Annotated in this window: 60 protein-coding genes, 1 tRNA gene and 1 pseudogene (1 of these 62 running past the window's edge); 5 read left to right on the top strand and 57 right to left on the bottom strand. The window is 38.7% G+C overall.

All coding sequences use genetic code 11. From position 1 onward, the window contains the following. From FHQ08_RS03725 to rpsU, 16 genes are all read right to left on the bottom strand, one after another. On the bottom strand, positions 1-148 hold the start of the coding sequence (locus FHQ08_RS03725) for an N-acetylneuraminate synthase family protein (protein ID WP_230913054.1). 887 nt of this gene lie to the left of the window's left edge; 148 of the gene's 1,035 nt are visible here — the first part of the coding sequence; it begins with the start codon at positions 146-148; its stop codon lies beyond the left edge, outside the window. Between the two features lie 27 nt (positions 149-175). Further along, positions 176-1,420: a peptidase T gene (gene pepT / locus FHQ08_RS03720; protein WP_230913053.1), complete on the bottom strand. Its 1,245-nt coding sequence runs from the start codon at positions 1,418-1,420 to the stop codon at positions 176-178. A gap of 16 nt (positions 1,421-1,436) precedes the next feature. Continuing rightward, the gene (locus FHQ08_RS03715; RefSeq protein WP_230913052.1) at positions 1,437-2,552 is read right to left on the bottom strand and encodes a Nif3-like dinuclear metal center hexameric protein; all 1,116 of its coding nucleotides are present in this window, start codon (positions 2,550-2,552) and stop codon (positions 1,437-1,439) included. Beyond that, on the bottom strand, positions 2,549-3,238 hold the full coding sequence (locus FHQ08_RS03710) for a tRNA (adenine(22)-N(1))-methyltransferase (RefSeq protein ID WP_230913051.1): 690 nt from the start codon (positions 3,236-3,238) through the stop codon (positions 2,549-2,551). Before FHQ08_RS03710 ends, FHQ08_RS03715 begins: the two co-directional genes overlap by 4 nt. 164 nt (positions 3,239-3,402) lie before the next feature. Further along, positions 3,403-4,515 (bottom strand): RNA polymerase sigma factor RpoD, encoded by a 1,113-nt coding sequence (gene rpoD, locus FHQ08_RS03705; RefSeq protein ID WP_230913050.1) that lies wholly within the window; start codon positions 4,513-4,515, stop codon positions 3,403-3,405. A 61-nt stretch (positions 4,516-4,576) separates the two neighbouring features. Then, the gene (gene dnaG / locus FHQ08_RS03700) at positions 4,577-6,418 is read right to left on the bottom strand and encodes a DNA primase (RefSeq protein ID WP_230913049.1); all 1,842 of its coding nucleotides are present in this window, start codon (positions 6,416-6,418) and stop codon (positions 4,577-4,579) included. Positions 6,419-6,530: 112 nt separating this feature from the next. Then, complete coding sequence (gene glyS, locus FHQ08_RS03695; RefSeq protein WP_230913048.1) at positions 6,531-8,606, bottom strand: glycine--tRNA ligase subunit beta; 2,076 nt, start codon at positions 8,604-8,606, stop codon at positions 6,531-6,533. Beyond that, positions 8,606-9,526, bottom strand: coding sequence for a glycine--tRNA ligase subunit alpha (gene glyQ, locus FHQ08_RS03690; RefSeq protein ID WP_230913047.1), 921 nt, complete (start codon positions 9,524-9,526; stop codon positions 8,606-8,608). The genes glyS and glyQ overlap by 1 nt, the downstream gene beginning before the upstream one ends. A 284-nt stretch (positions 9,527-9,810) precedes the next feature. Then, entirely contained in the window at positions 9,811-10,617 is an 807-nt protein-coding gene (gene recO, locus FHQ08_RS03685) for a DNA repair protein RecO (protein WP_230913046.1), read from the bottom strand. Positions 10,618-10,619: 2 nt separating this feature from the next. Then, positions 10,620-11,534 (bottom strand): GTPase Era, encoded by a 915-nt coding sequence (gene era, locus FHQ08_RS03680; protein WP_230913045.1) that lies wholly within the window; start codon positions 11,532-11,534, stop codon positions 10,620-10,622. Next, on the bottom strand, positions 11,527-11,937 hold the full coding sequence (gene cdd, locus FHQ08_RS03675) for a cytidine deaminase (protein ID WP_230913044.1): 411 nt from the start codon (positions 11,935-11,937) through the stop codon (positions 11,527-11,529). The genes era and cdd overlap by 8 nt, the downstream gene beginning before the upstream one ends. Positions 11,938-11,963: 26 nt before the next feature. Next, positions 11,964-12,371: a diacylglycerol kinase family protein gene (locus FHQ08_RS03670; protein ID WP_230913043.1), complete on the bottom strand. Its 408-nt coding sequence runs from the start codon at positions 12,369-12,371 to the stop codon at positions 11,964-11,966. Next, entirely contained in the window at positions 12,355-12,822 is a 468-nt protein-coding gene (gene ybeY / locus FHQ08_RS03665) for an rRNA maturation RNase YbeY (RefSeq protein WP_230913042.1), read from the bottom strand. Before ybeY ends, FHQ08_RS03670 begins: the two co-directional genes overlap by 17 nt. Continuing rightward, positions 12,819-13,805 carry a PhoH family protein gene (locus FHQ08_RS03660; protein ID WP_230913041.1) on the bottom strand — a complete coding sequence of 329 codons (987 nt, stop codon included), beginning with the start codon at positions 13,803-13,805 and terminating at the stop codon, positions 12,819-12,821. Before FHQ08_RS03660 ends, ybeY begins: the two co-directional genes overlap by 4 nt. Positions 13,806-13,940: 135 nt before the next feature. Then, a complete protein-coding gene (locus FHQ08_RS03655) occupies positions 13,941-14,390 on the bottom strand; it encodes a GatB/YqeY domain-containing protein (protein ID WP_230913040.1) in 450 nt (149 codons plus the stop codon). A gap of 18 nt (positions 14,391-14,408) precedes the next feature. Further along, a complete protein-coding gene (rpsU, locus tag FHQ08_RS03650; RefSeq protein WP_230913039.1) occupies positions 14,409-14,585 on the bottom strand; it encodes a 30S ribosomal protein S21 in 177 nt (58 codons plus the stop codon). A 192-nt stretch (positions 14,586-14,777) separates the two neighbouring features. On the opposite strand from rpsU, the gene FHQ08_RS03645 reads away from it, so the two are divergent. Next, positions 14,778-15,614, top strand: coding sequence for a pyruvate, water dikinase regulatory protein (locus tag FHQ08_RS03645; protein WP_269073857.1), 837 nt, complete (start codon positions 14,778-14,780; stop codon positions 15,612-15,614). Here the strand turns inward: FHQ08_RS03645 and FHQ08_RS03640 are convergent, their stop codons facing one another. From FHQ08_RS03640 to hisS, 6 genes are all read right to left on the bottom strand, one after another. After that, positions 15,615-16,505 carry a deoxyribonuclease IV gene (locus FHQ08_RS03640; protein WP_230913038.1) on the bottom strand — a complete coding sequence of 297 codons (891 nt, stop codon included), beginning with the start codon at positions 16,503-16,505 and terminating at the stop codon, positions 15,615-15,617. It lies immediately after the preceding gene. Positions 16,506-16,519: 14 nt separating this feature from the next. After that, positions 16,520-17,395: a YitT family protein gene (locus FHQ08_RS03635; protein ID WP_230913037.1), complete on the bottom strand. Its 876-nt coding sequence runs from the start codon at positions 17,393-17,395 to the stop codon at positions 16,520-16,522. Positions 17,396-17,531: 136 nt separating this feature from the next. Next, positions 17,532-18,056 (bottom strand): peptide-methionine (S)-S-oxide reductase MsrA, encoded by a 525-nt coding sequence (gene msrA, locus FHQ08_RS03630; RefSeq protein WP_230913036.1) that lies wholly within the window; start codon positions 18,054-18,056, stop codon positions 17,532-17,534. Positions 18,057-18,081: 25 nt separating this feature from the next. Beyond that, positions 18,082-18,534 (bottom strand): peptide-methionine (R)-S-oxide reductase MsrB, encoded by a 453-nt coding sequence (gene msrB / locus FHQ08_RS03625; RefSeq protein WP_230913035.1) that lies wholly within the window; start codon positions 18,532-18,534, stop codon positions 18,082-18,084. Positions 18,535-18,652: 118 nt separating this feature from the next. Further along, the gene (gene aspS / locus FHQ08_RS03620; protein ID WP_230913034.1) at positions 18,653-20,428 is read right to left on the bottom strand and encodes an aspartate--tRNA ligase; all 1,776 of its coding nucleotides are present in this window, start codon (positions 20,426-20,428) and stop codon (positions 18,653-18,655) included. Next, a complete protein-coding gene (gene hisS / locus FHQ08_RS03615) occupies positions 20,429-21,727 on the bottom strand; it encodes a histidine--tRNA ligase (RefSeq protein WP_230913033.1) in 1,299 nt (432 codons plus the stop codon). A gap of 410 nt (positions 21,728-22,137) precedes the next feature. Between hisS and FHQ08_RS03610 the strand changes: the two genes are divergently transcribed. After that, positions 22,138-23,457 (top strand): N-acetylmuramoyl-L-alanine amidase, encoded by a 1,320-nt coding sequence (locus FHQ08_RS03610; protein ID WP_230913032.1) that lies wholly within the window; start codon positions 22,138-22,140, stop codon positions 23,455-23,457. A gap of 90 nt (positions 23,458-23,547) precedes the next feature. Here the strand turns inward: FHQ08_RS03610 and FHQ08_RS03605 are convergent, their stop codons facing one another. The 10 genes from FHQ08_RS03605 to FHQ08_RS03560 form a co-directional block, all read right to left on the bottom strand. Continuing rightward, positions 23,548-24,171, bottom strand: a complete 624-nt coding sequence (locus tag FHQ08_RS03605; protein WP_230913031.1) for an HAD-IA family hydrolase — start codon at positions 24,169-24,171, stop codon at positions 23,548-23,550. A 19-nt stretch (positions 24,172-24,190) separates the two neighbouring features. Continuing rightward, the gene (gene dtd / locus FHQ08_RS03600; protein ID WP_230913030.1) at positions 24,191-24,637 is read right to left on the bottom strand and encodes a D-aminoacyl-tRNA deacylase; all 447 of its coding nucleotides are present in this window, start codon (positions 24,635-24,637) and stop codon (positions 24,191-24,193) included. 6 nt (positions 24,638-24,643) lie between these two features. Continuing rightward, positions 24,644-26,881 carry a RelA/SpoT family protein gene (locus tag FHQ08_RS03595; protein WP_230913029.1) on the bottom strand — a complete coding sequence of 746 codons (2,238 nt, stop codon included), beginning with the start codon at positions 26,879-26,881 and terminating at the stop codon, positions 24,644-24,646. Between the two features lie 160 nt (positions 26,882-27,041). Further along, positions 27,042-27,389 carry a hypothetical protein gene (locus FHQ08_RS03590; RefSeq protein ID WP_230913028.1) on the bottom strand — a complete coding sequence of 116 codons (348 nt, stop codon included), beginning with the start codon at positions 27,387-27,389 and terminating at the stop codon, positions 27,042-27,044. 82 nt (positions 27,390-27,471) lie between these two features. Next, the gene (locus tag FHQ08_RS03585) at positions 27,472-28,227 is read right to left on the bottom strand and encodes an RsmE family RNA methyltransferase (RefSeq protein ID WP_230913027.1); all 756 of its coding nucleotides are present in this window, start codon (positions 28,225-28,227) and stop codon (positions 27,472-27,474) included. Further along, positions 28,227-29,183 carry a 50S ribosomal protein L11 methyltransferase gene (gene prmA, locus FHQ08_RS03580; RefSeq protein WP_230913026.1) on the bottom strand — a complete coding sequence of 319 codons (957 nt, stop codon included), beginning with the start codon at positions 29,181-29,183 and terminating at the stop codon, positions 28,227-28,229. Before prmA ends, FHQ08_RS03585 begins: the two co-directional genes overlap by 1 nt. 20 nt (positions 29,184-29,203) lie before the next feature. Continuing rightward, on the bottom strand, positions 29,204-29,707 hold the full coding sequence (locus FHQ08_RS03575; protein ID WP_230913025.1) for a DUF3013 family protein: 504 nt from the start codon (positions 29,705-29,707) through the stop codon (positions 29,204-29,206). Continuing rightward, the gene (locus FHQ08_RS03570; RefSeq protein WP_230913024.1) at positions 29,685-30,326 is read right to left on the bottom strand and encodes a DNA-3-methyladenine glycosylase; all 642 of its coding nucleotides are present in this window, start codon (positions 30,324-30,326) and stop codon (positions 29,685-29,687) included. Before FHQ08_RS03570 ends, FHQ08_RS03575 begins: the two co-directional genes overlap by 23 nt. Before the next feature lie 164 nt (positions 30,327-30,490). Continuing rightward, positions 30,491-30,883, bottom strand: coding sequence for a hypothetical protein (locus FHQ08_RS03565; protein ID WP_230913023.1), 393 nt, complete (start codon positions 30,881-30,883; stop codon positions 30,491-30,493). Positions 30,884-30,959: 76 nt separating this feature from the next. Further along, on the bottom strand, positions 30,960-31,412 hold the full coding sequence (locus tag FHQ08_RS03560) for a hypothetical protein (RefSeq protein WP_230913022.1): 453 nt from the start codon (positions 31,410-31,412) through the stop codon (positions 30,960-30,962). 567 nt (positions 31,413-31,979) lie between these two features. On the opposite strand from FHQ08_RS03560, the gene FHQ08_RS03555 reads away from it, so the two are divergent. The 3 genes from FHQ08_RS03555 (at position 31,980) to FHQ08_RS03545 (ending at position 32,996) form a co-directional block, all read left to right on the top strand. Then, positions 31,980-32,477, top strand: a complete 498-nt coding sequence (locus FHQ08_RS03555; RefSeq protein ID WP_230913021.1) for an aminoacyl-tRNA deacylase — start codon at positions 31,980-31,982, stop codon at positions 32,475-32,477. Between the two features lie 15 nt (positions 32,478-32,492). Then, positions 32,493-32,801, top strand: a complete 309-nt coding sequence (locus tag FHQ08_RS03550) for a DUF960 domain-containing protein (RefSeq protein WP_230913020.1) — start codon at positions 32,493-32,495, stop codon at positions 32,799-32,801. 106 nt (positions 32,802-32,907) lie between these two features. After that, a tRNA-Ser gene (locus tag FHQ08_RS03545) sits at positions 32,908-32,996 on the top strand. Between the two features lie 242 nt (positions 32,997-33,238). On the opposite strand, the gene FHQ08_RS03540 is transcribed toward FHQ08_RS03545, so the two are convergent. The 25 genes and pseudogenes from FHQ08_RS03540 to FHQ08_RS03420 all read right to left on the bottom strand — a co-directional run. Beyond that, positions 33,239-35,371 carry a DUF285 domain-containing protein gene (locus FHQ08_RS03540; RefSeq protein ID WP_230913019.1) on the bottom strand — a complete coding sequence of 711 codons (2,133 nt, stop codon included), beginning with the start codon at positions 35,369-35,371 and terminating at the stop codon, positions 33,239-33,241. Positions 35,372-35,554: 183 nt separating this feature from the next. Next, positions 35,555-36,571, bottom strand: coding sequence for a GH25 family lysozyme (locus tag FHQ08_RS03535; RefSeq protein WP_230913018.1), 1,017 nt, complete (start codon positions 36,569-36,571; stop codon positions 35,555-35,557). Between the two features lie 16 nt (positions 36,572-36,587). Beyond that, positions 36,588-37,064 (bottom strand): phage holin, LLH family, encoded by a 477-nt coding sequence (locus FHQ08_RS03530; RefSeq protein ID WP_230913017.1) that lies wholly within the window; start codon positions 37,062-37,064, stop codon positions 36,588-36,590. A gap of 6 nt (positions 37,065-37,070) precedes the next feature. Continuing rightward, complete coding sequence (locus tag FHQ08_RS03525; protein WP_230913016.1) at positions 37,071-37,307, bottom strand: hypothetical protein; 237 nt, start codon at positions 37,305-37,307, stop codon at positions 37,071-37,073. Next, a complete protein-coding gene (locus FHQ08_RS03520; protein WP_230913015.1) occupies positions 37,304-37,711 on the bottom strand; it encodes a hypothetical protein in 408 nt (135 codons plus the stop codon). Before FHQ08_RS03520 ends, FHQ08_RS03525 begins: the two co-directional genes overlap by 4 nt. Next, a complete protein-coding gene (locus tag FHQ08_RS03515; protein ID WP_230913014.1) occupies positions 37,698-39,698 on the bottom strand; it encodes a BppU family phage baseplate upper protein in 2,001 nt (666 codons plus the stop codon). The genes FHQ08_RS03520 and FHQ08_RS03515 overlap by 14 nt, the downstream gene beginning before the upstream one ends. Continuing rightward, the gene (locus FHQ08_RS03510) at positions 39,658-39,900 is read right to left on the bottom strand and encodes a hypothetical protein (RefSeq protein ID WP_230913013.1); all 243 of its coding nucleotides are present in this window, start codon (positions 39,898-39,900) and stop codon (positions 39,658-39,660) included. The genes FHQ08_RS03515 and FHQ08_RS03510 overlap by 41 nt, the downstream gene beginning before the upstream one ends. Next, positions 39,893-42,448: a phage tail spike protein gene (locus FHQ08_RS03505; RefSeq protein ID WP_230913012.1), complete on the bottom strand. Its 2,556-nt coding sequence runs from the start codon at positions 42,446-42,448 to the stop codon at positions 39,893-39,895. The genes FHQ08_RS03510 and FHQ08_RS03505 overlap by 8 nt, the downstream gene beginning before the upstream one ends. Then, a complete protein-coding gene (locus tag FHQ08_RS03500) occupies positions 42,445-43,221 on the bottom strand; it encodes a distal tail protein Dit (RefSeq protein ID WP_230913011.1) in 777 nt (258 codons plus the stop codon). Before FHQ08_RS03500 ends, FHQ08_RS03505 begins: the two co-directional genes overlap by 4 nt. Positions 43,222-43,232: 11 nt before the next feature. Then, positions 43,233-47,855: a tape measure protein gene (locus FHQ08_RS03495; protein ID WP_230913010.1), complete on the bottom strand. Its 4,623-nt coding sequence runs from the start codon at positions 47,853-47,855 to the stop codon at positions 43,233-43,235. Continuing rightward, positions 47,815-48,141, bottom strand: a complete 327-nt coding sequence (locus FHQ08_RS03490; protein ID WP_230913009.1) for a hypothetical protein — start codon at positions 48,139-48,141, stop codon at positions 47,815-47,817. The genes FHQ08_RS03495 and FHQ08_RS03490 overlap by 41 nt, the downstream gene beginning before the upstream one ends. Before the next feature lie 53 nt (positions 48,142-48,194). Next, positions 48,195-48,602 (bottom strand): tail assembly chaperone, encoded by a 408-nt coding sequence (locus tag FHQ08_RS03485; RefSeq protein ID WP_230913008.1) that lies wholly within the window; start codon positions 48,600-48,602, stop codon positions 48,195-48,197. A 69-nt stretch (positions 48,603-48,671) separates the two neighbouring features. Beyond that, on the bottom strand, positions 48,672-49,280 hold the full coding sequence (locus FHQ08_RS03480; RefSeq protein ID WP_230913007.1) for a phage major tail protein, TP901-1 family: 609 nt from the start codon (positions 49,278-49,280) through the stop codon (positions 48,672-48,674). 16 nt (positions 49,281-49,296) lie between these two features. Continuing rightward, a complete protein-coding gene (locus tag FHQ08_RS03475) occupies positions 49,297-49,680 on the bottom strand; it encodes a DUF3168 domain-containing protein (protein ID WP_230913006.1) in 384 nt (127 codons plus the stop codon). Then, positions 49,677-50,018, bottom strand: a complete 342-nt coding sequence (locus FHQ08_RS03470; protein WP_230913005.1) for an HK97 gp10 family phage protein — start codon at positions 50,016-50,018, stop codon at positions 49,677-49,679. The genes FHQ08_RS03475 and FHQ08_RS03470 overlap by 4 nt, the downstream gene beginning before the upstream one ends. Beyond that, positions 50,011-50,313, bottom strand: coding sequence for a head-tail adaptor protein (locus FHQ08_RS03465; RefSeq protein WP_230913004.1), 303 nt, complete (start codon positions 50,311-50,313; stop codon positions 50,011-50,013). Before FHQ08_RS03465 ends, FHQ08_RS03470 begins: the two co-directional genes overlap by 8 nt. After that, complete coding sequence (locus FHQ08_RS03460; protein ID WP_230913003.1) at positions 50,310-50,672, bottom strand: phage head-tail connector protein; 363 nt, start codon at positions 50,670-50,672, stop codon at positions 50,310-50,312. Before FHQ08_RS03460 ends, FHQ08_RS03465 begins: the two co-directional genes overlap by 4 nt. Positions 50,673-50,813: 141 nt before the next feature. After that, entirely contained in the window at positions 50,814-51,866 is a 1,053-nt protein-coding gene (locus FHQ08_RS03455) for a major capsid protein (protein ID WP_230913002.1), read from the bottom strand. Positions 51,867-51,884: 18 nt separating this feature from the next. Continuing rightward, a complete protein-coding gene (locus tag FHQ08_RS03450; RefSeq protein ID WP_230913001.1) occupies positions 51,885-52,202 on the bottom strand; it encodes a hypothetical protein in 318 nt (105 codons plus the stop codon). Positions 52,203-52,213: 11 nt separating this feature from the next. Then, positions 52,214-52,879 (bottom strand): DUF4355 domain-containing protein, encoded by a 666-nt coding sequence (locus FHQ08_RS03445; RefSeq protein WP_230913000.1) that lies wholly within the window; start codon positions 52,877-52,879, stop codon positions 52,214-52,216. 119 nt (positions 52,880-52,998) lie between these two features. After that, on the bottom strand, positions 52,999-53,169 hold the full coding sequence (locus FHQ08_RS03440) for a hypothetical protein (RefSeq protein WP_230912999.1): 171 nt from the start codon (positions 53,167-53,169) through the stop codon (positions 52,999-53,001). Continuing rightward, positions 53,162-54,592 (bottom strand): minor capsid protein, encoded by a 1,431-nt coding sequence (locus tag FHQ08_RS03435; RefSeq protein WP_230912998.1) that lies wholly within the window; start codon positions 54,590-54,592, stop codon positions 53,162-53,164. Before FHQ08_RS03435 ends, FHQ08_RS03440 begins: the two co-directional genes overlap by 8 nt. After that, complete coding sequence (locus FHQ08_RS03430; RefSeq protein WP_230912997.1) at positions 54,582-56,207, bottom strand: phage portal protein; 1,626 nt, start codon at positions 56,205-56,207, stop codon at positions 54,582-54,584. The genes FHQ08_RS03435 and FHQ08_RS03430 overlap by 11 nt, the downstream gene beginning before the upstream one ends. 3 nt (positions 56,208-56,210) lie before the next feature. Then, entirely contained in the window at positions 56,211-57,470 is a 1,260-nt protein-coding gene (locus tag FHQ08_RS03425; RefSeq protein ID WP_230912996.1) for a PBSX family phage terminase large subunit, read from the bottom strand. Continuing rightward, a pseudogene (locus FHQ08_RS03420) lies at positions 57,436-57,671 on the bottom strand (hypothetical protein); the annotation flags it as partial. The pseudogene FHQ08_RS03420 and the gene FHQ08_RS03425, both read right to left, overlap by 35 nt.

Below are 57,671 nucleotides of genomic sequence, written 5' to 3'. Positions count from 1 at the left end.
GCTCATCTTGATTAAAGTCATAGTGTTCAATACCTAAAACGGTTAAATGATTATCAATTAAAAAACCATGTTTCCCCATCGATGCAAATTTTTTAGTTAAAATTTGAACGATGTTTGTTTGTAAAGGCTGTTTGAAATGGATGATCATTATTGTATCTCCTTTGTGGACAAAAAGTTAATGCTGTTGATCAACGTTCAATTCATTGATTTTTAAAATCAAGTCGGTAGCCTGGGCCATGGTCTGTGTGGAAATATATTCATAACGGCCATGCATATTTTCACCACCGGCAAATAAATTAGGTGTTGGCAAACCCATAAATGAAATTTTTGAACCATCGGTACCGCCACGGACTGGTGTCTCATCTGGTTCAATACCTAGTGCGTGCATGGCCTTTTCGGCAAGGGCTACGACATCCATATGATCCTTCATAATATCGATCATATTATAATATTGATCCTTCAAGGTGAGCTTGATGCGATTTTGATGACTATGGTTTAAATCAGCGGCTACTTGGGTCATCACCGCTTTTCGTGCTTCTAAACCATCACGTTGAAAATCGCGAATAATATAGTCCATAGTTGCGTGATCTACGGTACCGGAAAATTGATATAAATGATAGAAGCCCTCTTTACCACTCGTTTGCTCAGGAACTTCTTTTTGTGGCAAAGCGTTTTGGAAATTGATGGCTAATTGAATAGCATTGACCATGATTCCTTTGGCATTGCTAGTATGACTGTTTTTCCCTTGAATTTCTATATGTGCTGCCGCAGCATTGAAGGTTTCAAACTCTAGTTCACCTAATGGACCGCCATCAACCGTATAAGCAAAATCAGCGCCAAAATCAGCCACATCAAAATGATCAGCACCTGTACCAATTTCTTCATCTGGGCCAAAGCCAATTTTGAGGTCACCATGTTTGATATTGGGATGAGCAATTAGGTAAGCCATTGCCGTAACAATTTCAGCTACACCAGCTTTGTCATCAGCACCAAGTAAAGTTGAACCATCCGTTGTAATAAGAGTGTGTCCTTTATACCGCTTTAAATTTGGAAATTCTGCCGGGTCTAATACAAATTGACCTGCCTTGTCTAAGCTAATTTTTGAATGACCGTCATAGTTTTCATGGATCTGTGGTTTTATATTTTCAGCGTTGAAATCTGCGGTATCCACGTGAGCTAAGAAACCAATGGTCGGTACTTGCTGATTCGTTAAATTACTGGGCAGCTTTGCTGTTACATAGCCATTTTTCTCATTGTATTTAACCTCGGATAAACCGATCTCTCTAAGTTCGGCTGCTAATACTTGTAGAAACTGGACCTGATTTGGACTTGATGGAATAGTGGTCGCATGTTCATCTGAACGGGTGTTAATTTTGACATACTTTAAAAAGCGGTCAACTAGTTGGTCATATTTTGCCATGGAAAAACCTCCAATATTATATAAAACGAAACGGATCAGTCGATAGTTGTGAAGATATGCAAGTCACATCCCAATGAAATTGTACAGCCCACTGTTGAATCAATGCAGTCATTTTTGTTTTGACAATACTTTCAATATGATGTCCAGGATCGATAACGTTCAAACCAGCAGCTAACATATCATGGGCAGTGTGATAATATACATCGCCTGTAATTAAGACATCGGCATGAGCTTTTAACGCATTAGGATAAAACTTACCAGCATCGCCGCCGATAACAGCAACTTTCTGAACTAGCTTTGAAGGATCCGGGCTGACATAACGTAGCCCAGATAAGCCAAAGTCATGTTTAATTTGTTGAGCTAAAGCCTGCACCGTCACTGGCTCGGGTAAGTTCCCAATCCGGCCTAAACCAATACTTGGTGCTGTGTTAGCGAGAGGAATTAGATCAAAAGCCGGTTCCTCATAAGGATGGTTAGCTCGCATAGTTGCGACCATTGTAGTCAATTGTGTTCGTCGAATCAAGAATTCAATGCGAGATTCCTGAACAGTTTCCGCTTTACCTATTGCCCCAATTGTTGGATTGGCATGATTTTCGGGTAAAAAGCGCCCCTGCCCTGCGCCGGTAAAGCTGGCATGACTATAATTGCCCAACATACCAGCCCCGGCATCCCCTAAGGCATGTCGCATTTGGTCCGCATTTTCTAATGGTGTAAAAACAACAAATTTATATAATTGGTCAGGCTCTTGGCTAGCTAAAACTTGAATATCTTGTAAACCAATTTTTTCGGCTAACCAATCATTCATACCACCTTGAGCTTTATCAAGATTTGTATGCGCGGCATAAACTGTTATATGGTGGCTTAAAAGATCAGCATACATCTTGTTTTGTGGGTCACGAGTGTCCAGATTTCGGGCAGGATGAAACATCACTGGATGATGTGCAAAGATAAAATCAACATTGGCGGCAATCGCTTCGGCGACTACTTCTGGGCGGACGTCCAGAGTTACCATGATTTTATGGACTGGCTGTGTGGGATCACCTAGTTGTAAACCGCTAGGATCTTGAGGTTCTTTAAGCATTAATGGTGCAAGACTTTCGATTTGATGGATCAATTCAGTTCCCGTGGTCATTTTTGCAACAACTCCTCGATACTTTTAATAGCCAATTCGGTTTGACGAACTTTGTCCAGTGGTACAGTTTGACTTTGGGTCAGCTGTTTTAGAATTTTGTTTTTGATCAATAATTGGTGCTGCCATTTTTGACGGAAAGTTAGACTTTGCTGCCGAGCCAAAATTGGACCATATTGAATGTCTATTTGGGTTAGTGGCATACTTTTTTTCCGAGTGTCTGCAATGATAAATTCATAGTAATGACCATCTTCAAATAGAATGGTCTCGTTAACGATTTGAATTTGCTGGTCAGATAACCACTGACGGACAAGTGCTTCTTGGTTATTTGCTTCAAGAATCAAAGTCACATTTTTTAACAACGGTTTTGGTGCTGTTGCCAGTATCTGCCGAATTAATTCGCCACCCATACCGGCAATTACAAAAGTATTGATATGATCTTCATATTGAATTGGTGCGAGACCATTGCCTAGGCGTAGTTGAATTTTTTCAGCTAATCCGGCTGCTTCAACGTTATCGCGGGCAATGTTAAGTGGTCCAGCACCAATATCTGTTGCAATAGCAAAGTTTGCCATACCCATTTTGATAACTTCAATGGGTACGAATGCATGGTCAGTTCCGATATCTGCTAGACGTGCCTGTGCTGGTACAAAATCTATAAGTTTTTGAATGCGATCAGATAATTTCATAGTTCAGTCCCTATCTAAGTTTCTAACGTTAATTATAGCAAAGATGTACTAGAAACATAAAAAAGATTCCACAAATACAAAAATAAGGCATTCAAAACAAAACAAGAGTTTTATTTTGAACGCCTTATTTACAAACAATTTGGTATTAAATCTGGGTCAGAGCTCTATTCTAAAAAGTCTTTTAATTGTTTTGAACGAGAGGGGTGCCGTAATTTACGTAGAGCTTTAGCTTCAATCTGGCGAATGCGCTCACGCGTAACACCAAACACTTTACCAACTTCTTCAAGCGTCCGAGTACGGCCATCATCTAAACCAAAGCGTAACCGTAAAACGTTCTCTTCGCGATCAGTCAAGGTATCTAAAACATTTTCAAGTTGTTCCTTAAGCAATTCATAGGAGGCATGGTCTTCAGGACTAGTGGCATCGGCGTCTTCAATAAAGTCGCCTAAATGAGAATCGTCCTCTTCACCAATTGGTGTTTCCAAAGAAACGGGTTCTTGAGCAATTTTTAGGATCTCGCGTACTTTCTCTGTTGGCATGTCCATTTCTGCACCAATTTCTTCGGGCGTAGGTTCACGTCCAAGATCTTGCAGTAACTGTCGTTGGATTCGAATCAATTTGTTGATAGTTTCAACCATGTGCACTGGAATCCGAATTGTTCTAGCTTGATCCGCGATTGCACGGGTAATTGCCTGCCGGATCCACCATGTAGCATAAGTAGAAAACTTAAATCCTTTACGGTAATCAAATTTTTCAACAGCTTTCATTAGCCCCATATTACCTTCTTGAATCAAATCAAGAAATTGCATACCACGACCAACATAACGTTTAGCAATTGAAACAACTAAACGTAAATTTGCTTCGGCTAAACGTTGTTTAGCCTCTTCATCACCCTGCTCGATTTTTAAAGCTAATGCAACTTCTTCATCGGCAGTTAATAAAGAAACCCGACCAATTTCTTTAAGATACATCCGAACCGGGTCATTGATTTTCACACCAGTTGGGGCAGACATGTCTTTTAATTCTTTTTTAGTAACTTTATTTTTCTTAAGGCTACGTGCTGTAGGTTCCCCATGTTCATCGACAACACTAATACCTTGGTCTTCAATTTTTTGATACAGATCATCGATGGCATTACTATCCAATTCAAAAGGTTGCACAAGTTTAGAAGTTAGATCTTCTTGTGAGATTTCCTTTTTTGGTTTGTATACTTTGATTAAATCTTTAACAGCTTTGTTATATTCTTTTTTAGTTGGTTTTGCTTTTTCTTTAGCCATATAAATGATCCTCCTCAATTAATATTGGATGATGACCGTAATAAACGGTTCAAATCAAAAATTAAGCCCCCTTTAAGTAACGCGATAAACGGATAATTTCATTCGTCCAATGCAACTCTTCATCAAAATTTCCCGTTTCATTTGCGATTTTTAGGGCTGCCTGGGCATCTTGTAATTGTTGGTGGATGTCTTGGCGGGCAATCACTTCAAGTAAATCATTAATTACAAAAGAATCCGGGATACTCGGTAACTGACTCATTTCAATTTCAGCGACAACATTTTGTAGTTCCGCTGGTAGCTGATCAATAAACGCGGAAATACTATGATTATCATGATTTGTAGTAAACGTAAGCCACAACTCGAAGATAGTTTGATAAGGTGTATGGACAAAGTTAAATGTTTCATGGCCTACTAATTCTCGGCAAGTAGCTTCATCATGCAACAAATAGTAAAGTAATAATCTTTCAGCTTGTTCCACACGGGAAAATTTAGTGATACCAGCTGATAAAATCTGAGCACTCGCCTGTGTTTTAGTTTTTTGATATTTCGCTTTTGGCTGTTGACCATGTTGGTTTTCTTTTAATTTGACCTCAGCTAACTGAGTTAAAACTGCATCTGGGTCAAGTTGCAGTTCCTGAGCGAGTTGTTTCGCATACGTGCTTTGCTGTGTGGGTGTGCCAATACTTTTTAATAAATATAACGCCTTGTCTAAATAATCAAATTTAGCTTTTTCGTTCTGTAAGTTAATATTGCGTCGTAAATACCTTAACTTGAATCCAAGTGCGGTTTGTTCAGTATTCGAAATGATTTTGCGAAAAGCTGCTGCACCATGATGTTTAATAAACTCATCAGGATCCTGATCGTCAGGTAAAACGACTATACCAACAGAAAACTGGCTTTGATTTTGTAACATGTCCACGGCTCGATTTGCGGCATTGACTCCCGGCTCATCACCATCATAACAAATGATCAGATGGTCTGTTGTCCGTTTCAGTGCATACAATTGATCATCCGTCAGACTCGTCCCCATCGAAGCTACACCATTTTTAACGCCTGCTTGATATGCGGAAATAACATCCATAAAACCTTCTAACAAAATCGCACTGTGCGCTTCGCGAATCTCGTGTTTTGCCAAGTCATAATTAAAAAGTACTCGGCGTTTATTAAAAATTGGTGTTTCTGGACTGTTTAAATACTTAGGCATATTCGGATCCTTAGTTAAAGCGCGGCCAGAAAAGGCAATCGTTGCTCCACCTTGGTCTTTGATTGGAAACATGACTCGATCAACAAAACGGTCTATTTTTTGGCCATTATTCGTTGTTGCAAATAATCCCGAATCAAGTAAAGCCTGGGCATCATAGTGCTTCTCTTTAAAAAATAAAGTTAGCAAATCAGCTTTTGCAGGTGCATAACCAATACCAAAAGTATTAATAGTTTCATCGGTCATACCTCGATCATGTAGATATTTTAACGCTTGCTGCCCGGTTTGCGTATTGACGAGGATGTGATGAAATAAGGCCTGGGCATCTTGATGCATCTGTTTAAGGGTTTGGTGCCCTTGTTCCTGAGGCGATACTTGTGTATTCAAGTATTGAGGGTCAATTGAAATCTGGTTCATTTGTGCAACTTTGATAACTGCTTCAGGAAATGAAAGATTTTCAATATCCATTATAAATTTGAATACATTTCCACCCCGGCCACAACTAAAACAGTGAAAAATTTGTTTATCTTCAGCGACAGAAAATGACGGTGTTTTTTCTTCGTGGAATGGACATAGGCCAAATAAGTTTTTACCAGACTTTTTTAATTGTACATATTGACTGATGACATCAACGATATTAACTTGACTGCGAATATCTTCGATGACAGTTTCAGGAATACGTGCCAACATAATCACGACCATTTCTACGCTAAGGCAACTAAAAGCCGCATACAAAGTTGAATGCGACTTAATAAACTCTATAATAATACCACTATATCATACAACGTATAGTGATGAATTGCAAGCTTGACGCTTATTTAATGATTAATTGGTTTAGATCGCCAAAAGTACGGGCAAGCTGACTGACAATCATCAGCTGGTTTAATCGATTTTGCCGAATCTTTGGATCATCAGCCATGACCATATTTTCTTCAAAATAATTTTCGATTAATGGTTTTAAGCTTTGTAGAGCTTCATAAACTGATTCCATTGATCTAGATGATAATGAGTGGCGAATTTTTTCAACGGCTTCATATAATGCTGTTTCAGATGGGTTTTCGAATAACTCAGGATCAACCGTTAAGTCTTTTGATGGCTCTGCCTTGCTTGCAAGCCGCATCACCCGAGTTAATGCTTCCATGGTAGCTTTGAAAGTTGAATCCTGCCGATGCTGCTGTAGAATTTTGGTAGCTTGGAACATGTCTGCAATATCACTATTGCGATTTTGAACGACTGTATCAATCAAATCATAGGATTCATCATGGGTAGACAGCCATTGCTTCACGCGATCAATAATGAAGTTCTTTACATCATCTTGGTGAGCGCTAAGATTTAAATGTTGTTGACTTGTCTTTTCAGTCAAGGCTTGGGCAATTTCTGCTTGGAATTCGTCCAATGGGAAATGCCATTGTTTTGCCTCTAAAATACGGACAATACCAAAAGCTTGTCGACGTAACGCATATGGATCATTTGAACCACTTGGAATCATGGCCACTGCAAAGAAGCTTAAGATGCTGTCCAACTTATCGGCAATGGATAATACAGCGCCAACATTTGTCTTCGGTAAAGCACCCTCGGCAGAAGTTGGTAGATAATGTTCCCGGATTGCGGTTGCGACTGCCGGGCTTTCACCTTGTAGAAGGGCGTATTTTTCGCCCATGACACCTTGAAGTTCTGGAAATTCGCCCACCATTTGTGTGACCAAGTCAAATTTGTATATTTGAGCAGCCCGATCTAAATCTTTAAGCTCTTTAGCTGTTAAATCGAAATGTTGCCCCAGAAAGGCAGCGATATGACGCACACGAACCATTTTTTCATACATTGAACCAATCTTATCATGGAAAGAAACATTTTTAAGTTGGGCAACGTAATCAGCGATAGATTTCTTTTGATCCTCATCATAAAAGAATTGCGCATCTTCTAGACGAGCAACAAGAACTTTTTCATTCCCAGCAATGACATTATCTAAGTGTGCTTTGTTCCCATTTCTAACGCTTAAAAAATCAGGTTGTAACGTGCCTGATTGGTCACGTACGTAAAAATAGCGCTGATTATCTTTCATTGAGGTGATCAAGACTTCTTCAGGAATGTCCAAATATTTTTCATCAAATTGACCAGCAAAAGCAGTAGGATACTCAACTAAATTATTAACTTCTTCTAAAAGGTCTTCATCTAAGTCAACAACCCAATGATGATCATTGGCGATTTCTTCGATTTGTTCACGAATCAATTGTTTGCGGTCGGTGGCATTGGCAATCACAAATTCTTTTTTCAATTCGGTTTCATAGTCTGCTGCACGTTGAATTGTAACCGAGTTGCCTAAAAAGCGGTGGCCTTGACTTTTTCGACCAGTTTTGATATCCAAAATTTCGAAGGGAATAATCTCATTGTCAAATAATGCAACCAGCCAATGAATTGGTCGAATATATTCAAAGTCATAATTCCCCCAATGCATGCGCGTTGGAAATGTCATTGACATGATGACAGTCTTTAATTTAGGTAAAATCTCTGCCGTTGGTGCACCCTTCACATTCTTTTCTAAAAACACATAAGTTTTACCTTTGACATCTTTAAAGGAAAGGTCATCGACGCTGGCTCCTTGACCACGGGCAAACCCTTGGGCAGGTTTTGTCCAATTACCAGCTTCATCTTGAGCAATTGCTTTTGCGGGACCACGCAAAGATTCGTGGGTATCTTTTTGCTGTTCAGCCATTTGACTAATGAGCAGGGCTAATCGTCGTGGCGTTGAAAATTTTTGAATTGCTTTAAATTCGATTTGCTGATCATTCAAAAAATCCTGAACACGTTCTGCAAATTGATCGATGCTTGGGGTCACCACATGTGCAGGCATTTCTTCAAGTCCGATTTCGATGAGAAAATCTTTGGCCATTATTTTGCAGCCTCCTTTGAATTTTCTTTAGCTTCATTAGCATGTTTCAGTAACGGGAATCCGCGCTTTTCACGTTCCGCTACAAAAGCTTTCGCGATGGCGTGAGCCATATTCCGAATGCGCGCCAAGTAGCCGGCACGTTCAGTAACTGAAACAGCACCGCGTGCATCTAAAAGATTAAACGTATGACTACATTTGAGGACATAATCATAGGCTGGATGAACAAGCCCGAGGTTAATCAGACGTTTAGCTTCAGTTTCATAAGCATCAAAAAATTTTAAGAGCATCGCTTGGTTGCTTTCTTCAAAAGAATATTTAGAGTGCTCATACTCAGGCTCTTTAAAGATATCGCCATAAAGCACACCATCGCCCCACTCTAGGTCAAATACAGAGTTAACATTTTGAATATAGGAGGCTAAGCGTTCTAGACCATAAGTGATTTCTGAAGTTACTGGCTTAACATCTAAGCCACCAACGACTTGAAAATAAGTAAACTGAGTGACTTCCATGCCATCCAACCAAACTTCCCAACCAACACCAGCACAGCCCATAGAAGGGTTCTCCCAATTATCTTCAACAAAACGGATGTCATGCTCTAGGGGTTCAATACCTAGTTCTCGAAGACTATCTAAATAGTATTCTTGGATTGCTTCAGGTGATGGTTTCATCACAACTTGAAATTGATGATGTTGATATAAGCGATTTGGATTTTCACCATAACGGCCATCTGCAGGTCTTCTAGATGGTTCTACATAGGCTGCATTCCAAGGCTCGGGTCCAATGGCACGCAGAAACGTATAAGGACTCATGGTACCGGCCCCCTTCTCGGTGTCATAGGCTTGCATTAACATACAGCCTTTGCTGCTCCAGAACTTTTGTAACGTCAAGACAATCTCTTGAACTGTCATTTTATTAGTCATGTACTTGGCTCCTTTTTAAATTTTTACAGTAAAAAACCCTATACTGATAAATATAAATACCAGTATAGGGACGATGAAATCGCGGTTCCACCCTATTTCAGATTCTAATGAACCTGCACTTGATTAATTTGACTCCGAAACGCCAGAAACTACGTCGAATATGTGGTTCGCACCAGGCCACACTCACTGAAATTCAATTCGTAGATTCTCTTTTCATCACTGTCAAAGCTCATAATTACTAACATGTACAAAATAATATTACAAATTTTTAAATTCAAAGTCAATTAATTTTCAGGATTATCTGAGTTTGTTGTTTGATCAGGTGGTTGTAATTTTGTAGTCCATTGATCCATGTCGTCAATAAATTGCTTACTTTTTAAATAAATACCTACTGTATCACTATAAATTTGATCGATGATACGTTTAAGCTCACTTTTTGTGGTTGCTTTGATTTTAATAGAATTGATTCGCTCTAAAGAAATTGCTGAAAATAGGCGTAAAAAATAAATGGCACGCTGACTGGCATGGAAACGATGCGTATCTAAATGCCAATGCTGATCACATAATAGTCCACCGTATGTTTCAGAATAATCATAGGGGCGATCAGTCCGTTGACAAATGACACAACTTTCCAGGTGTGGTTGTACGCCAAAATTACGTAACAATTGGACTTCAACAATGTGAGTAATAATTTCTGGATCCAGGGCATCATCAATCAAACTTAAAGCCATCAAGGATTTATCAAACCACTCATTTAAAGATTCTCCATCTATAAATGCTTTGTCAACTAAACTTAAAATATAAGTTGCATAAGCATTTAGACGAATATCATTCGTAATCGTCCAAAAAGTTTTCGTGTCTTTGGCAGAATTGATAAAGGATAAGCCGTCTCTGATATCACCAATATAAGTACTTGTTGTAAATGGCAATAAGGCTGATTTAAGCCGATTTCTTGGCTTTTTTCCGCCACGAATCAAGAATGTTTTTTTACCAAAACGGTCTGTGAAGATTTTGACTAATAGGTCTTTTTCACGATAATCGTGACGATAAAAAACAACGCCTCTAAATTCTTCAATACCATGTGTAGACATAACTACTTAAACTCTTTCAAGTTGTAGCCTGAACGTTGTAGAAATAAAGGATCATCGCGCCAATTTTTTTGAACTTTGACCCATAACTTAAGATTGATTTTTTCACCCACTAATGTTTCAATTTCCCGACGTGCATTGATACCGATTTGTTTGAGCATTTTACCGCCCTTACCGATTACAATGCCCTTTTGACTATCGCGCTCAACATAAATTGTTGCTTCAACTTGAAGTTTATTATTGAGTCTTTGGTTCATTGATTCTAAAATGACAGCCACTGAGTGTGGAATCTCATCTCGGGTTAAGTGTAAAACAGCTTCCCGAATCAATTCAGCAACGATAAAATATTCTGGATGATCAGTCAATTGATCTTCAGGATAATATTTAGGGCCAACTGGCAAATGAGTTTTTAAATTAGCTAATAAAGTGTCAACGTTATTGCCCAATGTTGCTGAGATTGGGAATACGTCTTCAAAATTCAAAATTTCGGTATACCCATGCAAGATGTCTGGTAGTTGATCTGGATGGACGAGGTCGATTTTATTGATCACTAAATATACCGGTGTTTTAACATCTTTTAAAAGATTCATAATGTACTTGTCGCCGGGGCCAATTTTATCATCAGCGGCAACCATAAATAAAATCGCATCAACCTCTTTAAGTGTTGATAAAGCCGCATCATCCATATATGCATCAAGGTCATTCTTGGGTCTGTGAATACCGGGGGTATCGACAAAAACAATTTGGGCTGTTTGATCGGTATAAATGCCGTTAATTTTATTTCGCGTTGTCTGAGCTTTATCCGACATGATTGCAATTTTTTCGCCAATGACACGATTCATCAAAGTAGATTTGCCAACGTTCGGTCGACCGAGAATGGCTACGAAACCTGAGTGGAAAGTAGACTGAGTTTCAGTCATGGTTTAAATGCTCCTTTTTAAAACTATAAGGTAATAGTTCAGTTAGTGTATAGGTAATTAATTGCTTGTCTTGAGTAGCGACATATATTTTTGCTGTTGGTGCCATGAATTCAGCCATAACTTGTCGACATGCACCACAAGGCATAGGTTTGACGGATCGGCTTAAAATTAAAAGGTCATCAAAGACTTGATACCCTTGGCTGACAGCCGAAAAAATAGCATTTCGTTCAGCACAAATTGTTAAACCATAAGAAGCATTTTCAACATTACAACCACTGAAAATTTTACCCTCTGGCGTTCTTAAAGCTGCTGCAACTGGAAAATGAGAATAGGGTATATAAGCATGCTGTAAAGTTGTGTCAGCCGCATTAAATAAAACATTTATTATTGAGTTTGAGTCCAATATTCTAGCTCCTATGCAGACAATGTTCAAGCAAAAAATAGATGCCACAACGCTGGGATAAAGATTATTGCACCAATAACCGTGGCAAAAGTAGCTGTTAATAAAACGATTCCGGCAGAAAGATCCTTGATGATCTTTGCTAGGTAATCATATTGATGTTTCGTGGTTAGATCGACTAAATATTCGGCAACACTGTTCCAAAGTTCAGCTTGGATGACCAAAAATACCATGAGTGCTAACCAAAGGAAGTCGTACCGAGATAATTTTAATAAATAAGCCACAACAAAAACAATAATTGTAAAACTGACGTCACGTCTAAGATTTTTTTCATGAGCAATTGCAAAATGTACCCCACGAGTGGCATGTTTCAGTGATTGCCAAAACGTGTGATTTTTATCAGTTTGAGGTTTATGGGGTTTATCGTGTGAGACCATAACTCTCCAAAATCTCCTCTTGGCGTGCAATCATTTTGCGCTCATCTTCGGGCTGTATGTGATCGTAACCATTTAAGTGTAAGAAGCCGTGCACGACAGTGTATCCTAATTCACGATGATAACTATGACCGTATTGTTGTGCATGTTCTTTCGCAATTTCTGGGGCAATCATCAAATCACCAATATTTCTTGGAACTCCTAGTTCGGATTCTAAGGCTTCGATACCATCATCTTCATCTTCAATGGCGAAACTAATCACATCTGTGGGGCGATCGACTTGACGATACTTTCGGTTAATTGCCTGAATTTCTTGAGGTGTCATGAATGTGATAGACATCTCAGTATCTTCTGCCAGTTCAAGTTTGTTGGCAGCCAAGTCGATCAGGTCACGAACGATCTTAGTTTCTTCTGCCGTCAAAAGTTTTGCTTCATCGTAAATCTCTAAGTTCATGCATTTTCTCCTGATTTTAAATTATCTAATTTGGCATAGGCGTCAATAATACTTGCGACAACGGGATGACGGACCACATCGTTAGCGGTAAAGTTTACAAACTGAATATGCGTAATGTTTTTTAAAATTCGTTGGGCATCGATCAAGCCACTTCTTTGATTGTTGGGTAAATCTATTTGGGTAATATCACCATTAATGACCATCTTTGAATCAAAGCCTAGACGTGTCAGGAACATTTTCATTTGTGCGCGGGTTGTATTCTGAGCTTCGTCAAGAATTACGAAAGCTTCTTCTAGAGTCCGACCACGCATATAGGCCAATGGTGCAATTTCGATCACACCGCGATCAACAAGGCGATTGGTTTGTTCTGTACCCATTATATTGTATAAGGCATCATAAACAGGCCTTAGATAAGGATCAACTTTTTCTTTTAAATCCCCTGGAAGAAAACCAAGATTTTCCCCAGCTTCCACAGCTGGTCGAGTTAATACTAAACGCTGGACCTTCCCCTTTTTAAGCGCCTGAACGGCTTTTGCAACGGCAATATAGGTCTTACCAGTTCCGGCTGGACCAATTCCAAAAGTAACGTCATTATGGTCAATGGCAGCCACATAACGGCGCTGCCCCATATTTTTAACACGTATAGGTCGGTGTTTGGCATCGCGAATGATTTCTTGATTATAGAAGTCTTGAAAATATTCTAACGTTCCCTTCGTGGCCATTTTTAAAGCACTAACCACATCAGCACTGCTAATACTAATGCCTTTGGTCAGTAATTGATATAAATTATCTAAAACAGCATAAGCATCTGTGACGGCTTTTGCTGAACCTGTGATTTTAATAGTTGAGCCAAATGGATGCAGCACAACATCCAAACCCTCTTCAATCAATTGAAGATACTGGTCATTTACACCTAGTAAGCTCACAATTTGGTTGGCATCGTTAATTGTAAATGCTTTTTCTGTATTCACCGTTTCTGTCAATACATAAGCTCCTTCAAAAGTTTATACAAGTATCATAACATAATTTAACTTGAATGGGCGGTTATTCAAGACACCGTTAAATTAAAAAACGATCAAGAATTGAGTTTGACTCATTCCTGATCGTCTAATGATTGTCTATAAATTTGTTAAAGTAGTTTTGACAATCTCATTAACCTGACCGCCATCAGCTTTACCCTTAACTTGAGGCATTAATGCACCCATTACTTTTCCAAAGTCTTTAGTAGAAGTAGCGTGTACTTTTTGGATTGTTTGATCGACAAGATCTTTGATCTCTGCTTCAGTTAATTGTTTGGGCATGTAACCTTCAACGACTTCAATTTCATGATTAACATGTTCAATTAAATCGTCACGATTGGCTTTTTGAAAATCAGCCAGAGATTCTTTACGCTGCTTTAATTCTCTAGACAAGACTGCAAGTTCATCGGCTTCAGATAAATCTTGGCCAAGTTTAATCTGTTCATTAGTAACCGCGGTTTTCAACATCCGGATCACAGCTAAACGATCTTTGTCTTTGGCTTTCATTGCAGTCTTCATGTCTTCGTTTAATTGTTGTAATAAACTCAAAGGATCATTTCCTTAATCCTAGTATTTTTTACGCTTGCGGGCAGCTTCTGATTTTAATTTACGACGAACACTTGGTTTTTCGTAAAACTCCCTTTTGCGGTATTCTTGGAGTGTGCCGCTTTTGGACACAGAACGCTTGAAGCGACGAAGAGCATCATCTAAAGATTCGTTTTTATGAACGACTGTTTTTGACATTTGAAAATCCCTCCCTCCAATTGAGTGTAACGCTGTGCAAAAAGAGTTATGCAAACCGTTCTCAATCATTATATCTAATGAAATATCGTCGGTCAACAAAGATTATCAGTTATTTTTCATTAGCGGTTAAAAATTAAGTATTTCCGGCAAAATATGCTAATATTTTAATATATGAATGATGGAGGCGTTTTTATGGCAATACAGCAAAAAGTGATTTTATATTTAATTTCTGATTCCGTTGGGGAGACAGCTTTTAACTTAGCACAGGCTGCAATGGCCCAATTTCCAGATATTAAACCGATCTATTGTCGTTTTCCTTTTGTCCATACTCAAGAAAAATTGATGCGTGTCTTGGAACAAGCCAAAAGTGACCATGCCATTGTTCTGCACACATTAGCGACTGAGGGGCTAAGTGAGATCATTGCTAATTATGCAGAACAAAATGGTTTGGTTCAGATTGATTATATTGGTCCTTTGATCAGCGAAGTCGCTCACCGTACTGGTTTAAAGCAGTCGCATGAAGCTGGTGCGGTGCACCACCTTAATGAAAAATATTTTGATCGCATTTCGGCAATGGAGTTTGCCGTTATGTATGATGATGGTAAAGATCCCAAAGGTTTTTTGGAGGCCGATGTGGTTTTACTAGGGGTATCGCGGACTTCTAAGACACCATTATCGCTTTTCTTAGCTAATCGCAACATCAAGGTTGCCAACCTGCCACTTGTACCTCAAGCCCATATTCCCGATGAATTGTGGAAAGTAGATCCAAAAAAGATCATTGGCTTAACCAATGACCCGACAGTATTAAATAATATTCGGCGTGAGCGCATGATTGCTTATGGTTTGAATCCAGATACGACTTATTCTAATATGGATCAAATTCGGGAAGAGCTTGAATATGCCAATAAACTATACAAAAAGTTGGGCTGTATGGTCATCAACGTCGCGCATCGATCTATCGAGGAAACAGCAACCATCATCATGGAGGCTTTGAATTTAGAAGATTATGACTATAAGACCTCTAAGTAGTTATTGAGCTTGGATTTTAGTTAGCAAGTCAGGGTCAAATTCATTTTGGCGTAACATCGCAATCTCAAAGCCATAAGGCGGCCATTGATGTTTTTTATCAGGCCCGACGTACGGTGTTTCTAGAATCATCGGACGATCTTGCAGCTGTGGATGATGGGCGACGTAACTGAGTGCCTCAAACCCAATGGTGCCGAAACCAATATTGGCATGTCGATCTTTATGAGAGCCTTGTGGATTTTTAGAGTCGTTAAGATGAAGCAACTGCAATTTATCTAAGCCGATAATATGATCGAATTCATTTAAAACACCATCAAAATCGGATCGAATATCATAACCAGCATCATTAGTGTGACAAGTATCAAAAGTCACACTAATTTTTTCGCTTTCAGTAACGCCATCAATAATGGCCGCGATTTCCTCGAAGGTCCGTCCAACTTCAGTACCTTTACCAGCCATTGTTTCAATAGCAATATGTACCTTTTGATCCTTAGTAATAATTTCATTTAAACCCTTGCTGATCTGCTTAATTGCGACAGCAGCACCCTTGCCAAGATGAGCGCCTGGATGGAAAGCCATTTGAGTCGCACCCAAAGCATCAGCGCGAGCAACCTCCTGACGCATAAATTCAACGGCAAAGCCGTAATTTTGCGGCTTGACCGTGTTTCCTAAGTTGATAATATAAGGCGCATGAACAACGACAGATTGAATATTGTGTGCCGCCATATAGGCCTGACCAGCTGGAATATTCATTTCTGAAATGGCCTTTCGACGTGTATTTTGCGGCGCACCAGTATAGACCATCATGGTATCCGCATGGTAACCTGCTGCCTCTTGCGCGGATCCGAGAAGCATTTCTTTGCCTTTCATAGAAACATGTGAGCCAATGATCATTTTCATACCTCCAATTATTCTTGTTTTGGTTCATAAAAACGGCCGATAATCTTAACGGCACTGGTAATACTAACAAAAGCATGCTCATCCGCCAGTTTCATTGCGTTCTCCAAATCGTAGATCTCAAACTGAGAAATGACGGTAAATAAAATGGTTTTTTCTTGATGTTTATACGCCCCTTCTGCATCGTGAACAATGGTGATCCCCCGGGGCATCTCATTTTGAATTTGCGTAATGACTGCTTTGGGCCGACTGGTCACGATCATAACTTGCAAACGCCGATCTCGAGTGTAGAGCATGTCGATCACACGACCATTGATGAAAATACCTAGAGCGCTGTAAAAAGCATGGGGCCAGCTGTAAACAAAGCCCGCAGCAATCAGTATCATGACATTAAAGGCGATATTAATTGTGCCCACACTTCGACCTGTTTTTTTACGCAACGTGATGCCCAAGATATCTAAGCCCCCGGTTGAGATACCATTACGCAAAGCTAAACCGGTGCCGATACCATTAAAAATAGCTCCAAAAATAGCACAGATAATTGGATCATTGATCACTGTCTTAACAACAATTACCTTGATCAATATACTAGATAAAATAACAGATAGCATCGTAAATATTGTAAAATGATGGCCAATTTTTCGCCAAGCTAAGATAAATAGCGGTGCATTTAAAACAGTTAACATCACCGGTGTTGATAAGGGTACTGCCCAGTGTTTGGTAATCGTCGCCACCAATTGAGCTGCACCGGTAATCCCTGATGCATAAATTCCGCCCGGCTCCCAAAAGAAATTAAGCGCAAACGCAACGGATAGTGCGTAGAAAAAAGCACTCGTTGCTCTACTAAAATTCTGATGGCGCCGGACAATTCGATCTAATTCTATCATGAATTAATTTTGCCTCATTTTCCTTTGAGTTTGAATAAATTAGATTTTATCATATAACTAAAAAAAGGACAGGTTTGCAATAAGATTGCCCTGTCCTTTTTAGCTGTTTAATTTCATAAAAATTAAAGGTCAGCTTTTAATTTTTGTGCCAATGGCTTTTGATAAATTGTGCCCGGCCACCGGCTTCTTCTAAGGCATACCGGCTAGGATCTTTCTTATAAAAATCTTGGTGGTAGGTCTCAGCTGGATAAAATGGTTTAGCAGTTTCGATTTGAGTTACGATTGGTTTATCAAAGCGCCCACTAGCAGCAAGAGCGGCTTTAGACTTTTCGGCGATAGTCCGTTGCTCAGACGAGTTTACAAAAATAACAGGGCGATAATTATCACCACGGTCTTGAAATTGCCCCATGGCATCAGTAGGGTCAGTAACTTGCCAGTAAATATTAACTAGATCTTCATAACTCATGACATCATTATCGAATGTGATCTCAACGGCCTCAGTATGACCAGTTTTGTGTGTTAATACTTGTTCGTATGTCGGATTGGCAACATGCCCACCGGTATAGCCAGAAACAACTGAGATCACGCCTGGCTGGGTATCAAATGGTTGAACCATACACCAAAAACACCCGCCAGCAAAAATTGCTTTTTCAACTGTCATTAATATCACGCTTTCTGATTCGGAATTAGTCAAATAATTTTAAGTAAGCACCGTACCCCTGTGTTTGTAACTCTGATTTGGGCACAAAACGTAGGGCAGCTGAATTGATACAGTAGCGTAGGCCGCCTTTATCTTGAGGACCGTCCGTAAAAACATGGCCTAAATGAGAATCTGCCTCTTGACTGCGGACTTCGGTACGTTCCATTAGAAAAGAACGGTCACGCTTTTCTTTCAATTTAGCAATTGGTTTGGTAAATGATGGCCAACCGCAACCAGCATCATATTTATCCAGTGATGAAAACAATGGTTCACCGCTGACAACGTCGACGTATATTCCAGGTTCATAAAAGTCATCATATTCACCAGAAAATGGCCGCTCTGTCGCTGCATGTTGGGTGACATTGTACTGTTCTGGGGTTAAGCGTTGTTTTAATTTAGCTAGATCAAGTGATTTTTGATCCGTATCTTGGTTAGACATAAGCCACACCTCCAGATTCAATTATACCGAATATTCAATTTTGCACAATTAGATTGCTCAGCTAAGCAATACACGTTCACTTTTATGAACTAAGTTTTTTAACTACAAAAAAGTTAAATTAGTCTAAAGGTTTTTCGACTTCAATACCTAATTCATCTAATTGTTCTGCGGCAACTGGCATTGGCGCATTTGTCATTGGCTCAGTGGCTTTGGAATTTTTTGGAAAGGCGATGACATCACGAATATTATCACGGCCAGATAATAGCATGGCAAAGCGATCTAAACCAATTGCTAAGCCGCCATGTGGTGGGAAACCATAATTCAAGGCATCTAGTAAGAAACCAAATTGGCTTTCAGCTCTTTCTTTGGTAAAGCCTAAAGCACGCAACATTTTTTCCTGAACTTCCCGCGTATGAATACGAATCGAACCGCCGCCCAATTCATAACCATTTAAGACGATATCATAACTTTGGGCATGGGCTTTATGAGGGTCTTCACCTTCATCTAAGTAGTGCAGATCTGCCTCATTTGGCATTGTAAATGGATGATGTGCCGCTGTCCAGCGATGAATACCTTCATCATATTCAAATAGTGGCCAATTAACGACCCATAAGAAGTTGAACTGTGTTTCGTCGATCATATCCAAATCATGCGCAAAATGTAATCTTAAATAGCCCAAGCTATCGGCAACGACTTTCCGTGTATCAGCGACAAATAAAATTAAATCACCAGCTTTGGCATCGAGTGTTTGTAATAATTCGGTGCGTTGTGCTTTGATGAATTTGGCTACTGGTCCAGTTAGGTCGTCAGCTGTTACTTTTACAAATGCCAAGCCCTTAGCACCATAACGTTTGATGTGCTCTTGCTGAGCTTCAATATCTTTACGAGAATATTTATCAGCCGCATCTGGCACCACGATTGCTTTGACTTGACCTCCGTTTTGGATAGCACCACTAAAGACTTTGAAATCACTATCCTTAAACAATTCAGAGAGATCCTGTAATTCCATCCCAAAACGAGTATCTGGCTTGTCTGAACCAAAACGTGCCATAGCTTCATCCCAATCCATCCGTGGGAATGGCAGTTTGACATCAATGCCCTTCTCATCATGCATGATTTCAGCAATTAAGCCTTCAGTCAATTCTTGAATGCCTTTTGCATCTAAAAAGCTGGTTTCCATATCAATTTGGGTAAACTCTGGTTGCCGATCACCGCGCAAATCTTCATCCCGGAAGCAACGGGCAATTTGATAGTAGCGGTCAAAGCCGGCGCTCATTAACAATTGTTTAAATAGCTGTGGTGATTGTGGCAAAGCAAAGAAACTTCCTGGATATACCCGAGATGGGACCAAGTAGTCTCGTGCGCCTTCAGGGGTTGATTTTGTTAAATTAGGCGTTTCAATTTCAATAAAATCTTGACGATCAAAGAAGTGATGGACAGATTTCATGATTTGAGCCCGAGTTCGAATTGCCTTAGACATCTCTGGGCGGCGTAAGTCTAGATAACGATATTTTAATTTAAGGTCCTCTGAGGCGGCAACGCCGTCTTCAATATAAAACGGCGGCGTCTTAGATTTGTTCAAAATCTTGACATTGCTGACTTCAACTTCGACTTTACCAGTGGTCATTTTAGGGTTGATAGCATTTTCTGCCCGTGCCACAACTTTTCCCTCAGCTTCGATGACAAATTCTGCTCGTAATGTTTCAGCAGTTGCCAAAGCTGTCTCTGAAAACTCTTTGCTGAAAACCAACTGCAAGATACCTTCACGATCACGTAAGTCAATAAAAATTAAATTGCCTAAATCACGACGCTTTTGCACCCAACCATATAATGTGACTGTCTGACCAACGTACGACTCAGTAATTAAGCCCGCGTAATTTGTTCGTTTTTTCAATTATTTTTCCTCACTATCTCTAAATTCTTGATAAACACCCTTAAAGTTGTTGGTCAATGTTGCCATAGCAACTGATTTTTGTTGTCCTGTTTTCATATCTTTAACTTGTGCTGTTTGTTGAGCCAGCTCTTCATCGCCAATTGTAATTACTACAGCGGCGTTATTACGATTGGCAGATTTAAACTGAGCTTTGGCTTTACGATTCAAGAAATCCCGGTCTGCAGAGAAGCCTTGCGCGCGCAAGGCTTGGGCTAAAGCTAAAGTCGTGTCTGATGTATCCGAACCTAGCCCAACAATATAAACATCTAAATCGTGTTTCATTTTTGCTGCTTTAGCGGCATCAAGCAAAAGAATCAAACGTTCGACACCTAATCCAAAACCAAAGCCAGATGTTTCGGGACCGCCTAATTCTTTAACTAAACCGTCATAGCGGCCGCCAGCAATAACGGTGGTTTCTTTATTGTCAAATGCAGGACTAGTCGTCATAATTTCAAAAATCGTATGATTATAATAATCTAATCCACGAACCATATTGGCATCGATGACATAGTTAATTTTTAAATCGGTCAGTAATTGTTTGACAGTTTCGAAGTGTTTTTGCGCATCCGCTGTCAAATAATCCAAAATTGATGGTGCATTCGCAACGATTGCTTTATCTTTAGGGTCCTTACTGTCTAGAACACGAAGCGGATTTTTTTCAAGACGGACCTTGGAATCGTCGCTTAATTCATCAAAATGTGGTCTTAAGAAATCAACTAATGCTTGATGATAGTTTTGGCGTGTTTCGGGATCACCTAAGGTATTAATGGCTAGTTTAAGATCATTAACACCAAAGGTTTGCAATAATTGAACTGCCATTGCGATAATTTCAACATCTAATGCCGGATTTTCAGCGCCAAAAGCTTCAACCCCAATTTGATGAAATTCTCGTTGCCGTCCAGATTGAGGTCGCTCATAGCGAAACATTGGGCCCATATAATAAACTTTATAAGGTTTATTATATTCTGGACCATAGAGTTTGTTTTCCACAAAGGCGCGAACCACTCCAGCTGTGCCCTCTGGACGCAGAGCCATATGCCGGCCACCCTTATCGTCAAAATCGTACATTTCTTTTGTCACAATATCAGATGTTTCGCCTGAACTACGCGAAAAAACATCGTAAGCTTCAAATAAAGGTGTGCGAATTTCAGCAAAACGATAACGATCAAAAATTTGACGCGCAGTGGCTTCAATATATTGCCATTTCTCGGATTCACCCGGCAAAATGTCGGCTGTTCCCTTTGGACGTTGGTATTTCATGAAGTTCCTTCTTTCTAGAGATGGTGTATTTGAGAAATTAAAATCAAAAGAAAAAGCGCCCTTGTAAGAACAAGGGCGCTTGCGCACGGTACCACCTAGTTAAAATCAACTGAAATTGATAACGTTGTTGCCAACGGGCGCGTACCAAGCTTAATTCAAAAGTGTCAGAAGGCCATGATACTTTTCAGCTACCGTATCTCTCTGTACTAACCCTATGTATTGTCTTTCTCAAAAGCACATTATTATTTATTAATTACCTCTGAGATTACCGCATTTTACAGTAAAAAGTCAACCCAGAAATTGTAAAAGTCTTTAAGATTTTTATGTGATTTGTTAAAAATGAACGATTGCTGGTGGCAGTTTGATATATTATAGTATGAACTTTAAATACGTATATGGGAAAGATCACTATGAAACAAAGCCTACAGCTTCTAAAAAAATACTTTAATATTATTCTGATTGTTTTTGGCCTCTTGTTAGCAACTGGATCGGCAGTGGCATTAGCTGATCAAAATCAAATTCAAGTTAAGGCTGCAATCGTTAACGTCCGCACCGGGCCAAGTCTCTCATATGACGTGATGTCGAAAGTTAAAGCCGGACAGCGGCTTGACGTGATCGGTCAAAAAAATGGCTGGTACCAGATTCGCTTAGATGAAACGAAAATTGGTTGGGTGGCGAGCTGGTTAGTGGATAATACCGAAATCGGTCTGAATTCAAGTACAAAAAGTGGTCGCATCAATACGGCTGGTGTGGATTTATTTCAAACAGCAAGTGAGAACGGTCAAGTATTGGCCACACCACCAGCTGGCAGTGTGGTGACTATTTTGTACAACAGTGGTGATTGGACACAAATCAAGTATGGTCAACTTGTTGGTTGGCTAAAGAGCAGTCAGCTTAGTGAAATCAGTCAAAATGAAGCTCAGAAAAATCAACCAGCCCCCACAAATCAAAGTGCTGATTTAAGTAACACCATGGAACTAGTAACCAATCAAGCTGATACCAAGCTAAGAATGCAACCTAATACTGCGGCAAGCATTGTCACTGTCCTACCAGCACAAACGACGTTGACTTTACTTAAACAGAGTGGCAATTGGTATCAAGCTCGAACATCCGATGGTAAGATTGGTTATGTGGCGAGTTGGGTCGTAACAGAAAGAGCTAAAATCATACCGATCCAAAAACCAAGTCGTTTGTCCGCAGCTACGATCGTATTAGATCCTGGTCACGGCGGTGCTGATTCCGGTGCAGTTTCAGCGAATGGTAAGTTTGAAAAAACATATACGCTAAAGGTTGCTGAGATGACAGCCTCAAAACTACGGGAAGCTGGGGCAAATGTTATTTTAACGCGAAGTACCGACCAATTTGTTTCATTGGCTGAACGCCCGCAAATTGCGAATAAAGCCAACGCTGATGCGTTTATCAGTTTTCATTTTGACTCTTCAGAAGCAAAGAATGATGCCAGTGGCTTTACGACTTACTATTATCGTAAAGCTAAAGATGACGACTTAGCAACAACGTTAAATAAAAATTTTGGTAATTTACCATTGACAAACAAAGGCATCCGATTGGGTGATTTTCAGGTGTTGCGAGATAATCAACGGCCATCAGTGTTACTAGAGATGGGCTATATTAATACATCAAAAGATTTTGCTAAAATCACTTCCGAAAGTTATCAAGAAGCAGTTGCTGATGACATATACCGTGGATTAACGGCATATTTCGGTAATTGATTTTTCAAAATTAGGTAGAACTAATAAAGCACACAGGCTTTAGACAAATCATCGATTTGTTCTCGAGCGCGTGTGCTTTTTAGATATTATTTAGATATATTGAGTGATCTGTTGTAATCTTTGAACGACTGCATCCGCATGATGGTCATCATGAAATTGATCGACATCAAAATAGATCGTATGAATATTTGCATTTTTACCGGCAACCACATCTATGGCACGGTCTCCAATCATTGCGGTACGTGTTGGCTCTAAATTGTAAGTTTGAATCAAATAATTTAAAGCACTTGGATCTGGCTTTCGTGGAAAGTCACCATCAGACGTCACACAGCCAACAAACTTATTTTTCAAGTCATAGTTTTCAAGAAAATCAAACACATGGTTATCGCGATGAGTGTATAAAAAATTCTGTTTATTTGCGTTAACCACGCTTTTAATGACAGCAACTGTATCTTCAAAAGGTTTCGGTGCACTTTGACGCTCAAATTCAATTTTGTGGTAATGCTTGTTCAAAGCGTTGTTGTCAACGCCATATACTTGGTGAAAATGATCAATTGCAAAACCAATCGATTCTTTTTTAATTAATTTATAAAGTTCATTTTTGTCAAAGTGAAGCCCAAAATCACTCAAAGCTTGTTGAAAAGATTGTAAAATTGGACCATAAGTATCAAATAAGGTGCCATCAAAGTCCCAAATAAAATTGTCTAATTGCATGAAAAACGCCCTAACATTATTATTTATTATCTGTATCAAAAATTATCGTCACAGGACCGTCGTTAACTAACGAAACGGCCATATCAGCACCAAATTTACCAGTTGCTACTTTCAGCCCTGCCCGTTGTAAGGCTAAGTTGAAAGCATCATAAATTGGTTCAGAAATCTCTGGTCTCGCCGCATTAGTGTAGCTCGGCCGGTTACCTTTTTTCGTATCGGCGTAAAGCGTAAATTGAGAAATCGAAAGTATTTGGCCATCAACTGCAGAAATTGGTAAATTCATTTTACCAGCTTTATCCGTAAAGACACGTAAGTTGACAATTTTATGCACTAAATAGTCAATCTCTTTTTGTGTGTCTGTGGCTTCAATCCCAACTAATAATAAAAAACCCTGATCAATAGCGCCAACGATTTTGTCCGCAATACGGACATGGGCTGATTTTACCCGTTGTAAAATTACTTTCATTCGTTATCACCCTTGTGCCCGTTTAACTTCATAAATATCGGGAATATTTTTTAAGCTGTCGATCAATCGTTCAAGATGAGCTGAATTATTTACACCAACGGTTACGTGGATATTCGCCATTTTATTGTGATCTACACGGCCGTTTACATTGTTCAAATTCTTGGTTTGTGAGTTTAAAGACTGCAGGACGTCATTGAGTAAGCCATTTCGATTATAACCGTAAATCTCTAGATCAGTGTTATAAGCCTGGTTGGAGTTGAAACCATCTCGCCAAGAAACGTCAATCAATCTACCAGGAATCGACTTGGCATTTTGAATATTTGGACAATCGCTACGATGAATTGTGACACCTCGGCCTTTAGTTACATAGCCGACAATATCATCACCGGGTACTGGGTTACAGCATTTTGCTAAATGAACCAATAGATTGTCTACGCCTTGAATAATAATATTGTCATTGCTGCTTGTGGACGAACGCTTTTCGGTTGTCTCTGGTTTATGCGTATTTTTCCCATGAGTTGGATTACTTTCAAAGACTTCTTTTTCTCGCGCCTTTTGAGCCTCTACTTCTTTTTCTTTGCGATCCGATTCAGTCAGCCGATTAGTGACGATCAGTGGTGAAATTTCACCATAACCAATAGCCGAAAGTAGCTCATTTTCTGTACCAAAGTTAAAGCGAGCTAAAACTTTGGTCATCGCTTCTTTGGTTAGGTATTTTTTTGGTAAAAAGCCTTTATCTGTTAATGCTTTTTCTAGTGCTTCACGCCCTTTTTCAATATTAACTTCTTTATCAGCTAATTTGAAATAGCGCTTGATTTTATTTCTTGCCCGGCTAGTGTGCACTAAAGAAACCCAATCTCGACTTGGCGCTGCATTAGCTGCTGTCAGCATTTCAACAATGTCGCCATTCTTAAGTTGGTAATTTAAAGGGACGATCTTGCCATTAACTTTAGCGCCGATGGTGTGATTACCAACTTCAGTATGAACCACATAGGCAAAGTCCAAAGGAATCGAGCCTTTCGGTAATTCATAAACATCCCCGCGAGGTGTAAAAACGTAGACACGATCAGAAAAAATATCACCTTTGACACTTTCCATAAAATCAGCAGCATCGTTAGATTCATCCTGAATTTCTAAAATTTCACGAAAAATATCTAATTTGTGACCGTTCTTATCCAAGTTAACTGGATCTTTGATACCCTCTTTATAGGCCCAATGTGCGGCAACCCCAAATTCAGCAATGTGATGCATATCTTCGGTCCGAATCTGAACTTCTAACGGCTTCCCTTGTGGCCCAATGACGGTTGTGTGCAGAGATTGGTAGCCATTGGCTTTGGGCATGGCAATATAGTCTTTAAAGCGACCAGGCATTGGTTTCCATTTTGTATGAATCGAACCTAAAACGGCATAACAATCTCTAATTGAATTTACAATTACGCGGATCGCTAACAAATCATATAATTCATCAAATTGCTTGTGCTGATCGCGCATTTTTTTATAGATAGAATAAATATGCTTTGGACGACCATAAATTTCATATTGAATATCTAAATCGGCAATGGCATGTTTAATATCTTCAATTGCCAAAGCAATATATTTTTCACGTTCCGTTCGCTTTGAAGCCATCAAGTGAACGATGCGATAATATTGCTGTGGATTGAGATACCGTAAGGAGATATCTTCAAGTTCCCACTTGATGCGACTGATACCTAAACGATCCGCTAATGGGGCATAAATTTCTAGAGTTTCATTGGCAATCCGACGTTGTTTGTCGGGGCGTAAATGCTGTAATGTTCGCATATTGTGCAAACGATCCGCCAGTTTTACCATGATCACTCTTAGATCCTTAGCCATCGCTAATAACATCTTACGGTGATTTTCAGCCAATTGCTCCTGATGAGACTTGTACTTTATTTTGCCAAGTTTCGTGACGCCATCAACGATGACTGCGACATCGTGGCCAAAAAGTTCTTCCACATCACCTAGTGTAATATTCGTATCTTCAACGACATCATGTAAATATCCAGAAGCTACTGTTTCAGGATCCATTTTGAGTTCTGCTAAAATGCCTGCCACTTGAACAGGGTGAATGATATACGGCTCACCTGACTGACGCTTTTGTTCTTTATGAACATAGGCCGCAAAATCATAGGCTTTTTTAACGAATTGTAAATGTGCCTCATTCATATATTCACTGCAGATTGTCATAACTTCATCTTGACTTAATTCTTTTTCTTCAGCCATATGATCACTCCCCATATGTTCGTTAATTTTAGTTGTCATAAGATATTATAAAAAAGACTGGAACAGAGAACCAGCGGTCCACTTTGCCAGCCTTATCATATACTAGTGCCTATTTTATTGGAAATAAATTATAAAGGCAATTTTGAATGCTTAAAGTTGTTTAATTGGTTGTATGCTTATTTTTTTGATATAGCCCTAACGTCAGGTAAGTGATACCTAAATAAAAAGCGCTAAGCCAATAGACATAATCATTATATTTGAAAAAAGCGAAGATCAAAAAAATAATTGGGAAAATTAGCATTGACCACCATCGTTGATTTGTGCGCTGGATATCATAGCCCACCCAAATACAAAATAAAGTATCGATTACTAAAAATAACCACAGAATCCGTACTGCCTTGGGCACATGTAGTAGTGTACAAAGAATTGGGACCACCACTGCTAATATCAAACTAATAAGCCCATAAAAAACTGGACGTTTACGAACTAAAATCTTTATTTTTTGCATATTTCGTTCCATTCATTTCTAACTTTTTCAATAACTAAAATAATAGCACAAAGTTTTCTGAAACCCTATCATTTTTGGACGATTATCCTTTTAATTCGAAATAAAAAGATAAAGCACTCAAAAAATAAAGCGGAGCAGTTTCGGTACGCAAAATTCTCGGTCCTAACCCAATAGGTGTAAATCCTTGAGAAACTAGATAGGCGACTTCATTAGATGAGATACCGCCTTCTGGGCCAAAGACGCAGTAAGTTGGTGTTTTTGGCTGATGCGCTTGCAACGCTAGCACTAATGCCTTCGTTTCGCTGGACTTAGCACTTTCTTCATAAGCAATTAACTTGGTAGCTTGAACTTCAAACTTGAGATCTTTTAAGTTTTGCAGGAATTTAATCTCAGGAATGGTGTTGCGGTGGCTTTGTTCCGCCGCGGACAAAGCAATTGTCTGTAGACGTTGTAACTTTTTTATGGCTTTTTTCTCATCCCAACGACTCACAGCCCGCTCACTAGCAAAAAAGTATATTTTATCGGCACCGAGCTCAGTCCCCTTTTGGACGATCCATTCACTTTTCTCTCGTTTTGGTAAGCCACAAAGTAAAATGGGTTTTGCAGGTAACTCTGTCTGCCGATTTAATCCATTGATTGGTCTTACCTGGATTTCAGTACCGGAGATATCTATTTTTTGAATCACTGCTAGAAATGGTTGCTGCGTGGCGTCAACTAATTCAATTTGATCATCAGGCTGCATACGCATCACTTTAGCAATGTGATGTATAATCCGTTTATCAGTGACCGTATAAAGCCGGTCAACACTTAAAGAACCTTCAACAAAATATTGTTGCACTATAATTCATCCTCGCGGCCAACAATCAAAGCGACCCATTCTTTTTCCTGTAACTTAGTTTCGATTGCCAAATGATAGGCAGCCAAACGTTGCTCGATTGCTGGTAATTTGTCCTTAATAATACCCGAAAAAATAATTCGTCCCTTTGAACGTAGAAAAGTATCAATATCCGGAATCATTAAATCGATAATCTCAGCAAGAATATTAGCTAGAATCAGATCTGCCCGCCCTGTGACACTTTGAAATAAATTACTTGGCATTACCGAAATATTATTAACATCCGAATTCAACGCAACGTTTGCTTTCGCAGCAGCCACTGCGACCTGGTCCAAATCGTATGCCTTGACTAGACCAGCCCCCATTTTGCTAGCCGCAATACTTAAAATGCCCGAGCCGGTCCCAATGTCGAAAACAGTTTGACCGGAGCGCAGCACTTTTTCTAAAGCCAACAAAGCCAAGGTTGTCGTTGGGTGTGTACCGGTGCCGAAGGACATGCCAGGATCTAGAATAACCGTGTATTCATCTGGTGTTGTTGGATGATAAGTTTCCCAATCCGGAACAACTGTCAGAAAACGTGTAATTTGGGTTGGATGATAATACTTTTTCCACGCTTCAGCCCAATCTTCGTCTTTAATACTTGTTGTTTTAATAGTTCCAGCCCCAATAGATAACCCAAATTTTGGTAAGGCTTGGATACGTTGGTTCAGTTGTTGCGTTATGGTTTTAATAGATTGGTCATCGGCAAAATACGCAGCAACTACCGCGCCTTGCTGCAAATGTGGGATTGAAGCAACATCTTCTACCTCGCCGTAAGGTCCGATTGCTTCAGGATCGATGTGTTTAAAATCAGCAGCGTCTTGAATTTCAACACCCTTTGCGCCTAGTTCTGTTAAGATTTCGGAAACAGCTTCAACACTTTCAGAGGTTGTTGATACAGAAAGCTTAATCCATTTCATTTACTCATTCCTTTCAATTATTAATAACGGGGATATGCTAAAAAAATTTGTTTGTCAGAAGTTGGTCGATTTTCAAGTGTGGTTTGAAATTCATCTGCATGCCACTGTAATAAGAAAGTTTCCGCTTTACTGTTGGGATCTAGAAAATCCATCAAATCGCTAAGTCCGTCATCTAAAACATCTTGGAAGGTAATCAAAAAAGCATCAACTGTTGCCTTAGAAATCCCTTTTTTTCCATCAAAAGGTAATGTGACTAAATAATCGTCAGTAAAATCAGCGCCATTTAATTTTGTTTGATCATAAAATAACACCGCATCCTGATACTGTACGGCTTCGCCAGGCTGCGTTGGGGTCTGATCGTTATCCGTTAAAGTCAAAACTTCGCCAGATGTATTTTGGGCTTCCATTGTGAGTAAAACTTCGAAGACGTGTACTTGTTGATCCCAGTTCAATTCGATTGTGCCATCAAAATCTAGTCGCTGGATACCATCATATAAGTAATCATCCATGGTTTGTTTTTTCATTTTGCCAACCCCTATTCTGCCAATCAATTGCTGATTTAGGCATTTTTGAAACATATGGATTACCCCAGACAACAAAGCGCAAATTAGCTTCTGTCCAGCGGCCTTTATTGGGCACACCGATCCGTGGTAAGGCGCGGATCGTTTGTGGCTGCCGTATTTGTTGCCTTGATAGGTTTAAGGGGACCGAACCTAATTGCTGGCCATTATAGGCCAAAGTATGTAAATTGATCGCCTGCGTTAATTTACCTGGACCATTGGTCAATTCTGGGCCAGTTTTGCCATGACGATTTTGAATCATTTGAGGCAAACCTGCCGTTGGTTCAAGTCCGCGAATCAATATGCCTCGTGGTTTGTTTTTTGCTTCAGTAATGAAATTTAACAAAAATAAGCCGCGCATTGTGTATACATAAATAGACCCGCGGGGACCATAAAGTGCTTCATTACGCTTAGTTCTACGACCCTTAAAAGCATGAGAAGTTGCATCTCGTTCGCCTAAGTAAGCCTCTGTCTCTACGATCAATCCTCTATATTGCGTGTGACCATCATTATAGGTAAGCTCTTGCCCAAGTAACGCTCGAGCGACTGCAACAGTATCGTTACTTAAAAATATTTGATTCATCTTGATCCCTTCATTTACAACTAGTAATCATATCAAAATTAGGCCTATTATTGTAGTGGGAATTTTTTAAAGATCAGATATAGTTACGCAACAAAAAGTGGTCCAGGAAATTCCTGAACCACAGTTACACCGTTATCAAAAAATCTTAAGTTATTAGCAAAGCATCAACTATTAGATGTGAATTTTGAATTGCTGGGGACACCCCAAAAAGTAATATCATATTCGCCAGAATGGTACGGCGTCATTTCAATGCCTAATGTTGTTAGAGGTTCACTCAAAATACGTGCATAAGTAGGTAAACCAAATTGTTGGCCAATCATTAGCTGTGTATAGATATGTTTGGCAATTTGTTCTAAAGTAATTTGTGATAAGTTTTCCTCAGATTCAAACCACAATGTCGCAAACATCATTTCATTCGTATTACCATCAATAGATAGTTTTTTGTAATGCAAGCCACTATTATCACGCTGATGATAAATATTTGCAAAAAAGTCATCGATTAATTGTTGCTCAAAATTCGCTTTATAGATCATAATATGCCATTTGAAGCGTAACATAATATTGCCACCTCAGTTTTTATGCTTGTAAAGCATATTATACTCTTTTAGGCAAGGTCTGTGGCAGAATTAAGACTTAGAAACACATCTTTAATTGCTGAATTTTATCTAAAGCGGCCTCCATTTTTTCTTTAGCTTTTGTACGTCGACTATTTTGTTTTCTTATTATTTGTGAGCATATTTCGTTATTAAAAGGATCAATTGCATCGCTACATGCGGAAAGTGAAGCTTGGTACTGTTCTAAAGCTCTAACAATCTTTTTATGAGTCATTTCGTAATCATCCGGAACTGGCACAATGTTCATTTGATCACATAGTTGGTCATATTTAAGTTTATTTTTTGAATAATATTCTTTAAGGTCATGAAGGTTTTCGCTAGCAAGACAATTCCCATTATCAACATTCAAAATCGTTTTATCATACTCATTGAACACATCATCCATTACGTTGAACTTAAATACCTGATTTCTTAAAAACTCAATATATAACTTTGCAAATTCAAAATTTTGATAACCTGTTGTTTTACTCATTACCATTCATCTCCTTATTGTCCATTTGTTTACAAACTAAGCATATCATAATTTTATTTATAGTCAAGATAACTTTAATATTATAATTAATCACGTTTGTTATTTAATGTTGTTGTAATAAAAAACGACGATTATTATTAGTTGACCTGTTCAAATCGATGTGCTAATATACGTGTCAGATAAGGAGGTGATGTCTTTTGACAAGCGGAATATTGTTAAAGGCATCAGCTCCCGATAAAGCTGAATAATCAACTTATCGGTGACTGATGCCGTAACAAAAGAGCTACCTAAATTTATTAGGTAGCTTTTTATTTGCCCTTATTTATTTTGTGATACGATTTCTTTAATTTTGAAAAAGCATTCTGTACACTTTTCAAATGACTACTATCATTGCGAACAGTATTCATCAAATTCGTAAAATCGTGATCTTTTATGGGATTATATACTTCATGCGATGATTTATTTTTTTTGGCAAAAATCAATCTACTCACATCCTTCGTAAACATTATTATACAATGATTTTGAATAAAACTAAAATTTGATATGATATAAGTGTGGAGGCAGATAATGAGTAAGAAAAAAGAACATTTACACAAAACGTTAGTTGAAAAAATTCTTGATAAAGCTAATATTTCTTATGAATCTTTGGTATTTGCAACGCATCAAGAAGGCGATGTGCAACAACTAAACGTGGATCATATGGGGATCGATGAACATACCATCTATAAAACACTAGTATTAACTGGTAATAAGACTGGTCCTGTCGTCGGGGTCGTGCCCTTAGACAAACATATTGACTATAAAAAAATGAGTAAAGTTTCGGGCAATAAAAAAGTTGGTATGGTACCCTTAAAAGACTTAGTTAAAACCACGGGATATGAGCATGGTGCAAATACACCAGTAGGCATTCATGAAACACATAATTATCCAATCTATTTTTCCACAATTGCGCAGTCACAACCACAAATTATCGTATCTGCAGGAAAAATTGGACGCTCCGTCAAAGTTGCGCCGGATGCGCTTGTTTCATTTTTAAATGCATCTTACGCTGATATCACAGATTAGTAAGGAAGTGTAAATATGTTTCAATCTAGATTTGGTCGTTTTGCAACTGTTGGTGTCATTTCAAGCCTGCCAGGAGAAGTTATTGATTCGTTTTGGCATATTATTGATCGAAATCTTCAAGGTGTGATTCCATTGGAGAATTTGTTGCATTTTGAATTAAAACCTAAAGATGGTAAGTTGACCATCACATTTTATGAGGATAATGTTGATTTAAAAATGACTTTCGATCAACCACTGCCGTGGAATGAAGATTATCCTAACAAGATTCTCGCCTACGATGATGGCACCAGCCAAACGATTTTGCTACCATCAGAAGCGAATTAATTAATCTTGATAGGCTGGCTGATTAATGCCGGCTTATTTTTTTATGAAAAAATTTAAAATCCTACTTTCCGGCCACTCTGTTTTTTGGTATACTATTTCTTGTTGTGGAGAGTTGGCAGAGTGGTAATGCACCGGACTCGAAATCCGGCGAACCGGTTAATATCCGGCGCGCAGGTTCAAATCCTGTACTCTCCTTTCCCATATTTTCCAGTCCCTCATGAGCGGTCAAAATACCGTTAAATGAGGGATTTTTATTTTTTAAAAGAACATGAAATATCATGTTATAGCATCTGAACGTAATCAAAATGGTAATCAAATTAGATTTTGTACAATTGATTACCATTTTTGAATTTTGCACAGGTAAATAAATAGTAAGAGAAAAACAAATGTAAAAAATAAGCCCCTATCCAATTTTGGACAAGAGGCTTTTTTAATATTTAATTTGACCAGTAAGCTGATTTCTCAAAGACACCTTGACTGATTAGTTTGGCATATTTACTACGTACTTGATTATAAGCAGTCAATTGGTTGTTAATGCCAGTAATATCATCTTGATTACTATAATCATATGGCACTGCATCTTTAGCTAGGTCAGTCTTTAGTTGATCAACGTTGAGCCCTAGTGAATTTGCAGTGGTTTCGTTGACCTGTAATGAGCCAATCGATTGATGGACTTTAGCAATTGATTGATGCATCATATTGATCAAGTCAGTACGGTTCTTGGTGTTGTAGGCATTATCTAAAGCCCCAAAAATCGAACGTCCGCCAAAGTCATTCTTATACTTAAAGGAATTAGCTGGTGATGATGTAAATAAAGCATTGGCATTCCAGATAGCTGACTTAACATTAGTATATAGATCCTTTAGGTCAGCCACACCTTGGTCTTCCGGTTGCTGCTGCCAAACGTAAGTGGTAGTCGTTGCCGAGCCGTTAGCGTGGTTTTGCATGATATCGCTAGCCGAATAAAGAGCACCTTTAGGATCATGATCAGTACCGCCCTTAGCTGGATCAACGACTTGCCATTTGTTTGAAATACTTTGGTAGTTTCCAGTAGGATCATTTACGTCTTTGATTGGCGTATTGTTGCCAGGTGCATCAGGAAGTCTCATTTCAATATTTGTTTTTGTTGCAGGGCCTAATTTTAGCTCCCATAGATTTGGACAATTCATAAACATCTGGTTACTATATCCGTTAGGTACGTTGGAAGTATCAATATTTGAAAGATCTAACGCAGAAAGATCGGTACAACCGTAGAACATCCGAACCATGTTAGAGACGTTTGAAGTATTAAAACTTGATAAATCCAGTTTACTGAGTGATTTGTCACCTTCAAATAAAGAGTTCATATTTGTAACTTTTTGCGTATTAAAACTGCTTATATTCAATGATTTCAGGTCATCACAAGATGCGAACATTCCATCCATATTTGTCACATTACTGGTATCGAAGTTTGATAAGTCTAGTTGCTTTAGAGACCAACAGCCAGTAAACATACTTGACATACCCGTATCAAATGAATCCATCCCCGTGTAATAATCAGATACGCTTGAAGTGTTGAAGTTTGAGAGATCTAATGTTTGAAGACTCGAGCAGCCATTGAACATACCTGACATATTTCTGACCTTAGAAGTGTTGAAACTCGAAACATTCAACTGTTTTAAAGACCCACAGTCATTAAACATGTTTAACATGTTAATCACATTATCTGTATTAAAATTGTTAATGTTTAAATTAGTTAATTTACCGCAACTTTCAAACATACCACTCATATTTTCAACTTTAGAAGTATCAAAATTTTTAAGATCTAAACTATTTAACTTCGCACAGTAATTAAACATGCCAGACATGTCAGTTACTTTAGAAGTATCAAAGTTAGATAAATCAATATTGGTAAAACCGTAACCACTACAGTAATAGAACATATTGCTCATATCTGTCACTTTGGAAGTATTAAAGTTAGAGACATTGGGTGTATCTAGAACTGTACATTCGGCAAACATAGAACTCATATTGGTAACGTTAGCAGTATTGAACTTTGAAACGTCTAGGTGTCTTACCCAATCACAACCGTCAAATATATGACTCATGTCTGTAACATGCGAGGTATCAAAGTTCGAAACGTCTAAACTACGAATACGGGCACAGTCCTTGAACATGGAATTCATATCAGTAACATGTGATGTATCAAGATTGCTGACATCCAGACTAAATTCACCATCACGTAATCCATTGAATAATCCATCAAATAAGTGACTTGAATCCTGATTGGCTATAACGCCTTTGTCGACTTTGACAGCATTGATTTTATTCTTATACTGATCCCAGTTGCCTTTGCCAGCACCTAATGTCCCAGCGTGTATTGTCAAAGTGCCAGCGGAATCAATATCCCAATTAGCTGTGCCAAAAGTACCACTTGCAATCGTATTAGTTGCGGCCATTGTTTGCTGCGGTGCTCCAGTCAGATTCATACCATTGAATCCCGTCAATAATGCCGTACAACTTAACGCGACGACTGCAGTGCCAACTAAAACTCGCTTATTACCCAAATCTTTTGTTGAAATATGTTTCATCCTTATCCCTCCAAATATGTATTTTTGTTAAAAGCTTCAATCGCTTTCAACGCACAAGTCAAGGATACCACTGTTTGTTAAATTTGTTACAAGCAAATTATGATGGCATTATAAAAAGCCCCTACCTGATTTAGGTAAGAGGCTTATTTTAGTTAGTTAATTAATCGAATTTAGTACGTCATATTACTTCCCAGACCCGTGAGTAGAATCACTGTCCATATAGTCTAGGTCTGAGATTTGGTAGAACAAATGATCATTGATCAGCTTAGTGTCTAATACTTTCCATTGTGACTGACCTTTGAAATAATACTCTGATAGGCGCCAGCCGTTGCCATTCTCATCAACTGAGCGAAGTCCAGCGTCTTTTGGTCCGCGAACGGTGATGATGCCCGCTTGATCAGTATAGCTTTGTGGCACATAAAAATCAGCACCGATCAAATACTGGGGTTCGCCGGCGATTAATTTAATGCCATTAGCTTTGAACTGCTTGCCCTTCTGCAACATATTAAAACTGCCGTCAATAATATTGCCATCAGCATGAAACCCCACGGCATCACCAGCAGTGATCGTAATAACATCATCAGGATTGACTGGTTGACCTACTTGACTTGCTGCGTTGCCGCTAGTAGCGCCAAATTGTTCTGTGGTAAATAAACCGGTAAAGTCATAGCTCATATCTAAGTTCAAACCATTGAAGTTAGATGTGTGTTGCCAAGCCGCTGCGTTATCAACCCCTGGCTGACTCACACCATAATTGGCAACCCACAATGGATAGTTCGTTGGTAATTTACTAGCCCAGAACCATGAAGCCATGGAGTATAGGGCAACTTTCGGCCAACCAAGTTCGATCAGTCGTTTCAAAAACGTGTCGGTATTGTGCCAAGTATCTGTATATTGAATCTCTGGGGCTTCCACATCTGCCACCATGACACAATTACCAGCAAAACCAAGTTCTTTGGCAAAATTATGAAAGTAGTTGGCTTCATTGATAGCCTGCTGATAATTCTGAAATTGCGCATAGTGATATAAATGTACTTGAAGTCCTGCTTTCAAACCTGTTTGCGTTTGTGTTAGGGCTTTTTCGTTTTGATAAGTCGTCCCCTCTGTTGCTTTAACCACAACACCCTTAGCACCTAAATCGGCAATATATGAGATATCAGCTCGATTGTGAGAAGAAACATCTGCAAATGATTCTGCCATCACTGTTTCCTCCTATCTAATTTAGTGGTTTAGGCACATCAGCGTATTCAGATTCCGTGGTTGATGTCTTGTCTTGTTCTGATTCAGCCACTGCTGATGGTTCTGGACTAGTAGTATTAGTTGGGTAATTTTGATGTAGCTGCTGTTTCTTAGCAGAAAAGGCGGTTTCGATGATAGCTGGGATATTCATCCCTTGAGTAGAAATACCTAGTTTAGCAGCATCTTCCATGGTCTGTTTGACGGCTTGCTGTTTTTTGTCCACGCCGGCAGCACCAGGATCTGCACTAGCTTCTGCTTGTACTACATTCACGTTAGCTAGATCAGCAACTGTCTGTAACTTCTGTGCCAGTGCTTCATAGGTCTGCTTTTTGTTTACATCTTTTTCCGATTGGGCCTTGGCGCGTAGCCAAGGAATCACAAAAACAGTCACCGCCAACGCGATGACTGGAATGACGATATTATTAAAAATCTCTGCCCAATGTAGTTCACTCATATTTAATTACTCCTTCGTACACATTTCCTTATAGAATTCCAACTGCTCGTGGAGCATATCGATTGCCTCATCACGGCGTTGAATATCCTCTTTTAAATCTGCGTTCTCTAACTCTAGCTCTTTGATTCGGGTCGTTTTATCATCTTTCAATTTATCACCAACCAGGCTTAATATTCCTGTGATCAATGCGACAATACCACCAGAGCTGAGTAACCCAATGATCCAGTCCTTCAAATTCCTCAAGACTTACCAGCCCTCTCCTCCGTTCCCGTTAAAGCTACTCCAAAGATCGCCATCACGACAAAACAGGCATAGATCCAAGTCATGTTATGCGCCCCATCGCAATCCCGTACGTAAAATACAAACCAGATGGCCCCAGAGACAAACGCATTAAGTAGCAGTGTTAATAGTCGATAAAGTCGGACTTTTGAAACAACGGATATCATCATCAACATCCCCGCAAACACGATGCTGATACCGATATTACGATCATCTAACCAGCCTACTAGACTCGCATGCGTGATGCGGTCATCCAGATAGTTTTGGTGGGTAATGATATAAGCGCCAAGGGCAATGGATAATGATGATATTAAAAAACGGACCCAACTATATCGAATTGAGTCCGTGACCAATTTAATTTTTTGCATTCGCGCCACCTGATCCTGATATCAAAGGATTGTCCTTCATGACGTCATCATAGAAACCTTGTAGAGCCGTGGTCCGCTGTTTGAGTGTGGCAATATCCGTTGTCAAAGTTGTGATCTTATCGTTCTGGGCCTTTTGATCTGTTGCTACCTGAGCTTTATAAGTTTCAAAGTCGGATTTCAAAACGAACATATCAGATAACTTACCAACAACCTGCGTTACTTTAAACTTTGGAAAGGGAATCTTTCCTTTAAATGCAGTTGTTGTAGCTAACGATATATTGAAGAACCCCGCTTTGTTAATACCATCAATAAACTTCTGATCTGTTAAGGTCGCAATTACTTGTCCATTAATCGTTGAGTAACTAAATCCTGGAGGTGCTGGCCTACTTAATCCATATAAAGCTTCTTGTTGAATAATATTATTAAGTCTTCCAAAGGTACTTGTATATCCAAAATACCATTCAGCGTTATTACCAGGTTCTATTTCACCATAGGTTCCATTTACAAACGAAATATCCTTAATCTTTGTTCCAGCAAGGTCAAACCACATAACGACATTTGTCCTAGTTAGGTATCCATTGCGAACATTTTGATAAAAGCTTGGATTTTCGCTGACCTCAGTCGAAGGGTCATATGGTACGCCAATATAACTTTTTGAAGTATTTTGATCACCATATTTTGGGCTTCTAAATTGGCGTTGATCGAGAAATACTGGTTGAACCAATACACCATCTTTTATCGTGGCAGCTAGCGTATCATAATTTACGTGTTCTTCAGGATAAGTAGATTCAATAACTGTAATTCGTTTATCTTGCCCACTGATCGTCGTATCCTGACTTTTCTGACTGGTCTCTAACTTACCCATACGGTCAAGGACATCTTTTAAGTTAAACGAACTGGCTAAGTCCTTCAAAGTATCAAACTGATCTTGAAGTTTCTTAAAGTCGGCCTCACGGTCAGTTTTGAATTTATCATTTTCAGCTTTGATGTCATCCAAAATTGAATCCACCTGGGCTTTTTTGGTATCAACATCAGCTAGCGCCGTCGTTAAGATTGCAACTTTAGCATCTAATTGTTTCTGCATATCCGCTGAAACGGTCCCAACTTGAGTTTCAAAGTCAGCTTTAGCCTTAGCTAATTCGGCTTCACAGTCAGTCTTAGCTTGAGCAAGGGCATCCGCTTGTTTCTGTGCCTCAGCCTTTAAATCCTCGTACCAACTATCAGCTGTAATCTTCATGCGTGCTCGAGCAGCCAAGTCCCACTTGTTAATGGCATCATCCAGAGCATCTTGTGCTTTCTTGAAATCATCTTTCAACTCTTGGATTTTTGCTTGTGCAGCTGTATCCGCATCAGAAACCATTTTTTCGAGTTTTTCGATATCAGCCTTAATATCGGCATTCAACTGGGTAATACGGTCGTTAATTGTCTTAATATCAGCCGTAGCTTTAGTAGTCGCATCATCTACTAATTTTGTGAGAGTTGTGAGTTTAGTTGTTAAATCATTTTTTAGAGTATTAAACTGTTCAGTTAGATCTAAAATTTTATCATTCAATTTCTGCTGAGCTTCATTTAATGCTTGTTGCCATTTTGGAATGTAATCGTTGCTTTCGGCATTAACATCAGCGGCAGATTGTACTACAAAATCCATATCTCCTGTTGATTCAATCAGTTGACCCTTATCTTTAACTGTAAAGTAGGCTCTGTGCGCTTTCCCAGCTGCAGCCGTATCCTGTTGGTTAATAGTGTACGAAATTTGACCATTGGCAGCATCATTTACATTTGCCGCTGCGTCAATTCGAATTTTTCCGTCAGCTTTTTCAATATTAAAATACACCGTTAAACCACTGAGGTTATACGGTGTATTATCATCTTTCAATAATTGGGCATATATAATTGACCCACTGTCACCCTGTCTAATAAAAGTTGGCTTATTTAAACCATTCTTTTTACGATTTAGATTTAGGATTTGCTTGTAGTTTGTGGCCATCCTTGTCATCACCTCCTGCAAGAGATTCATAAATATCTGGATGGTTAGCCTTTAATTTATTAATAATAATAGAGTAGTTGGTCAATTTGTTTAGAAATAGTTGATTCGTAATCTGAATATTCGCCATATCCGAACTTTGTTGTTCTATTTGTTGTGTAAGTGCCTTGACCAATTCATCTTTTGAAAATTCATCTTTATTCATTATTTACCTCCTTAGGGCCAAAGAAATCTTCAATCTTATCATTATTCATCTTCTGTAAAGGTAGTCGTGTTTGTTCATAGCCACGCCTTTTAGCTGTTAGCCGCCAATCTACTGCAACATTTGGCATATTTGTTTTAATACTAAAACTGTGTGCGTTTTTAGAAGTTACAGTAGCACTAACAAAATCGTGTGGTTGTAAAAAAACATAGTATTCAATGTCAGTGTTGGCACCATCATAAAATAGGTCATCAATAGTGACATCTGCTATTCCGTTAACGTCAGTTGTGGTACTTCCAAAATCCTCGAAGTAAACTTCGGCAGACTCCACTGCTGAAAAACCACGAACACCATCACGAGTTGGAATCAATGCATTTTTATTACCACCAACACCAAAGTCGCCTTCAACATAGAACCTTGATCCCTTAACGCCTGTTGATCCATCTGTTAAAGCATTGATTTCTGAATTATACGTTTTTAAGGCAATGCCGTTACTATAAAATTGAACCCAACTCTTTTGCTGATAATTATCATAGATACTATGGAAGTTAGCGTACATATCAACACCTAAATTAAAACCCGCATGTAGTGTTCCAATAGGATTTTTGGCAAGTAATATGTCCGATGAATATTCATCATAACTGCCGCCAACATTGAATCCCCAAACCATAAAATCTTTATCATCACTTACATTGAAGGCTAACCCCTTGCGAGCAGTGTCTTTGATCCATTGAGTGACACCAATATATCCAACAAGGTGTGAGTTTTGATCAGAGTAAAAATGCATACCCATCCAATCCATTGAAAAGCGCCGATTAATATTGCTTGTTGAATTACCAACACCAAAATCAAGTGTAGCAGCATTAAAATGAGCCGCATGCCCACCTGAATCTGTTGAAAAGTACTCTCCACCATTTATAATGCCGCCATTAATTCGAGCACCGATAATGTCAATACCTTCAATCTTCTTGCCGATAAAATAATCAGCATAAACACGGCCATCATTAGTAATTGCCGTTTTAACCAACATATTGCCATCATAATACCCCAAACCCTTGGAATTAAAAATTAACCGACCTCGGCCACCGTCAATATTAGTTCGAGCCATAATATTGTAAACTTGGTTTCGAGTCGGTAAAAAGTCTTTACCTAGAAAGACAATTTCACCTAATTGATCTTGACCGGCAATATAATCAGAAATATCTTTTTGTGCACTGGCTACGTCATCTTGAACTTGTTTAATAAGTCCATCTGCCCTTTTTTCCCACTCTTCACGGAGTTTATTCCAGTCTTGTTGATTATCGTTCCATTTTTCTTGACCTTCATTCCAAGTATCTTGAATTCCTTTGTTTTCATCAACCTTGTCATTGATTCCAGACATATTATCGTCCATGTTATCATCAAGATTCTGAACGCGAAATAACATTTCATAAGCCCGTTGATAGGCCGATTTGACAATATAATCGCCAAACTCAGCAACTGTATTTTCATTATTTAACAAATTGCGCTGAAGTTTAAAAATACGTGTCTTGTAAGCAAACTTATACTGCGGCATAACAATTACAATGGCATCACCAAGCTTAACGTTACCAATGTCTGTTATTGTACTGGTGAATTGAATTTTAGGTCGTGCCATTTCTTGCAGATCAAGATAAGCAGCTCGCATTAAATCTTGTGGATCTTTAATACCAGGATAGTCTTTAATAAGGGTTTTGGGTGTGCCATCTGGATAACCAAAAAGAGCAGTTCTATCTGGCAATTCCAAATATTTTTGTCCTTTCGGTTTATCAACTGGGTCATTATCAGATACGTGCCAATCAATATCGTTAATGGTTATTTTCCGGGTGTAACCACCCGTTGTTTTACCCGATTCGTCTTTCTTTTGGACGCCATCACCACGAGGTACTACTGCAGTATATAAATTTAAAAAGGATTGTTCCCGAAGAATAGTGAGTGCTTTTGACCCATATGCAAAACGCTTACCAGTGTCGCGTCCCATTGTGCCATACACATCTACATATCGACCTGTAATTTGATTGTTTTTAATTGTATAAACAAAATTCACATCAATATCAAAGAGATCTATGATCGTTTTCAAGGCATCTAATCGACTAACGTAATAAAAATTTTGAGTACCATTTGGAATATCATCAGGTACTTGGCGCACTGACCATCGCGTTCCCTCAAAGACTAGACCTAAAAAGTAGTCTAGTTCTTTTAATACTGGACGTTTATCTTCGATGAAACCATAACCAGCCAGTTCAACATAGGGCGCATAGGTTCCTTGAAAGCTAATCGTCTTGTCATTAGCACTTTTAGCATATTGTTTGTAATAAACTCTGAATCTAGAATCATCATCAGTGTCGTCTGTGATTGCAAAATATGTTGCTTTATCAAAGTCCTCAATATAATTATCTTTAATTAGCGCTGTACCTTGTAATGTATATGCATCACGAATAATTTGAGTTTCAACAAACTCCTTCATGTATGTCGCAGGCACCCGACGAAATACTTTTTCATGTTGATCCAACAATAATAAAGGCGTACTCATAACAAACGCCTCCGATAGCCAATGGAAATTGATGCTGCATTTTCAAGTGTAATCAAATCTCCATTTTCAATAGTGAAATATTCTAGATAACTCAGGTAGTCAATATTATTGGAATCTACTGAACTTCCCCCGGTATTTGGGAATAAAGAAATACTTCCAGAGCCACTGACACCAATCCACATGCCTGTTTTCGTATTTTTTATTACACCATGGCCACTGACACCGTTTAAAACAATTTTATCAGGAATTGTTGGATAAATGAGTTGAGGATCATCAATTTTTTGGTTATTCGTCAATTGAACTGTTTTTGGTTCAGTATATTTATAGGGGTCTGGACAATGGATGGTAAAACTGCTAATAACACTCAAAAGACCGCCATCTACTTCGTCAACGTTGCTTAGTGTACCCGTGAAAAAAAACTCACGCTCATCATTAAAGTTAAATAATAACTTTTGCGCAGATAAAACCTTCATCAAAGTATTGTATTGCTCTCGGAATTTAAATTCATCTTCCGCTTGGAGTAAATACTTCACTTTAATATCTCTAGATGGCAATGTTGCATTCCTAAATAACGTCCCACCTCGACCTTCAACACTTTCTTCAGCAATATTATATTTAATTAATTCTCTGCCTGTAACTTGAAGTGTTTGATATCCTAAGACAAGTTCCTCTAAAGCTTGTTGTTTGCCATCCTGCTGAATAAACATTGCTTCTGCAGGAACATCAAAAGACTCACCCTTGCTAGTTTTTCGAAAAGGAATATATTGTTTCACCATGCCACCTCCTAATAACGATCCATCTCTAGATCGATGCTTTGCTGCGTAGAAATATTATCTACGAACGCACTAAATACAGTACCGCCCATATTTAATTGCACCTGTAATGGCTGCTGTTTACGGTTGTCATTAATATCAACTGATTGTTTTAGATTCGTGTTAAATAGTTGTGAATTATTCATCCAGCTTGTTGCACCTGCTACGCCGTGCTGGATACCAGTAATTAAATTTTGGGCTTCATCAACAGCGGATTGTGCATATTGCTTAATACCAACCGCAATACCTAAAGCTAAGTTTTTACCAATAGAATCTCGCATTAACCTTGATGGAGAATGGATTTTCCCCGCCTGACGCGCTTTCTCATTAACTCGATCAACCAGATTTTGCATTTCGCTCTCAGCTTGCCAAGAATTGCTACGAATACCGGTTGCAACTCCGGCAGCCATATTACCACCAATATTATCAAAGCCACCGACGCTTTTAGCACCATTCTTCGCAGAATTTGATAAATCCGTACCTGCATTTTTTGAATCATTTTTACGTCCTTTAACGCCACTTTGAAACCGATAGCCTGCTGTATCACCCACATCACCAATTTGTTTTTTCTTTGAGTCAGCTCCACTTTTGGTGTTGTCCGCTAGAATTGTTCCAGCAGCTTTCGCTGCGTCTTTTTGGTTCTTAACGTTTTTTACATAATCTTTAGCAGCGTTTTTACCACTATCACTCATTTTCTTCCTATTTGAATCAGCGCCAGCACTAGTTTTATCATTCAAATATTTTCCAGCACCAGTATAGTCGCCAGATTTGATAGCTTCAATGTACTTGTCCTTGCCTTTAGAACCACCCTGAAACAGTTTATTAGGAAGGTCTTGAATACCTTGTTGGATTTCATCAGTAAAAGCTGCCTTGATTTCCTCAGGTTTTTTGGTAGTTAGAGCCTTATGCCAGTTATCAGACCCTTGAACACCGTTTTGCTGCAGGTATTGAGCAATCAATAGCGTCTCCTGGTTAATGCTACCTCCATGGTCCCGCCATTCTTGTAGTATGCCTTGTAGTTCTTGCTTAGTCATACCTTTTTGCTGCTCCATAGCATTGGTTAAAGCATCAAGATTTGCTTTACCATTCTGCGAAGTAATCTGTACTAACTGTTGTCCGAACGTGGTCTCTGAATTTAAAATTGAAGCGTTTTTATCTTGCAATTGCTTGATTTCTTGTTCAATGGCCTTACGTTGTGACTCGTCTTTAGCAGTGTTTAATTCATCTTGTTTTTGCTTGATTAAATCATTGTTTCGAGCGATTGCATCAGAATTTAAATTGTACTCTGCTGTTAATGCTGCACTGACCTGTTCTTGTTCTTGCACCGATAGGTTTTGTTTCAATTTGATTTTATCTAGACCCGCTTGAACTACAGCACCGTTTTCTTTTTGTAAAGTGGCATAAACTTGATCAAACTGTGATTGCAGTGCTTGACGTTGATCCTCAGATAATTTATTGCCGTTAACATCTGTATTATTTTTTAGCTGTTGTGCATAACTTTCATAAACAGATAAAAGGTTATTGTAACTATTTTGATGATCCTTCAATAAATCATTAAGGGCATTTTGTTGAACTGTTTTGCGCTCTGATATGTCTTTCTTCTGTGCTTCTTTAAGCTTGCTTGCATAGTCCTTGTGTGCTTGGGTCATAGCACTAAGGCTAGTATTGACTAATGAAACCAAATCAGAATAGTACTTGTATACATCTTGCGTATCTATGTTATTAAAAGCACTACGTAAGTTTTCACCAGCTTCTTTGGCTTTATCACTCATTTTGCTAAAGCTATCCGTAATTTTATTGGCGTCTTTAGCCATTCTTTTGGCCACTTCATTACTTTTATCAGCTGTTTTTCCTGCAGCATTTACCGTATCCCATAGAGCCCCCGTTACTGAATGAGTGAAAACATCAGAAATATTATTTCCAGCATCTGAAAAGCCTTTTTTCATCTCATCTGCGGCACCTTTGAAATCACCTTTTGATGCCTTAGATATTGCACTACCAGTACGTACAATAATCTCTGCGAAAGAGATGAGAAGGTTAACTATTAGTCTCAGAGCATCAGCAACTAATGCCAGTGGTGTCAGGATACTTGCGACTAAACCTAGGTGGAATTTTTTCATACTAGCAGGCATATCTTTGAATGAATCACTTAACCGCTTGAAAGCATCCTTAATAGCGCTAAATGCAGGTTTGGCTCGTTCCCAGAAACCGTTAACTACATCGCGCATGCCACCAAAATTGGTTGACCAAGCTAATGCAACAGCACCTAATGCTGCAGTAATAGCTACTAATAGCGCCGTAATGGGGTTGGTTAACATAGCACTATTCAGTTTCGTGATTGCTGATACACCAGTGCTAAGCATAGATTTAAAACCATTTTTAATTCCTGTTAAGGCACCTTTGATGACATTGCTTGCACTAACTATTACAGGACCAGTGCCCGTGGCTTTCTGCCCCATTTTAGCTAGCCCTTCAACAAATTTATCCATTGCTTTCTTAGGTTCTCGAATATTATTGGTAAAAGTCCGTAGTTTGGGAAATGTTGTTTCTAAACTTGCTGTGAACCCACGGAAAAAGCGAGTGACGGCATTACCATCATCAAGTAATTTCATTTGTTCTCTTGCCTTGGACATATTTGTTATGAACAAATCTAGGTTTGGAAATAGCGCCAATAAATGATCGCCAAAAGCTTGTAAGAATGCTCGTATTGGACCAATATTTTCTAATTGCTCCAGTTCTTTTCGTGTTTTATTAATTTTAGAGCCAAAATCAGATATAGTTTGACCAACAGACAGAAATGGAGATTTGATTGTTTCCCACAAGCCAGTCCAACCACCAACTTTTTGTTGCCAGCCTATAGACATAAGATTACCTAAATCATTAAGTTTACCGTAAAAGTCCATTACGTTTTTACCAGCAGCAATGAATGGCTCACTCAATGTTTTAATAGCTTTGATTCCCTGATAAGCAAGCAATAGCTGACCAATGGATTTAATAAGATAAGCAATTTGGTTTGCGTGTTCTTTGATAAAGCCAGCCGCATTTTTTATCGCATCAGCAACTATACCCATGCCACTCTTAAAGGTATTGATTTCATCCTGTTTGGTCATGTTTCCGTACATAGATTTAAATGCATCTATAACTGCAGATACAGCTTCTCCAATTGCAGAGCCAACACCTTTAAAAGAATTATGGACAATTTCAAGATGTTCCTTGATAGTGTCGATCATACCCTTGAAGTGATCACGAACAAAACCGGCTACGTTTTTAACAACATTTGCAACGCCAGTCATGGCGTTCTGGAAAACGTTGATAGCACTGGTATCGCTTAGAGAACTAAAAAGATCACTAAGGGTGTCAAAAATTGTTTTGAATGCCGCGCCGATAATTTTACCGGTTCCCTGAAACGCGATGCCTAATGCTTCAGCATACTTTTGAAGTAAGTTCATCGCACTAGCAAAATTATTACCAACAAAGTCGGCAACTTTCTTGATGGCTTCGGCTACCCTATCCATAGCACCTTTAAATTTGTCTAAATGACTTGAATCATTCATTGAAGAGAACATGGTCTTTAAATAATTAATAATATTGCCGATAGCATTCTTAATTGAATCATCGACACCACTGAATGAAGTCCTAATAATGCTGACAAATGGTGTGAAAATGCCACTGGCTTTACTAATACTAGTACCAAAACCTGTTAGAACTGATTCCGAATGGCTACCAAAATCGGCAATCGTTTGTTTGATGCTTTTACCAAAGGTAGCTTGTACTAATGAATCAAATCCATTAATTGTCTGCGTTAACCCACGTGTAATAGCAGCTTTCATGTTATCAAAGGTCCCCTGCCAAGTCGCACCAGCTTCTTTTGCGGCATTAGCAATTGCGGGGAACCCTTCTACACCTTCATTAAAGGCTTTATGGAGCGTATTGAAGAAGTCCTCACTGCTGATTTTTCCGGCCGACAAAGCTTTCATAACTTCCTCTGTAGATTGACCAGTTGCTTGAGCATAGATTCGATAAACAGGAATACCCGCTTGTACAGCAGTATTCAAATCGCCCATATTTGCTGTACCTTTAGCAGCCATTTGTTGCATTTGGTAAGTAACCTGTTTTAGTTGTTCATTAGTTCCGTCACCATAAAAGGAGACTGCATTAGCAAAATCTTTAACATAATCAACCGACTTTTTAACATCTACCCCAGAAGTTGCAAACCCTTGGGTAGCCTGAGCCATAACATCCAATCCATACGCAGTACCATGTGAAATATCTTTAAGTTCATTTAATGTTTCATTTGCTTTTTCAGAACTACCGACCAATACGGTCATGCTTCGATTGAAGTTTTGCATTGTATCCAATCTGGCAAAAGCTGAGTGTACTTGCCCCATAACTAGGTTGACTCCAGCACTTGCAGCTTTATAGACACCCATTCCGGCAGCAACCGATGCAACCATGCCTTTAAAACTACCCATAACATTCATTGCTCCAGTGTGTTGCTGTGTAAAACTTTTAAGGGTGCCAATAGCCTTATTGAAGGTTGAAGTATAATTTTCATCATTTGCTCTCAGTCTTGCTGTGATGCTCCCGGATTCCATTGTTAGAATTCCTCCTTTCATTCAAGATTCGTTGCAATTTGTCGGCGGCTCGTTTCCGTGCTTCTAACTCTGAGACACGCTCATTCTCTTGACCGTTCCCGAGAACTTGATTAACCTCCCTTTCGTAATCAAAAAGGTCTGTAGCTTTTTTGACAAGTGGCTTTCCATTTTTATCATAGGCATTTAACTCGAAGGCCCAGATGGCTTTATTTAAGTCTTGCTGCTTTTGATCGAGCATTCTTAGTGCAAATCCACGGAGTCTTAAAACATATTCAAAATATGTCATGCGTTCAATTTCTGGCAGCTTGATATCAGGAAAACACCGAAAACAATTAGTCACTATCTCTTGATACTGTTCCTCATCAGTTCTTGGAAATCTTTGTCTGTGACTTTGTTGCCTTTGGTCATGATCAGATTGAACGTGCTTTCTGCTAATTTGTAAGCTTTCGATGTCAGATTGGAGCTGGCCAAGCTTTTGTTTAAAAAATCAATGAGTTCATCATAGTTAGCTTCGGATTCAATATAATGCTCGATATCCATTTCCTTTAAGTCCTTGTTAACAGCTAGGCAGGCTTTTGTAAGTTCCAATACCGCCATTGGATCGCCTTGAAAGAAAGAAACCAGCAATCCTTTTAGTTTGGCAGTAGAAGTATCATCTATCGTCATGATGTCTTTTAGTGCATTGATCTTTCTCAGGAATAAGAATCCAAATGCGGTTTCATATTCTTTACCATTAATTTTTAACATATTCTCTCTCCTTACAAAAAAAGACAGAAGCACTGAGGCTCCTGTCAATTTTATTCAATATTCTTACAATTATGGGGTTGGATTGACTGGCGTTTCAGTTTTTGTTTGTGGTTCATATAATGGTTCAGGTGCAATACCTTGTTCGCCCTTCAAAATATGATAGTAAAGTTTAACTTCATCAATTTCATCACTTTCGACAACCTCTTGCCCACCCAACATAGGGCCGTCCATAACTAAAGTTGTCTTGATTGTTGAATTGTTTTCGACGTCAGCATCAGCTTCCCAACCATTTAACAAACCTGTATTGTACAAGGAATGGTAAGTATTAGGAATTGGTTTGCCTGCATCATCCAATACTGGGTCATCAAAATCTAATTCCCAAGCCTCTAGTTTTAGATTATTTTGCATTGCGTAGTGCATCATATCCGCAACTGGGTTATTTTTTACATCTAAAGCTTCAATATCAATTGAAGATGTATAAGCACCACCCGCTGCTACACCACCGTCTTTTGTTTGGGCCGTATCAACAGAGCGGTCCTCTTTGATTGTATGCTTTGTTTGTAACGGGAGTCTTTGAGCATCTTTAAATGGACGCTCTGAGCGTAGACGTAAATAAAGTACCTTTTTTGCACCTTGAGAAGCGTCTACACTAACAGCGCCGCCTTTATCTTTTGCCATGTTGAATTCCACCTTTCTACAAATGTTTGATTGTCGTTTGAACAATACCATGCCAAAGCTTGTCGTTTGTGGTCTCATCCATAACCATGTTTTGCGTTATTGGAGCTTGCAATTGCCATTTAAAGTGACCGGTATATTCCAGCTCGTATAAAAACATGGCTATTTCATATAGAATTGCTGCAGTTTTCCCACGTTCATGGTAGTCATTGTAAATATGAATCACTAATGCCGATTCACCAAGCTGACGTGTTTTTGTCGGAATATCTGTATTAAACTGTTCACCTAGATAAATAAATGGATATGGATTTTTAACATTACGTGGTAAAAAGTCAAAAACTCGATAACCTAGTTTGGTAAACGATTTAAATAAACAATTATGAAGTTCTTCATATGGATTCATGTTACCCACCTCTGCAAAGAAGTCATCAATGTTTCTTTGCCTGCAAGATATCCACGCTTTAGATAAAATCTTCCCGCAAAAAAGCGAGTACCAAACTCAACATAAGCTGCATAATTCGTGTTGTAGCCCTTTTGAACCCCTAAGCCATCATCATCTAGCTCTAGTAGTCCTGATCTCCTTAAATTACCTGTTTGGACTGGTGTTGCTTTTGCCGAAACTTGATCCATTTGGGCCCCAGCTTCTTTAATAGCTTGCTTGACACCATTCAAATCAGTCATCTTTTTCATGAGCGTAATCAGTTCTCTATCGCCACTTAAATTTAGTTGATAGTCAGCCATGCATTTCACCACCAATAATTGTATATTGATGCCTTAGCTGTATTGGTTTTAGAACCTTGTATTGCTTTTGACCAATGATAAATTTATCAAAAGAAAACCCAGGCTTCTCTCTTAGCCTAATGACGATAGTTTCTTGATCAGGTCCACCAGTAATCAACGCTGCTTCCTCAATGCCTTCACTAGTTACACTGGCGTAAAGCTGATGTTTTTCTTCAAGCGATTCATAACGACCAGTATCAGGGTTATATGCTTCATTTTCCTTATTGATGAAAGTTACAAGTGTGTTATATCTCATGGTTGACCACCATATCCATTAATAAATTGGACACTACCTAACGAATTCAATTTGGCGTCGTTATTCTTACGCCATAATTCAATATCGGCAAGATAGGGGTCAAAATCACTATCATAAAACGTAATACCTTGGCTCGATTGAGAGTATTGTTTCATACCCTCATTTTCAATTCGATTGAACCGCGCCACAGCTACCTCTGTAACAATATAATTAAGCTCATCAGGTATCACTTTATTGGATTCTAGATTTATCTTTATTTTTAATGAGGATTCGGTATTTTTTAAAATCAATGACAGCAGTTTATCTCTATCAGTATTGGTGATATCTAATAGCGTTTTTACATCGTCTAAATTACTCATAACGTTACCTCTTTAAAGCTAAAGCCAACAAATCAGCTTTTTTTGTAATACCATCATGATTAATGTGATTCGCATCAAGATAAGCCGTGATCTCTGCCACTGTATTTGAATCATTCACGCCGCCCTGATTAGACGGCGGTGTTAGTTTCCCGTACCACCCGCTTCTTGCTTATCATCTTTTGTTGCAGCTAACAAGCCACTAACTTGCAAAACATTATCAGCATCTGCAAACGAAGGTAAAGCAGTGGCCGCTGCTTTTTCCCAAGTACCAATCGGATCTAAATTAGATTCATAGATTGTGACAAAGACATTGCCGATATTTGAATCTTGTGTGCCACCAGATAAATAACGATTTTCCTCTGGTGTTGGTCCATAGACCGTGTTTCCTAATGTATCTGGTCCAAACATTACGAAAGCATCCTCTGGAAAATACCGTTGTTTTTTATAAGTGCCATCAGCTTGCTGTTCACGATATTGTTGATCGTAGGTGACTAATGTTGGTAGACCAAATTGTTGCAACAGGGCATTTAAGTTACCAATAGTTGGAATCATTCCAGCTGTCTTAAAATACTGAGCAATGCCTTTATGCCGCAATAGAGCGGTTTGTACTTTATTAGAAGTTAATGCTCGAGTAGGTGCAATGTTCATTGTGGAAATCCAATCTTGCATATCTTGAATTGGATCTGAAGCTTCATCTGTCCAAACTTTAGCAGGTTTGACCTGGTGTTCAAGTGGTACCTGATAGTCAACTACCGTGGTTGGATTATCCTCAGATGCAGTGACTTTACCCGTCGATAAAGCCTGCATGCGCATTAATTCAACCCGAGCATTAACTCCAGCAACTAAGTTGTCGACATCGTTATAAACTTGTTGCTTGAGATACTGCTCTTCTTGTACTGTTCGTGGGTTATTTAACGCAATTAAATCTTCTTCTTTTAGTTGCATTTTACGTTTAATATAGCCTAATTCTGCCTCTTGGATGGCCGCTTCTCGGCTACCGATTTGTGCTTCAGTGTCAAATGCAGCAATAGGTGCGATAACAGGAACGTTAGAACCGGCTCTCAGATATTGTAATTTTAATGATTGAATCTTTGTCGCTGGGAATAAAGTTTCACCAAGTAATGTTGGAAAAGTCCGATTATTGATGTAATTGATCAATGTCGGTTGTGTAAATAAGTCAGTAATTCGTGACATTTTATCAACTCCTTAGTTTTATTTAATATTGCTAAATGTAATTTTGGATAGAGCAGTAATAGCAGCTGCAGCTGGTGTTGTCGGTAATCGTTTTGCGTTGATATAGCCTTCAACAATTACTCCAACTGGTTGAGTACCTTTGCTCAAATCTACATCATTGATTGTAATTCCCTCAGCACTACCATCATTCTTTGGAAAAATTGAACCAGCTGGTAACATACCGTCTTTCGTCTGATCTGCCAGGACAGATGGGTCGGCATACTTAGTAAAAGAAATAAACTTTTCACTATCTAAAAAATTAATCTGTGTTGCCGTTTTCCTTTTATCTACATACATGAAAATCCCTCCTAATTATTTTTATGCCATGGATCTTGGGTGATTGTATTTGCTTGATTGCGCACTTCTGCAGCCTGTATGCCTGGGTCTTTAAGTGATTGATGACTTACTTTTGGCGTTTGGCCAGATAAATATTTCTTTTTCTCCTCGGCTTTAACGCGATTAATCAGATCAATTAAGGTATTTGTATTAGCTTTGGTTGATGAGGCTTCTGTCGTTACAACAAGTGACAGATCATTCTCGTCAACAAGAATTCCTTCATCAGTAAATAAACTACGAGCCACTTTGGACATTTCATTTCGATCATTGATTGCTTTTTGGTCGGCCAACTCTTTTTGTAGTTTTTCAACCTGATATTTAGAACGATCGGAATCAGACATTTTTTTCAATTTCTCAGCTTCATTAAGTTCCTTCTCACGTTGACGGCGATCGCGTTCCAAACGTTCATGGATAATCTGATTCAATTCACTTTCAGAGTATGTTTTGTCCTTTTTTTGAGTATCATCTTTATCAGGCTCAGGTTTTGCACTTTTTGTTTCATCGAGCTTCGACTCTGGTTCAAGGTCACTTGACTCTTGGCTTGTGTCACCGACAGAAGGATCAGCCCCATCACTACCCGTATCAGGTGCAAAAGAGCGATTACCCAAGACGCTCAAAACATATTGCTTGTAATTCATATTAAAAACTCCTCTACTCTTTTTTAAGACTTGGATGTCTATCCTACTCACAGGTTTCTTTAAAGCCTGACCTGAGGAAAAAAGGCATAAAAATAGACCATGAATTAATTTTCATGATCTTATTGTTCATCGTTAGTTTTATTTTTTTCTTTAGCTGCTTTATAAACAGCATCTACAAACTCTTGATCGCGTTTCTTTTCTTCAGCGGTCAATTTTTTACCCTTCCCAACAGACTTTCCAAGAAGAGGATCATGCCATCGTTTATCAGAATATGGCTTTTTATTAGTCAATGACTCTCACCTCAATTATAGGCTTATGTTTATCCTTGCTAAGATATCGGTTAGTAACAAGAAACCTAGTACCTCGTTTAAATAATACTTCGGATTCAGATGGATTCCAATGTGAAATATCTCTACCAGTTTTTGAGCTTTTTATGACAAGCCTGACGGTATCATTCGAGTCATAAACATCTTTTGACGTTGAAATATACTGAGATAAATCTACCTCTTTTCCAACGATATATTGATTGACAAACTCAGAAATTTGATCATTGGGTAGAGAGATAGAACGATATAACTTATCCGTTTGATAAGGTGGCAGTTTATCTAATGCAGTGTCCAAATTGTTAATCCATTCATTTTGAGCATCTGTTAATTTACTTCCACGTCTAAGTGTATCATTTAAAGCGTATGCATCGGGAGAAACATATCGCGTTATAGCAGCATATTCTTTGTCATTTAATGGCGTATACCAGGCAGAGAGCGAACAACGGCAATTAGGATGTGCCGGTAAATACGGTACCTCAGATACTTTATAAACACCGACCATACCCCTAAAGTTTTTCTGATCTGCAATATTTCGACAGACTGAACAGGCACTTGGCTCAGCTATCCATTTACAGTAATCATAGCCATTATTTTTAAAACTATTTACTTGAGCTTTTGCCTGAACTCGAGCAGATTCAGTTCTCGCTAAACGTTCAGCTACATTAGTTCGATTTCGGACATCATTTTTGACTAGAGGCTTTAATTTGTCAGCTAGTGACTTAGGACTCAAACCTTGCCGTATACTTTGTGTTAATGCCTGATTGAGTTTGGCACGAAGTACTGCGTCATCATTCCATAGATTTTGGCTAAAATTAGCACCACCTGTTTGAGCATAGACAATTTTACTGATACTTTTGGTACTTGGGGATATAATATTTTGCCCTAAAATACCAGATTGACGTTTAATCTCGGATAAGTAGTCACCAGTCAGCTTAGCTTCGAATGCTTGATTGACGTGTATACTGGTTGCTAACACTTCCTGAGCTATTCGTGCCTTGATTAACTCTAAACGATTGATACGCATGGTTGCATTATAAAGCCTTAATTGTTGATTTATCTCATTTGAGAAGTCAGCATAAGTTACCTTGCCCTTCTCTTTATAAAGTTTTTGTGCCTCTGTAACAATTTCTTTGGCCCTATTAGAGAATGCTTGAACATCCTGTTCAGTAACTTTTTTACGTGCCTGTGTCATCGTATAATTGTTGCGATCTGCATACTTTAAATATTCATCATTGATTTGATCATTAATACTTTTAATTAAGTCATCATAATATTTTTGAATGATTTTGTTGAAGTCTTCATCCGTTTTGATGTTATCGTTAATAAAATTCGCTTCATCAGCTTCACGCCTTTTCCAGTAGGCCTCATTATGAATATTAGATGCCATTAACGTCATCCTTACTCAAGTTGAACCCTTTCCCAGCATTACCCAACATCTCTTTAGCTTGGGCTTCATTGAATGGAAATGAAGCTGTCAACATGGCTAACGCTGAATCGTATGGCAGTGTCTTAGCAGCAACCGATTGAACGATGTTTACTAACGATGTAATTTGAGCGCCATTTAAGCTAACTTTCTGAATCGTCGTATCACCATCACTAGCCAAAGCCGATGCCGATGCAGTGCTCTTTTGAATATCTGTCGCAGAAGCACTATCTTGAATAGCTCTCTTAGTTCGTTCAGACTGTTCATTCGCTATTTTATCCAATTCTGATTTAGGATCATCGACTAATGATAGGGCACTAAGTTTAGTTTCATCTGACACTTGACCATCCAACTTTTGTACAACGTCGGCTTCATCTGCTAAGTTGACCGGCATATTACGTGTAAATTTAAATTTTAGCTCTTCCCAGGCATCTTTATTCGATTCAGGAATAATTGTACCGGTGCTAAATAAAACTGCATAAAGATTGCGTAAAGACTGGGTAAACTTACGCTCTTTATTTTGTGCTTTATTCTTCATAGGTAATAATTTGAATTGTAAAGCTACTCCAGAATTATTCCCACTGAAAGCTTCATCATTTAAGTTTGGCACCATCGAAATTTGATAAATTAAATTAGTCAAACGATCAAGTAAGTGTTCTTGCATCGTATCCCCATCGGGTTTTGTTAGAAACTCGACTTTTGCATTTGCTGCATCTGCGTCAGGACTATAGATAACTTGATTTTCAATTAATTTAAAGTTGGGTGTACCATCTGTGTTTTCAGGCAACCGTAATCCTAAAATTGCCAGATAAGCATTATCGAAATACTCATTTTGATTTGCCTTTTGGCTTAGGGCCTTGTCTAAAGCGTCTTGCAATGTATCAATATTATCTAAAACGCCTTGACGCTCTTGAGTTTCAAAAAATTCAACTGCTGGAACGTGGCCATATACGTTAGGTAATTTTTCACCGTAATTAAAGTCATTATCAACTTGAACACCGTAATCAGAAAAATACACAGTCGCACTAAATTTATTACTGTCATCATAAATATAACGAACAAAAGCTAGTGGCTCTTGCTGAACGGTGTCATCGTAAATCATAAATGAGTGCATTGGGTCACTAAAGGCAATATGTGTTTTACTGTCTTCATTTTGATAGACGAATACAAATGAACGACCATAGATATCAACTTGTTTGCTAACTTCACTTAGTACATCTACAAATGAGTTACGATTCATCCACGCTTGCAATTTATCATTATTGACAGTATCACTTAACGAAATTTTAGGAGGTATACCTATAAAGTAACCATTGTAAGTATCAACGACATAGTGCGCCAGATTCGCCACATTTCGATTGTCGATACTACCATTTCGGTGGGTTTTTGACGTTAAAATATTATGTTTTCCAAGATATAGATTCATTTTATTTTGGTACTGGTTTAGCAAATTATTTTGATAATAATTGACGAATTGTTTGAGTTCTACTCCACCTAGATCTTGATCCTTAGGATAAATAAAAAGGCCATTATCCGTAATAGACCCTGGCACAGAAACTGTATCAGCGATAGTACTCACCTCCTATATGAATGTGTTGTTTAAAATAATAGCTTTTGGCTTCGCTTGCCCATTAATTTCTTCAACGGCATATCTAACAGCGTCAATCAAATGGTTATATGAATCCACTGGTTTATTGAGATATTCACCAGTCTTTTTGTCTTTGACATAAGTGTAGTTTTGCAGCTCTTCAATGAGCTTGACACAACGATCATCTACGACGAATTTAAACTGTTGAAGAAAAGAAAGACCCTGAATAATGCTATCCGGGCCCTTTTTGGCTGGTCTGATTCGCGAAATACCATCACGTTTAATCTCTTCAATTGACTTCTTTTCAGCAGCATCGGCAGTGATCACTTCTTTGCTGTAGCCCATCTGCTTGATAGCCTCAGCAATCTGATTATTTAGTAGGCCTTTGCGTGCATATTCTTCCATGAAATAGATCACTTTGTTTTTCTCATCAACTTTGACGTGAATAAATGCTGACGGATCATTTACAAAACCGAAATCCAAGCCAAATAACGACTTGATATTTCTGAGCTTGGGATCATCTTTATTCAATCGCCTAGTTTCAAAGTGGGGGAAAACCAGTTTGTCTAGGGTGGCAAATTCACCCAAGGCATAAATGCGATAGTAAGCAGGATTTGATTTCTCCAACATTTCGATATTTTTACGCGAGCGCTCATCCAAAAACTGATTATCGTGATAGGTAGATTGAATAACCTTAGTGTCATCTTGATTCACCTCAAAGAAATGTTTGTAGACCCAATTGAGCTTACTGACTGGATTGAACATCAAGTAGATTTGTTTGAACTTATGTTTTTTCTCTCTTAAACGTAATGTCAATTGTGTATAGTCCTCCAAATTGAACTCTGTTGCTTCCTCCATAACTACATCAGATATGCCCTTAATGGATTTAATTTTCTCGGGATCATCCATACCTTTAAACAAAAATACAGCCCCATTTGGTAGCTGTATCTCAAAGTTTGATTGATTTATTTTGCAATATGTTAGTAGGCCTAAGCTAGATAGCCCTTGCTTAACATCTTCAAAGATTGAATCACGAACACTGGTCCCAACTTTACGCAACCATAAAACCTTACGTGGATATCGCCAAGGCTGGCAGGCTTTGATGATAACTTTCTGAACAACACCATGGCTTTTACCTGAACTGGCGCCACCATAGTAAACTTCCGTAAACGTTTTATAATCAAATAAAGATTTATAGAATTGCTTGTTGAAAACCTTGCTAGGTTTCGGAATCTGTATCGTTATTATCGTCATCACCACCAATCACAATATTGATATCTGAACTTTGGATGTCTAGTTTATCCGTCCATAATGAATACCGCTTGCCCAACAACTCAGCTGCCTTATTTGCATCAGAGACCTTTGTTCTGATTTCAATGACATCTGCCGTTTCTTCATAGACTACCTTGTCATAGGTTGTTTTCTCGCCATCAACGGTCAAAACTTTAGGTTTCT

It is taken from the genome of Agrilactobacillus fermenti (assembly GCF_021030645.1).
Taxonomy (GTDB): Bacteria; Bacillota; Bacilli; order Lactobacillales; family Lactobacillaceae; genus Agrilactobacillus; species Agrilactobacillus fermenti.
The sequence above is the reverse complement of the archived record's forward strand: the minus strand, read 5'-3'. Positions and strand labels throughout refer to the sequence as shown.

Bases quoted from the DNA above. Each gene is read 5' to 3' on its own strand.
- FHQ08_RS03715 (WP_230913052.1), bottom strand. From the start codon at position 2,552: ATGACCACGGGAACTGAATTGATCCATCAAATCGAAAGTCTTGCACCA.
- FHQ08_RS03610 (WP_230913032.1), top strand. From the start codon at position 22,138: ATGAAACAAAGCCTACAGCTTCTAAAAAAATACTTTAATATTATTCTG.
- FHQ08_RS03605 (WP_230913031.1), bottom strand. From the start codon at position 24,171: ATGCAATTAGACAATTTTATTTGGGACTTTGATGGCACCTTATTTGAT.
- FHQ08_RS03460 (WP_230913003.1), bottom strand. From the start codon at position 50,672: ATGAGTAATTTAGACGATGTAAAAACGCTATTAGATATCACCAATACT.
- FHQ08_RS03465 (WP_230913004.1), bottom strand. From the start codon at position 50,313: ATGAGATATAACACACTTGTAACTTTCATCAATAAGGAAAATGAAGCA.
- FHQ08_RS03590 (WP_230913028.1), bottom strand. From the start codon at position 27,389: ATGCAAAAAATAAAGATTTTAGTTCGTAAACGTCCAGTTTTTTATGGG.
- FHQ08_RS03550 (WP_230913020.1), top strand. From the start codon at position 32,493: ATGTTTCAATCTAGATTTGGTCGTTTTGCAACTGTTGGTGTCATTTCA.
- FHQ08_RS03535 (WP_230913018.1), bottom strand. From the start codon at position 36,571: ATGGCAGAATCATTTGCAGATGTTTCTTCTCACAATCGAGCTGATATC.
- dtd (WP_230913030.1), bottom strand. From the start codon at position 24,637: ATGAAAGTAATTTTACAACGGGTAAAATCAGCCCATGTCCGTATTGCG.
- FHQ08_RS03595 (WP_230913029.1), bottom strand. From the start codon at position 26,881: ATGGCTGAAGAAAAAGAATTAAGTCAAGATGAAGTTATGACAATCTGC.
- FHQ08_RS03540 (WP_230913019.1), bottom strand. From the start codon at position 35,371: ATGAAACATATTTCAACAAAAGATTTGGGTAATAAGCGAGTTTTAGTT.
- FHQ08_RS03510 (WP_230913013.1), bottom strand. From the start codon at position 39,900: ATGAATAAAGATGAATTTTCAAAAGATGAATTGGTCAAGGCACTTACA.
- prmA (WP_230913026.1), bottom strand. From the start codon at position 29,183: ATGAAATGGATTAAGCTTTCTGTATCAACAACCTCTGAAAGTGTTGAA.
- FHQ08_RS03425 (WP_230912996.1), bottom strand. From the start codon at position 57,470: ATGACGATAATAACGATACAGATTCCGAAACCTAGCAAGGTTTTCAAC.
- FHQ08_RS03560 (WP_230913022.1), bottom strand. From the start codon at position 31,412: ATGAGTAAAACAACAGGTTATCAAAATTTTGAATTTGCAAAGTTATAT.
- rpoD (WP_230913050.1), bottom strand. From the start codon at position 4,515: ATGGCTAAAGAAAAAGCAAAACCAACTAAAAAAGAATATAACAAAGCT.
- FHQ08_RS03635 (WP_230913037.1), bottom strand. From the start codon at position 17,395: ATGATAGAATTAGATCGAATTGTCCGGCGCCATCAGAATTTTAGTAGA.
- FHQ08_RS03710 (WP_230913051.1), bottom strand. From the start codon at position 3,238: ATGAAATTATCTGATCGCATTCAAAAACTTATAGATTTTGTACCAGCA.
- FHQ08_RS03575 (WP_230913025.1), bottom strand. From the start codon at position 29,707: ATGAAAAAACAAACCATGGATGATTACTTATATGATGGTATCCAGCGA.
- hisS (WP_230913033.1), bottom strand. From the start codon at position 21,727: ATGAAATACCAACGTCCAAAGGGAACAGCCGACATTTTGCCGGGTGAA.
- FHQ08_RS03530 (WP_230913017.1), bottom strand. From the start codon at position 37,064: ATGAGTGAACTACATTGGGCAGAGATTTTTAATAATATCGTCATTCCA.
- dnaG (WP_230913049.1), bottom strand. From the start codon at position 6,418: ATGGTCGTGATTATGTTGGCACGTATTCCTGAAACTGTCATCGAAGAT.
- FHQ08_RS03485 (WP_230913008.1), bottom strand. From the start codon at position 48,602: ATGTTAAAAATTAATGGTAAAGAATATGAAACCGCATTTGGATTCTTA.
- FHQ08_RS03470 (WP_230913005.1), bottom strand. From the start codon at position 50,018: ATGGCTGACTATCAACTAAATTTAAGTGGCGATAGAGAACTGATTACG.
- ybeY (WP_230913042.1), bottom strand. From the start codon at position 12,822: ATGAACTTAGAGATTTACGATGAAGCAAAACTTTTGACGGCAGAAGAA.
- FHQ08_RS03455 (WP_230913002.1), bottom strand. From the start codon at position 51,866: ATGTCACGAATTACTGACTTATTTACACAACCGACATTGATCAATTAC.
- pepT (WP_230913053.1), bottom strand. From the start codon at position 1,420: ATGGCAAAATATGACCAACTAGTTGACCGCTTTTTAAAGTATGTCAAA.
- FHQ08_RS03570 (WP_230913024.1), bottom strand. From the start codon at position 30,326: ATGAATCAAATATTTTTAAGTAACGATACTGTTGCAGTCGCTCGAGCG.
- FHQ08_RS03450 (WP_230913001.1), bottom strand. From the start codon at position 52,202: ATGTATGTAGATAAAAGGAAAACGGCAACACAGATTAATTTTTTAGAT.
- era (WP_230913045.1), bottom strand. From the start codon at position 11,534: ATGACTGAAACTCAGTCTACTTTCCACTCAGGTTTCGTAGCCATTCTC.
- FHQ08_RS03640 (WP_230913038.1), bottom strand. From the start codon at position 16,505: ATGATCATTGGCTCACATGTTTCTATGAAAGGCAAAGAAATGCTTCTC.
- FHQ08_RS03495 (WP_230913010.1), bottom strand. From the start codon at position 47,855: ATGGAATCCGGGAGCATCACAGCAAGACTGAGAGCAAATGATGAAAAT.
- FHQ08_RS03645 (WP_269073857.1), top strand. From the start codon at position 14,778: ATGGCAATACAGCAAAAAGTGATTTTATATTTAATTTCTGATTCCGTT.
- FHQ08_RS03480 (WP_230913007.1), bottom strand. From the start codon at position 49,280: ATGGCAAAAGATAAAGGCGGCGCTGTTAGTGTAGACGCTTCTCAAGGT.
- FHQ08_RS03670 (WP_230913043.1), bottom strand. From the start codon at position 12,371: ATGGTCTCACACGATAAACCCCATAAACCTCAAACTGATAAAAATCAC.
- FHQ08_RS03555 (WP_230913021.1), top strand. From the start codon at position 31,980: ATGAGTAAGAAAAAAGAACATTTACACAAAACGTTAGTTGAAAAAATT.
- glyS (WP_230913048.1), bottom strand. From the start codon at position 8,606: ATGGCCAAAGATTTTCTCATCGAAATCGGACTTGAAGAAATGCCTGCA.
- FHQ08_RS03520 (WP_230913015.1), bottom strand. From the start codon at position 37,711: ATGCAAAAAATTAAATTGGTCACGGACTCAATTCGATATAGTTGGGTC.
- FHQ08_RS03445 (WP_230913000.1), bottom strand. From the start codon at position 52,879: ATGAATTACAAGCAATATGTTTTGAGCGTCTTGGGTAATCGCTCTTTT.
- FHQ08_RS03565 (WP_230913023.1), bottom strand. From the start codon at position 30,883: ATGTTACGCTTCAAATGGCATATTATGATCTATAAAGCGAATTTTGAG.
- recO (WP_230913046.1), bottom strand. From the start codon at position 10,617: ATGTCTACACATGGTATTGAAGAATTTAGAGGCGTTGTTTTTTATCGT.
- msrA (WP_230913036.1), bottom strand. From the start codon at position 18,056: ATGACAGTTGAAAAAGCAATTTTTGCTGGCGGGTGTTTTTGGTGTATG.
- msrB (WP_230913035.1), bottom strand. From the start codon at position 18,534: ATGTCTAACCAAGATACGGATCAAAAATCACTTGATCTAGCTAAATTA.
- FHQ08_RS03505 (WP_230913012.1), bottom strand. From the start codon at position 42,448: ATGAGTACGCCTTTATTATTGTTGGATCAACATGAAAAAGTATTTCGT.
- FHQ08_RS03475 (WP_230913006.1), bottom strand. From the start codon at position 49,680: ATGAATCCATATGAAGAACTTCATAATTGTTTATTTAAATCGTTTACC.
- FHQ08_RS03435 (WP_230912998.1), bottom strand. From the start codon at position 54,592: ATGGCATCTAATATTCATAATGAGGCCTACTGGAAAAGGCGTGAAGCT.
- FHQ08_RS03490 (WP_230913009.1), bottom strand. From the start codon at position 48,141: ATGACATATTTTGAATATGTTTTAAGACTCCGTGGATTTGCACTAAGA.
- rpsU (WP_230913039.1), bottom strand. From the start codon at position 14,585: ATGTCAAAAACAGTCGTTCATAAAAACGAATCTTTAGATGATGCTCTT.
- FHQ08_RS03515 (WP_230913014.1), bottom strand. From the start codon at position 39,698: ATGGCCACAAACTACAAGCAAATCCTAAATCTAAATCGTAAAAAGAAT.
- glyQ (WP_230913047.1), bottom strand. From the start codon at position 9,526: ATGACTAATAAAATGACAGTTCAAGAGATTGTCTTGACGTTACAAAAG.